The following is a 57,671-nucleotide window of genomic DNA, read 5'->3' as shown; positions in this document are numbered from 1 at the left end:
TGGACGCCGGCTCCACCCCGGCCATGGCCCGGCAGCTGGCCGCCAGCATCCCTGGTGCCAAAAGCGTGGTGCTGGCCGAACAACGGCATATGATGCCGGTGGAAGCACCCCGTGAAGTCAACAAGATGCTGCTGGACTTCCTCAAGGAAGCCCGCACCCTTACCGAATCCGCCAAGGGGATTGTTGCATGACCCTCGTTCGTTTCCAGATGTGCATCGACGGCCAATGGCTCGATGCCCAGAGCGGCAAGACCTTCGACAGCCTCAACCCGGCCACTGCCCAAGCCTGGGCGCAGTTGCCCGACGCCGACGAAGCCGATGTCGAGCTGGCGGTGCAGGCCGCCCAACGCGCCTTCGACAGTAAAGCGTGGCGCGGCATCACCGCCACGGCCCGCGGCAAACTGCTGCGACGTCTGGGTGACCTGATCGCCGAGAACAAGGAGCACCTGGCCCAGCTGGAAAGCCGTGACAACGGTAAGCTGATCCGCGAAACCCGCGGCCAGGTCGGCTACCTGCCGGAGTTCTTCCACTACACCGCAGGCCTTGCCGACAAGCTCGAAGGCGGCACCCTGCCGCTGGATAAACCTGACCTGTTCGCCTACACCGTGCACGAACCGATCGGCGTGGTCGCCGGCATCATCCCGTGGAACAGTCCGCTGTACCTGACCGCGATCAAACTTGCTCCAGCCCTGGCCGCTGGCAACACCATCGTCCTCAAGCCTTCCGAGCATGCCTCGGCGACCATCCTCGAGCTTGCCCGCCTGGCGCTCGAAGCCGGCTTCCCGGCGGGTGTGGTGAACGTCGTCACCGGTTACGGCCCGAGCACCGGCGCTGCCCTGACCCGCCACCCGCTGGTGCGCAAGATCGCCTTCACCGGCGGTGCCGCCACCGCCCGCCATGTCGTGCGCAGCAGTGCCGAGAACTTCGCCAAGCTGTCGCTGGAACTGGGCGGCAAGTCGCCGAACATCATCTTCGCCGACGCCGACCTGGACAGCGCCATCAACGGCGCCGTGGCCGGCATCTATGCTGCCTCCGGGCAGAGCTGCGTGGCCGGCTCTCGTCTGCTGGTACAAGACGAGATTTTCGACGAATTCGTCGAGCGCCTGATCGCCCGCGCCAAACGCATCCGCATCGGCAACCCCCAGGACGACGCCAGCGAGATGGGGCCGATGGCCACCGCACAGCAGTTGGCCGTGGTCGAAGGCCTGGTAGCCGCGGCCAAGGCCGAGGGCGCCAAGCTGCACATGGGCGGCAAGCGTGCCGAGGTCGAGGGTGAAGGCTGGTTCTACGAGCCGACCCTGTTCGAATGCGACAGCAACTCGATGACCATCATGCAGGAAGAAGTGTTCGGCCCGGTCGCCGCGGTGATCCGCTTCAAGACCGAGGAAGAAGCCCTGGCCATCGCCAACGATTCGCAGTTCGGCCTGGCCGCCGGCATCTGGACCCGCGACTTGGGCCGCGCCCATCGCCTGGCTCGTGATGTGCGTTCGGGGATCATCTGGGTCAACACCTACCGCGCCGTGTCGGCCATGGCGCCGATCGGTGGCTTCAAGAACAGCGGCTACGGCCGTGAGAGCGGCATCGATTCGGTGCTCGCCTATACCGAGCTGAAGACCGTGTGGATCAACCTGTCCACCGCGCCCATGCCCGACCCATTCGTGATGCGCTGAAGAGGGAACACGAACATGATCGAACCCGGCATCTACAAAGACGTGATGGGCTCATTCCCGTCCGGCGTCACGGTGGTCACCACTCTGGACGCCGATGGCGGCATCGTCGGCATCACCGCCAGTGCGTTCAGCGCGCTGTCGATCGACCCGGCGCTGGTGTTGTTCTGCCCCAACTACGCCTCCGACACCTACCCGATCCTGCGTGACAGCAAGCAGTTCGCGATCCACCTGCTGTCCGCCGACCAGACCGCCGAGGCCTATGCCTTTGCCGGCAAGGGCAAGGACAAGGCCAAAGGTATCGACTGGCACCTGAGCGAGTTGGGCAACCCGTTGCTGCCCAAAGCGACGGCGATCATCGAGTGCGAACTGTGGCGCGAGTACGATGGCGGCGACCATGCGATCATCGTCGGCGCGGTGAGGAACCTGGTGCTGCCGACCGAGCCGGTGACGCCGATGGTCTACCACAAGGGCAAGCTGGGGGCGCTGCCGCCGCTTGGTTGATAGTCATGTGAGTCGGTGTTGGTTGCTTCGCGGGCAAGCCCGCTCCCACAGGAATGTCACTGGTGTGCAATCCTGTGCACTCCTTGTAGGAGCGGGCTTGCCCGCGAAGCATCCACCACCGATTTCCCTGTTTTATTCCGGAGTACTACGCATGAGCAATGAGAAGTACGAAAAAGGCCTGCAAATCCGCACCCAGGTGCTGGGCGAAGACTACGTCAACCGCTCGATACAGAACGCCGACGAATTCACCAAGCCCCTGCAGGAACTGGTCACCGAGTACTGCTGGGGCCATGTCTGGGGGAGAGACGGCTTGTCGCTCAAAGAGCGCAGCATGATAAACTTGGCAATGATTTCCGCGCTCAACCGGCCCCACGAGCTCAAGTTGCACATTCGCGGCGCCTTGCGTAATGGACTGAGCCGTGAACAAATTCGCGAGATCCTGCTCCAAGTCGGCATCTATTGCGGCGTACCCGCGGCGGTGGACAGTTTCCGCCTGGCCCGCGAAGCGTTCGCCGAAGCCGATGCGGAGTCACCCCGTTAACAACGGGCTGTTCGAACCACTGCAAGGAATGCCTCGGTTCGGGGCACTCCGCGATGTTGGCGCAACAGCCTCATAAAGAGCGCACCTGATGAAACGCCAGCCCCTCGACGACAGCTTCAAGGTCAACCGTAACCCCGTAACACTGCGCGAAATCGTGCTCGACAAGCTGCGTAGCGCAATCATGAACTTCCACCTGCTCCCGGGCGATCGCCTGGTCGAGCGCGACCTCTGCGACCGCCTGGGCGTCAGCCGCACCTCGGTACGCGAGGCGTTGCGCCATCTGGAGTCCGAAGGCCTGGTAGAGTTCGCCGATGCCAAGGGCCCACGCGTGGCCATCATCACCTTGGAAGATGCCCGCGATATCTACGAGTTGCGCTGCGTACTCGAAGGCCTGATCGTCCAGCTGTTCACCCTCAATGCCAAGGCCAAGGACATCCGTGCCCTGGAGCGTGCCCTGGAGGTCAACCGCGAGGCCCTCGAGGAAGGCGAACTGCAGCAGGTACTGGACTCGGTGCAAGGCTTCTACGACGTCCTCCTCGAAGGCTCCGGCAACCAGGTCGCCGCCCAGCAGTTGCGCCAACTGCAGGCACGCATCAGTTATCTGCGCGCCACCTCGGTCTCGCAGGAGAACCGTCGCGGTGCCAGCAACCGTGAGATGGAAAAGATGGTCGAGGCGATCAAGAGTGGCGACCCGCTGGTCGCACACCAGGCCTCGGTCGATCACGTCCGCGCCGCTGCCAAGGTGGCCCTGGATTACCTGCGCCAGAAGCAGGACGACAACGTCAAGGTGCGCGACATGGTCGAGCCCCTGGCGCTGAAGGATCCACGTATTTAAGCAACGCATAGGCCGCTGACCATGCCCAACGCCCCGCGCTACTGCCCACACTGCACCACGGAACTGGCTAGGGGCGTTCCCACAGGCGACACCCACGAACGCCTGCACTGCAACGCCTGCGGCTACATTCATTACCTCAATCCGAAAATCATCGCCGGCTGCATCATCGAACGCGATGGCAAGTACCTGCTGTGCCAGCGCGCGATCCCCCCACGTCCGGGCACCTGGACGTTGCCGGCCGGGTTCATGGAGGCCGGGGAAACCACCGAGCAGGCGGCACTGCGCGAGGTCTGGGAAGAAAGCGGCGTGCGCGCCGACATCGTCTCACCCTACTCGATCTTCAGCGTGCCGAAGATCAGCGAGGTGTACATCATCTTCCGCGCCATCGCTACCGAGGAAACAGGGCAGTTCGGGCCGGAGACGTTGGCCTACAAGTTCTTCGAACCCGACGAGATCCCGTGGGAAGAAATCTACTACCCGGCCATCCGGCAGATCCTCGAGCGCTACATCCTCGAGCGCCAAGCCGGGGTATATGGCATCTACATGGGCAATGATGACACCGGCAAGGTGCATTTCATCCGTTGAGCAGTAGCTGCCGACAGTGCATTCTGGTGACCTCTGCAAACGGCACTGGAAAAGCACATGGCTAGATGGCTGGACGGCGGCGGCGAGATGGCCGATCGGATTCGCGACCACGACTGGGCCGCCACCCCTCTCGGCCCGCTCGAACAGTGGCCCGATGTGCTCAAGACCACCGTGGCCCTGTGTCTAGGCTCGCATTTTCCCCAGGCCGTGATGTGGGGGCCTGAGCTGCTGACGCTGCACAATGACGCGTTCACACCTATCCTGGGGAAAAAACCCTTGGCGTTGGGCCGACCGTTCAGCGAAATCTGGCAGGAGGCATGGAGCGAGATCGGCGGCATTGCCGACCGCGCCCTGGGCGGCGAGGCCGTGTTCATCCAGGACTTTCCACTGACCATCGACCGTAACGGCGGCCCCGAACTCGCCTATTTCACCTTCTGCTACAGCCCGATCCGCGACCAGGACGGCAACGTGCTGGGCATGATCGACACCGTGACCGAGACCACCGCCAGTGTGCTCGCCAATCAGCGCTTGAGCTTTCTCGACAACCTCGGCCGCGCCGTGGCCAACGCCATCGATCCCGATCAGATCATGGCCATCACCACGCGTCTACTCGGCGAGCATCTGCATCTGTCCGGCTGCGCCTACTGCATGATGGAACCGAACGGGGACACGCTTACCGTTCGCGGCGACTGGGTCGCCCCAGGCTCGCCGCGCCTGGTGGGCCAGCACCGCCTGGCCGACTTCGGCGAACTGGCGCTAGAGCGCTTGAAAGCCGGCCTGCCGCTGGTCATCAAAGACAGCTTTCACGAGATCGGGGCCAGCGAAGCCGCGAACTTCCGGGCATTGGGCATCAACGCGAGCATCTGCGTTCCCCTCATCAAGGGCGGGAACCTGATTGCGCTGATGTCCATTCACGACAAGCGCCCGAGAAACTGGAGCGCTTACGAGCAATCCTTGATCGCCCAGGTAACCGAGCGTTGTTGGGCCCACATCCAGAGGGTCCAGGCCGATGCCGAACTGCGTGACGCCATGGCGGCACTGGCGGCACTGAACACGACATTGGAACAACGCGTCGAAGAACGCACCGCCCAGTTGCTGCACACCGAGGCGGTACTGCACCAGACCCAGAAGCTCGAGGCCATCGGCCAGTTGACCGGCGGCGTCGCCCACGACTTCAATAACCTGCTGACCATCATCCGCTCCTCGATGCACTACCTGCAGCGCCCCACCCTCGAAGAGAGTCAGCGCCAGCGCTACCTCAAGACCGTGTCCGACACGGTGGACCGGGGCGCCAAGCTGACCGGCCAACTGCTCGCCTTCGCCCGCCGCCAGGCGTTGACCCCCGAGGTATTCGAAGCCGGGGCGCAATTGCAGGTCATCGCCGAGATGCTCGACAGCACCACCGGCGCCCGTGTCCACGTCGATCTCACCCGCCCTGATACGCCGTGCTACATCCACGCCGACCTCGGCCAGCTGGAAACAGCCATCATCAACCTGATGCTCAACGGCCGCGACGCCATGGATGGACAAGGTACCCTGCATTTGCGGCTGCAGGCCGGCCAGCGCCTGCCCAGCCTGCGCGGTCAGCCGGGGCAGGACGGCCCGTTCGTGGCCATCTCGGTGCGCGACAGCGGAATGGGTATTGGCAGCGACTTGCTCGAGCGCATCTTCGATCCATTCTTCACCACCAAGGCACCCGGCCAAGGCACCGGCCTCGGCCTGTCCCAGGTGTTCGGCTTCGCCAAGCAATCCGGTGGCGACGTGCAGGTGGCGAGCACGCCAGGCGAAGGCACCGAGTTCACCCTTTACCTGCCTCAGGTGGCAGCGCCACAGGCGCCACAGACCATGGCGGTCGAGTGCGACCCGCCATCCCAGCCACTGCTGACGAACAGGCACATTCTGGTGGTGGAGGATAACCGCGAAGTCGGCAGCTTCATCACCCAGATCCTCAATGACCAGGGCTACCGGGTCCGCTGGGCGGGTTCGGGTGAAGAGGCGCTACTGCTGCTCGCCGATGACGAAGGTCGGTTCGATGCGGTGTTTTCCGACGTGCTGATGCCTGGCATGGGCGGCCTGGCGCTGGCCAGGATACTGCGTGAGCATCAACCGACGCTGCCGGTGATCCTCACCTCAGGCTACAGTGATGCCATTGCCGAGGGCGCCCATCAAGGCTTCCCGTTTCTGGCCAAGCCGTATTCGGTCGACCAGGTCTGCCAGGTACTGGCTGAGGTCTTGGGCTAGCGTCTGCCGGCCAGCAGGTTCGCCAGGCTGTGCGCCAACTCGTCGCCGCGAAACGGCTTGCGCAGCACCTCGAAACCCTTCAGTTCGCGCGGGGTGAGGTTGGCATAGCCGGTGATGATCAGCACCGGCAGCTCGGGTTGACGTTCACGCAGGCGCTGGGCAAAACGGACTCCAGTCATGTCGGCCATGATGTGGTCAGTCACCAGCACGTCGGCCTGCACCCCCTGCTCCACCAACTGCAACGCCGCGCCCGCACTGGACGCCTCGACTACCTCATAACCCAGGTCGGCCAGCTGCAATGCCGTGGCCTTGCGCACGATGGTCTCGTCATCGACCAACAGCACCCGGCTTGCGCGTGCAGCCCGCGGCAATTCGACCGGAGCCTGGCCAAGATTGGCCGCAGCAACATCACTGAGCGGCAGCCACAACGTCGCCTCGGTGCCCAGGCCTTTCTGTGAGCGAATCTCGAAGCCGCCACCGGACTGGGCGGCCAGGCCCTGGACCATGGGCAGCCCCAGTCCGGTCCCCTTTCCCACACCTTTGGTCGAATAGAACGGTTCGATACAGCGGCGCAATTGTTCCTCATCCATGCCACACCCAGTGTCGCTGACCTGCAACCAGACCAGCGTAGGTGCCGACAGCCCTGGTGGAAGGGTGGGTCCGCCAGGGCTGCTGGCAAGGCCGGCAGTGATACGCAGCGCACCGCCGTTGGCCATGGCATCGCGGGCATTGACCACCAGGTTGAGCAAGGCCAGCTCCAATTGATAGGGGTCGACGACCACCGCTGGCAGATCGGCGGCGATCTGCTCCTGCACGGCAATGGTCGGCCCGAGCGAACGCTCGATCAGTTCGCGCATGTCCTGGACCAGCGTTGCCAACGAGACGGCCTGGGGCTTGAGGGTCTGTCGCCGGGCGAAGCTGAGCAGCCGACCGACCAGGTTACGCGCCCGTTCGGCCGCTTGCAGGCCGCCATCGATCAGACGCGTGGCGCGCTCACTGTCCGGGTGCCGACGCATCAACTCGAACGAGGCGATGATCGGTGTGAGCATGTTGTTGAGGTCGTGGGCGATGCCGCCGGTGAGCTGACCGATCATTTCCAGCTTGTGCGCCTCGTGCAGTTGGCGCATCGCCGTCTCGCGCTCGGCCAGGGCCGCTACCACACGCTGCTCCAGGTTTTCGTTGAGCAAGTGCAGGGCTCGTTCGGCCCGAGCATGGGTAATGGCCGTCCAGGCCTGCTTGGCGGCCTCCTCGAGCAATTGGCATTCGTCTTCATGACACGGGTGCGGCGAACGGAAATGTACCCCCAACAAGGCTTCCAGGCGCCCGGCGCGCAGCACCGGCACATGCAGGCAGGCGCTTACACCGGTCCGTTGCGCCACCGAACTGTCGAACGCTTGCTGTACCACCTGGCCGGCGAGCAGGCGCTCACGCAACGTGGTGCCAACATCATGGTAGCGATGCTGGCCGATCAGCGAGGGTACACCGTCGGCCCACTCCCGGGTGACCTTGAAGTTGACGTTGTCGCCGAGGTCTTCGCCGAAGCACACCTGTGCCGCGCCTAGTTGTTCGGCCAGGCGTTGCACCGCGTAGGACTCGATCCGTTCGGCTTCACCCAGGCAGGGCAGCGTCCGGCCCATCTCCAGCAAGAACGTCTGACGCTGCTGGAATTGCACGCGTTCGGTGGTATCGGTCACCAGGCACAGTACACCACCGATCGAACCATCGGCCTCGCGCACAGCGGAGTAGGACACATCGAAATATACCGTCTCGCCCTGCCCGCGACGATCGATGTAGAAAGGGCGATCCTTGGCAGAATAGGTCTGCCCGGTCTCTCGAACACCGCGCAGCAGTGGCTCCAAGTCATCCCACAGCTCACTCCAGTGCTCCTGCGCCGGGCGACCCAGGGCATGGGGGTGCTTGATGCCGATGGTGGGTGCATAGGCTTCGTTGTACAGCGCTACGTAAGCGCTGCCCCAGAACAGCACGAACTGCGCCTGGGACGGCAGTAGCGTGGCCAGTACCGCCTGCAGGTGCGGTGACCAACCAGCAGGCGACCCCAGGGGCGAATCGCTCCAGTCTTTCGCACGCAGCAGATCGCCGATCGTCCCTCCATTGGCCAGGAAGCTCGGTAGGGGGTCAGCGCGGTCGGTCTTGGGTTGTTCCTGCAATACCATTTCAAGGGCGTCCCGAGCACATTGCCATCCATCTGAGAATAGGAGTTGGGTTGTAAACAAATCGTTCAACCCAGGGGATCAATGCGTATGACGGGTGGCGTAATGCACCGCCCCATGGTGAGGCGCAACGCACCGGACCGGGGCGCTGTGTCCTTCGATTTTGCGCTGCAAACCCCGAAATTCGGCCCTTCTAGCCGCTTGGTACCGTCCTTGCTAGGAGCAGCCCTTCCACCTGATGTCGGCCTTAGGTTTTTTAAGGTTTATAGGCACAAATTTACTAATTTCCCGTTATCCCCCCGGCCCGCATCATCGCTCCAACAAGAACGCGTCGCCCATCGCCGGCACGCCCCCGGGCAGCATGCGCTGCCCTACCTTGCCTTGGAGTCAGTCATGACCAGTGCAGCCAATACGGCACCCCTCATCGAAAAACACACGATCGGCTACGTGCCGCCGCAAGACCGCCATGGAAAGGTAAGGGACCTGTTCACATTATGGTTCGGCGGCAACATCGCGCCGTTACCCATCGTCACCGGTGCGCTCGGCGTACAGTTGTTTCACCTGAACCTGATATGGGGCGTGGTCGCCATCCTGGTCGGCCATCTGCTCGGCGGCGTGCTCATGGCGCTGCACTCGGCCCAGGGACCGCAGATGGGCATCCCACAGATGATCCAGAGTCGCGCCCAGTTCGGCTCGCTAGGCGCCCTGCTGGTGGTGGTGATCGCCGGGGTGATGTACATCGGCTTCTTCGCCTCCAACATCGTGCTGGCCGGTAAGTCGCTGCACGGCGTGGTCGAGGCCGTGCCGGTACCGGTGGGCATCGTCGTCGGCGCCCTCGGTTCGGGGATCATCGGCATCATCGGCTACCGCTTCATTCACGTGCTCAACCGTATTGGCACCTGGGTGCTCGGCATCGGCATCGTGATCGGCTTCGGCTACATCTTCAGCCATGTACAGAGCGACGACTTCCTGACCCGTGGCGGCTTCAACCTGGCCGGCTGGCTGGCCACCGTGTCGCTGGCGGCGCTGTGGCAGATCGCCTTTGCCCCCTATGTTTCGGACTATTCGCGCTACCTGCCGGCCGACGTCAAGGTCAGCTCGACCTTCTGGACCACCTACCTGGGTTCGGCACTGGGTTCGAGCCTGTCGTTCATCTTCGGCGCCGTGGCGGTGCTGGCGATCCCGGCCGGCATGGACACCATGGACGCGGTCAAGCTCGCCACCGGCACGCTCGGCCCCATCATGCTGGTACTGTTCCTGCTCAGCGTGATCAGCCACAACGCCCTCAACCTGTACGGTGCGGTGCTGTCGATCATCACCCTGGTGCAGACCTTCGCCTACCGCTGGATCCCTACCGCCAAGAGCCGAGCGGTGCTGTCGCTGATCGTGCTGGCGGCCTGCTGCGTGGTAGCGGTGTTCGCCTCGGCGGACTTCATCGGCCACTTCGTCGACATGGTACTGGTGCTGTTGGTGGTGCTGGTGCCATGGACCGCGATCAACCTGATCGACTTCTATGTGATCCACAAGGGCGATTACGACATCCAGTCGATCTTCAAGGTCGATGGCGGGATCTATGGGCGCTACAACCCGCAGGCACTGATCGCCTATGCCGTGGGCATCGTGGTGCAGATTCCGTTCATGAACACGCCGCTGTACGTCGGGCCGATTTCCGAACACATCAATGGCGCCGACCTGTCGTGGCTGGTGGGGCTGGCGATCACTTCGCCGCTGTACTGGTGGCTGGCTTCGCGTGACAGTGCTTACCGTCGTCGGCAGATGAGTGCCAAGTTGGCCATGGGGCATTGATTCAACCTGTATCGACCCTTTCGCGGCGGTTCGGCGCGAAAGGGCCGGTACAGGCAACCCATCAGAGGTTGTACGCCCGCTCGTTGTGCTCCGCCAGGTCCAACCCCTGTTCTTCTTCCTCTTTGCTGGCCCGCAAGCCAATCACCCACTTCAAGGTACCGAGGATCACCAGGCTGACCACGAAGCAATAGACGAAGGTGAACGACACCCCCTGCAACTGCACCAGCAACTGAGCCACCGGCGACACGCCTTCAACATATCCCCCCAACGCCGGCGCAGCGAACACCCCGGTCAGCAGCGCACCGACGATGCCCCCTATCCCATGCAGTCCGAACACATCGAGGCTGTCGTCATACCCCAGCGCCTGCTTCAGCCGGGTCACGGCAAGGAAGCAGATCGCCCCGGTCAGCAAGCCGATCACCAGCGCGCCCAGCGGCCCGACGAAGGCACACGCCGGGGTGATCCCGACCAGCCCGGCCAAAGCGCCGGACGCCGCGCCCAACGCCGTAGGCCGGCCATGCAAGAGCTTTTCGCTGAGCAACCAACCGACGATCCCGGCACAGGCCGCCACCATGGTCGCCAGCATCACCACCCCTGCCCCTTGGTTGGCAGCCAGACCAGAGCCGACATTGAAGCCGAACCAGCCGACCCAGAGCATGCCCGCACCGACCAGGGTGAAGCCCAGGTTATGCGGCGGCATCGCCACCTGCGGATAGCCCTTGCGCTTGCCCAGCACCAATGCCGCGGCCAAGGCGGCGACGCCTGAGTTGATGTGCACCGCGGTCCCCCCGGCGAAGTCGAGCACGCCCCAGTTGACCATCAATGCCCCCGGCCCGCCCCAGACCATGTGCGCAACCGGCGCATAGACCAGGATGAACCAAGCCACCATGAACGACAGCGAGGCGCTGAACTTCATACGTTCGGCAAAGCCACCGGCGATCAGCGCCGGGGTGATGATGGCGAAGGTCAGCTGGAACACCGCAAACACCCCTTCGGGGATGGTACCGATCAGGCTGTCATGGCCGACATCGAGCATCAACGCCTTATCCAGGCCGCCGACGAAACTGTTCCAGGTCACCTGACCTTCGACCATGCCCGTGGTATCGACCACCAGGCTGTAGCCGAACAACACCCAGAGGATGCCGATCACCCCGGCCACGGCGAACAGTTGAGTGAATACCGAGAGAAAGTTCTTCACCCGCACCATGCCGCCATAGAACAGTGCAAGGCCAGGGATGCACATCATCAGCACGAACATCGCCGCGCAGATCATCCAGGCGGTGTCGCCAGTGTCCAGGCCGGGCTCGGCGGCATGGGCCTGAGAGGCCAAGATCAACAACATTACAGCGAGGGTGAGGTGCTTCATGGAGTCACTCCTGTGTAAACGCTGGGATGCCCAATGGCGAAAGGGCCGCAAAGCGGCCCCGGTGGTCAGATCAATACAGGGCCTGGCCCGGCACCCAGGCGGTGCCGGCCAGCGGTACCCGCGCCATGGCGGCGGCTTCCACGGTCAGTGCCACCAGGTCCTCAGGATCGAGGTTGTGCAGGTGCGACTTGCCGCAGGCGCGGGCCATGGTCTGCGCCTCCAACACCAGCACCCGCAGGTAGTTGGCCAGGCGCCGGCCGGCCTCTTCCGGGTTCAGGCGCTTGGCCAGCTCCGGGTCCTGGGTGGTGATGCCGGCCGGGTCACGGCCGTTCTGCCAATCGTCATAGAAACCGGCAGCCGAGCCGATCTTCTTCAGCTCGCTGTCCAGCCGCGGATGGTTATCGCCCAGGGCAATCAACGCCGCGGTGCCGATGGCCACGGCATCGGCGCCCAGGGCCATGGCCTTGGCCACGTCGGCGCCGTTGCGAATGCCACCGGAGACGATCAACTGCACCTTGCGGTGCATGCCCATCTCCTGCAACGCCTGCACCGCCTGTGGAATGGCCGGCAGAATCGGAATACCCACGTGCTCGATGAAGACTTCCTGAGTCGCTGCGGTACCGCCCTGCATGCCATCAAGCACGATAACGTCGGCACCGGCCTTGACCGCCAGCTTGACGTCGTAATACGGGCGGCTGGCACCGATCTTCACGTAGATGGGTTTCTCCCAATCGGTGATTTCACGCAGCTCGGCAATCTTGATCGCCAGGTCGTCCGGGCCGGTCCAGTCCGGGTGGCGGCAGGCGCTGCGCTGGTCGACGCCGATCGGCAAGGTGCGCATGCCAGCCACCCGCTCGGTCACTTTCATGCCCAGCAACATGCCGCCACCGCCAGGCTTGGCGCCCTGGCCCAGGACAATTTCGATGGCATCGGCCTTGCGCAGGTCGTCAGGGTTCATGCCGTAGCGCGACGGCAGGTACTGATACACCAGGTGCTGGGACTGGCCCCGCTCCTCCGGGGTCATGCCGCCGTCGCCGGTGGTGGTACTGGTACCAGCGATGGTGGCACCGCGACCCAGGGCTTCCTTGGCATTGGCCGACAGCGCGCCGAAGCTCATGCCGGCGATGGTCACCGGGATCTTCAGGTGGATCGGCTTCTTGGCGAAGCGAGTGCCCAGCACCACGTCAGTGCCGCACTTTTCGCGGTAGCCTTCCAGTGGATAGCGCGACACGCTGGCGCCGAGCAGCAGCAGGTCGTCGAAGTGCGGCACACGGCGCTTGGTGCCGCCGCCACGGATGTCATAAATGCCGGTCTCGGCAGCGCGTTGGATTTCCTGGATGGTCAGGCGATCGAAGGTGGCCGACTCACGCAGTACCGGGGGGAATTGCTCGCTCATGGAAATGCTCCTGGATCAGTACGCGCTGGCGTTATCGACTTTGAAGTTGTACAGCTGACGGGCCGAACCGTAGCGTTTGAAATCCGCCGCCTGGTGCGCCAGGCCTGCTTCGTCGAGCAGGGCCTGGAGCTCCTGGATATGCTCGGCGCGCATTTCTTTCTCGATGCAGTCCGAGCCCAGCGACTTGACCGAGCCCTTGACGTAGATACGCACCTCGTACAGCGAATCGCCCAAGGCGTCGTCAGCATCGCCGCACACCACCAGGCGCCCGGCCTGGCCCATGAAGCAGCTCATGTGGCCGATGCTGCCGCCGACCACGATGTCCACGCCCTTCATGGAAATGCCGCAACGTGCGCCAGCATCGCCCTCGATCACCAGCAGTCCGCCATGGGCGGTGGCACCGGCGGCCTGGGAGGCACTGCCCTTGACCCGCACCGAGCCGGACATCATGTTCTCGGCCACACCCACGCCGACGTTGCCGTGCACGGTGATGTCGGCCTGCTGGTTCATGCCGGCGCAGTAGTAGCCGGCGTGGCCGTCGATAGCCACGGTCAACGCCTGATTGATACCCACGGCCAGGTTGTGCTTGCCGTCCGGGTGGCTGACGTGCCATTCGCTGCCCTGCACTTCGCCGTGCAGGGCCTGGTTGAGTTCGCGCACCGAAGCGCTGGAAAGATCGATCGTGTTCATGCGTGTCTCCGCGACTTCAATGGGGGTCAGGCGCTCTCGCGCTCCCAGACGTACAGGGTGGCCGGCGCCGGCTCCCAGACCTTGGCCTGGTCGATGCCAGGCAGACTGGCCAGGGCCTGGTACTCCGAGGCCATGGCCACATAGTCGTCGGTCTCGGCCAGCACCGCCGGCTTGCAGGCGATCGGATCGCGGATCACGGCGAAGCCGTTGCGCGTGCCGATGGCGAAGGTGAAGAAGCCGTCCAGGTCCTCCAACGCGCCGTCCAGGGCCTGGGCCAGGGTGTCGCCCTGCTGCAGGCGCCAGGTGAGATAGCCGGCAGCCACCTCGGTGTCATTGTCGGTTTCGAAATGAATGCCTTCGCGCTTGAGTTCCTGGCGCAGGCGGAAGTGGTTGGACAGCGAGCCGTTGTGCACCAGGCACAGGTCGGCGCCGGTTGAGAATGGGTGGCTGCCTTCCATGGTCACGGCGCTTTCGGTGGCCATGCGGGTATGGCCGATGATGTGGCTGCCTTTCATGCCGGCCAGGCCGAAGCGGCTGGAGATCTGCGCCGGCAAGCCCATGCCCTTGAGAATCTCGATGCTCTGCCCGGCGCTCATGATGCGCACCTCCGGGGCCAGTTCGGCGAGCGCTTCACGGGCCGCCGCCTCGCTGGTGTGCAGCTTGAGCACAGCGGCACTGGCGTTCTGAAACCAATCCAGCGAGCAACCCAGGCGTCCTTCCAGCTGCCCCATCAGCGCGGCCCAGGGGTAGTCGATGTCACTGGCCTGGAGGGTCAGCTTGACCCACCCGTCGGCCACCTCATCGCCATAGATGGCGAACCCGGCGCTGTCTGGGCCACGGTCGGTCATGGCCTCGAGCATGGGTTCGAAGAGCTTGCCGAGCTGGGCTTCCAGCGCCGGCTTCTTCAGGTACAGACCAACGATTCCACACATAAAGGGCCTCTCTACGTTCGGCAGCTAGCGGTAAGCGGTAAGCTGCAAGTTGTCCGTGTTGAACGGGGGATGGTGTCCGCCGCGCACTGCCTTTCTCCCGCAGCTTGCGGCTTGAAGCTTGAAACTCAGAAAAACTCGGTGTAGCGCTGGATTTCCCAGTCGGAGACGTGTCGGCAATATTCCACCCACTCCATGCGCTTGAGCTTGATGAACTCATCGACGATCTCGGCGCCGAGCACCTCGCGGAACAGCGGGTCGGCGTCCAGAGCATCGGCGGCTTCCTTGAGCGACTGCGGCAGGGTCTGGATGCCGCGGGCGGCGATCTCTTCCAGGCTCAGGTTGTAGAGGTTCTCGTTGCACATCTGCCCGGGATCGAGTTCACGGTCGATGCCGTCGAGGCCGGCGGCGATGATCGCGGCGGTTACCAGATAGGGGTTGCAGCCGGCGTCCGGCAGGCGGAACTCCAGGCGGCCATAGGGAATGCGTACCATCGCTGAGCGATTGTTGGCACCGTAGGCAACGAAGGCCGGGGCCCAGGTGGCGCCGGACAGCGAGCGCCCCACCACCAGGCGCTTGTACGAGTTGACCGTGGGCGCGGCGAATGCACACAGCGCCGGGCCATGGGCCAACAGCCCGGCGGCGAAGTGATAGGCCAGTTTGGACAAGCCCATGCCGCTGCTGTCGGACGGATCGTGGAACAGGTTCTTGTTGCTGCTGCTGGCCAGCGACAGGTGGAAGTGCATGCCGTTGCCGGCGCGCTTGGGATCGGGTTTGGGCATGAACGAGCAGATCATCCCCAGGTCGTTGGCGATCTCGCCGGCGGCCATGCGGAAAAAGGTGAAGCGGTCGGCCGACTCCATGGCATCGCTGTAGGTGTAGTTGATCTCGAACTGGCCGTTGGCGTCCTCATGATCGATCTGGTAGATGTCGAAGCCTACCGGTTGCAGGGCCTCGGTCAGCCGCTCGAGGAACAGCCGAGAGCGCGACAGGCCTTTGTAGTCGTAGCACGGCTTGTCGAGGTTGTCGGAGGCGTCCACCAGTTGCAGCTTGCCGTCGTCGTCACGGCGAAACAGGCTGAACTCCGGCTCAAGGCCCGTGTTCAGGGTCCAGCCCTTGTCGGCCAGGCGTTGCACCTGTTGCTGCAGGACATAGCGGCTGTCATACGGCCAGGGCTGGCCATTGACGTGACCGATGCACACCACCCGGCCATAGCCCGGTTGCCAGGGTACGGGAATCAGTGTGGACAGATCGCCTCGGGCCATGAAGTCCGGGCCATGGGGTTCCATGCCCATGCCGCAGATGGCGAATCCGGCAAAGCCCGCGCCCTCCTCGGCGACCATCTTCAGGCCCGAGACCGGCACCGACTTGGTTTTCGCCGAGCCATGGATATCGACGAACTGAGCCAACACGTACTTGATGCCGTGTTGGTCGAGGGTGCGCTGGGTTTCTGCTGGCAACATGGGTTGATCACTCCTGGTGAGGGCCATTAATTCCGCATGAGAAACTAACTTTCCTATTAGGAATGCAATCGGCTTGCCAGTTTTGTATTGCCACGAGAAGGCGGGCGCGCTCCCAGCAGTATTTAGCTCGAGAATGTGGGAAACTTGTTTTCACCAGAGGAAAACGGCGGCCAGCGAAGCCGTCGAGCGCACTTTCCCAGTGCGAAATCTTTATTCTTGAACTGAAACCGTGCAGGACTTTCGATGTCGACCGAAACCGAACCGCGTCTTCGCCTGGAGCAATACCTTGGCTTGCAGATCAAGCGCCAGCGTCAGGCCCAGTCACTCAAGCTCGCCGACGTGGCGCGTATCGCGGGCATCAGCCAGGGCATGTTGAGCAAGATCGAGAACGCCCAGGTCTCCACCAGCCTCGACACCCTCAGCCGCCTGTGCGACGTGCTGGGCATGCCGATGGCCAAGCTGTTCAGTCAGTACGATCAGCCCGATGGCAACGCGCTGCTGGTAAAGGCAGGCGAAGGGCTGGAGGTGGTGCGGCGCGGTACCGAAAAAGGCCATACCTACCATTTGCTCAATCACGCCAGAGGCCCGAAGAAGAACTTCGAGGCCTACATGGTGAGCATGGACGATGCCAGCGAGGAGTTTCCGACCTTCGCCCACCCCGGCACCGAGTTTCTCCATCTGTTGGAAGGCGAACTGGTCTACCGCCATGGCAACCAGCTCTACCACCTGCATGCCGGCGACAGCCTGACCTTCGACGGCGAGACCCCGCACGGCCCCGAGCAGCTGGTGCAGGTACCGATTCGTCTGCTCTCGATCATGAATTACGGCGACGAGTAGCTGGGCGCTGGGGTAGGCCCCTACCCCCCTTCGGGCAGCAGACTGCGGTCGAACATGAATGGCCGCTCCCCTTGTGGGGTGTATTGATATAACTGTTGCGGTCGCCCCAGCCGCGGCTGGTTCTTCTCCCCAGTATCCCTGACCCACCCCAGCTCGCGCAGACGCTCCAGGCGCTTGCGCAGCGACGTGTTGTTCACCGCCTGCCCGAGACACGCCTGCACCGCCCCCAAGGCATCGAGCACCGTGAACCGCTCTGCCAGCAGGTAAAGCGACACACTGCTGTAAACCGTCTTGGCGGCCAGCCGCTCACGGGCTCGCTCCACCAGCAGGTTATGGTCGAACGGCAACAGGACCTTGCGTGCCAGGACACTGTCCAAATCGACAAATGCCAGCGAGTCGCCCTCGACCTGTTGCTGCGGATCGAGCAGGGCCAGGTAACAAGTACTCATTGACCATCCGCGCGGATCGCGAAACGCATTGCCTTCGGTGCACACCTGTTCCAGGTAACGCGGCAGCACCTGGGCTTTCTCACGCAAGGCCCGGTCGGCGGCTGCTTCCAGGCTGTTGTCGCGGGTACGGCCATTGACGATCACCCCCGGCAGGGCCCACTGCCCGGCATGGGGTTCACGCTCGCGACGGTGCAACAACACTTGCAGATGCTGGGCATCGGGGGCCAGGCGCAGGGCGACGATATCGACACTGGCCAGGACTTCTACTGTACTCACCAGGGAGCCTCCTCGTTGACCGCGCAATATTCCACCAGGGCATCTAAATAAGGCAAGCCCACTCTGTGATGGTATTCAAGCTTGACATACTTATTACACCAGGTGGATTATATACCCATTCCAGCGAGGAGAACCGCCATGAAGATCGCCAGCTTCGATGTCGATGCGCAGAACGGCTTCACCGCCAACGCCCCCCAGGAGCTGCCGGTGCCGGAAGGCCACGAGATCGTCCCGGACCTCAACGCCATGGCCCAACGCGCCGATCTGCGTCTGGGCAGCAAGGACGCCCACCCTGCCAACGCCGCCTGGGTGGTCGCCGAACCCGGCCAGATGCTTCAGCCACTGACGTTGGCTAACGCCGATCTGACCTGGGTCAGCCACTGTGTGCCCGGCACCCCGGGTTTCGAACTGCTGCCCGGCTTGCCTGCGCCCATCGACTACGACTACTTCGTCTGGAAAGGCGTCGAGCCCGACCTGCACCCCTATGGCGCCTGCTACCACGACCTGGCCGAGCGTCGCTCCACCGGGGTCATCGAGTACCTCACGGTGCATCAGGTCGGCGCGGTGATCGTCGGCGGACTGGCCCTGGACTACTGCGTCAAGACCACAGCCCAGCAATTGCGCCGCGCCGGCTTCCAGGTGCTGTTGTACCTGCCGGCCTGCCGCGCCCTGACCCAGGAAGGCGCCATCGGCGCCTGCGGCGCGCTGGCGGCGGAAGGCGTCATCCTCTGCGGCGACGAGGCCGCGCTCGACTACCAGCTGTCTCTGATCAAGGAAGACCGCCCATGAGCGAAAGCGTATTCGGTCCACGGATCATCCAGCACCTGCTGGACACCGATTTCTACAAGATCACCATGATGCAGGCCGTGCTGCACAACTACCCCAACGCCGAAGTCGAGTGGGAGTTCCGCTGCCGCAACAGTGAAGACCTCGCGCCCTACCTGGCCGAAATCCGCTATCAGGTCGAGCAACTGGCCGACGTCAGCCTGACCCACGACCAGTTGGCCTACCTGGAGAAGATTCCCTTCATCAAGCCTGACTTCATCCGTTTCCTCAGCTTGTTCCGCTTCAACCTGCGCTATGTGCAGATAGGCCTGGACGACAGCGGGCAACTGGCGATCCGCGTGCGTGGGCCGTGGCTGCACGTGATCCTCTATGAAATCCCACTGCTGGCGATCATCAGCGAAGTCCGCAACCGCTACCGCTATCGCGACGTGGTGATCGAGCAGGTCGGCGAGCGCTTGTACCAGAAGCTCGACTGGTTGCAGTCCGAAGCCAGCGCCGAGGAACTGGCTGGCTTCCAGCTGGCCGACTTCGGCACCCGCCGGCGCTTTTCATACCGGGTCCAGGAAGAAGTCGTGCACATCCTCAAGCGCGACTTCCCCGGTCGTTTCGTCGGCACCAGCAACGTGCACCTGGCCCGCGAATTCGAACTGCGGCCGATTGGTACCATGGCCCACGAATGGTTCATGGCCCACCAACAGCTCGGCCCCCGTCTGGTCGACAGCCAGGCCGCCGCGCTGGAGTGCTGGGTGCGAGAGTACCGCGGGCAACTGGGTATCGCCCTGACCGACTGCATCACCATGGATGCTTTCATGGGCGATTTCGACCTGTACTTCGCCAAGCTGTTCGATGGCTTGCGCCACGACTCCGGCGACCCGTTGGCCTGGGCGGAAAAAGCCATTGCCCACTACGAGCGGCTGGGCGTCGACCCGAAGGGCAAGACGCTGATCTTCTCCGACGGCCTGGACTTCGCCAAGGCCCTCGAGCTGTACCGGGCCTTGCACGAGCGGATCAACGTGAGCTTTGGCATCGGCACCCGGTTGACCTGCGATATTCCGGGCGTGGAGCCGATGAACATCGTGATCAAGATGACTGCGTGCAACGGTGCGCCAGTGGCGAAGATTTCCGACAGTCCGGGCAAGACGCAGTGTCGGGACGAGAACTTCGTGGCCTATCTGAAGCACGTGTTTCGGGTGGGGTAACCCCACCCTTCGCTTGCCGCCGCCCGGACAGCGCCTCAGGCCCGGCTGTTCGCACAATCCGGTGCTTGCCCCGGCTCGCCGCCCTGCTCATCGTGTAGCGAGATGCGTGAGGTCTCCGGCAACGCCAACCCTCCAGCCAATGCCAGCAAGGCGATCAGGACCAGGTAGAACGCCGGCGCCAGGCTGCTGCCAGTGATCGAAATCAGCCAGGTCGCGACCAAGGGTGCGGTACCGCCGAACAAGGTGTAGGCCACGTTGTAGGTGATAGCCGATGCGGTATAGCGAGCACGGGTGGGGAACACCTCCGAAAGCAGCGCGGCCGTGACCACGCCCGAGAACACCGCCGCCACTGCCAACAGGATGACACCCAGCACGGCTGCGTACAGGTCGCCGGAACTGGCCAGCCAGTAGGCAGGAAACACCGACACGATGGCCCACAGGCAGGTGAAGCCGATGGTCCTGCGCCGCCCGAAGCGGTCGGCGAAGGCACCAGCGACGGGACAGGCGCCGGCCGAGAACAGCAAGGCGATGGTCGAGACCATCAATGCTTGCGCCCGGGTCAGGTGACCGACCACCTGCAGGTAGGTAGCGAAGTAGGTGGTGAACATGTAGAACGACAAGGCGGTGAGTGAAATGAACGCGCCCAGGCGAAGAATCGTGCCGCTGTGGTGCTTGAAGGTTTCCTTGAGAGGCGAATGGGTGTGATCGTCCTCTGCAGCCATGGCCTGTTTGAAGGTCGGCGTTTCCTCCATTTTCCAGCGCAGGATCAGGCCGACCACCCCGAGCGGCGCGGCGATCAGGAACGGTACCCGCCAGCCCCAGGTGCTCATGGCTTCCGGCGACAGGCTGGCATCGAGCAGGTAGGCGATGACCGCTGCGCAGGCGAATGCAGAGAAGGTCGACACCGGAATGAAGCTGCCGTACCAGGCGCGTTTGTGCCGAGGAGCGTGCTCCATCAGGTAGGCACAAGCCCCTGCGTACTCGCCGCCGGCGGAGAAGCCCTGAATACAGCGCGTGATAGTCAGCAGAATCGGTGCCAGCAGGCCGATGCTCTGGTAGGTCGGCAACAGCCCGATGACCGTGGTCGCCCCGGCCATCATGAGCACGGTCATCGACAGTACCCGCTTACGCCCCAGGCGATCGCCGAGGGAGCCGAACACCACGCCTCCCAAAGGGCGGAAGGCGAAGGCTACGGCGAACACGGCGAAGGTCTGCAACAGGGCCGCATTGGGGTCGTCGCTGGCGAAGAACTGTTTGGCGATCACCGTTGCCAGAAAGCCATAGACGGCAAAGTCGAACCACTCCACGAAGTTGCCTATGGCAGCTGCCGTGGTGACTTTGCGAAGCATGGAGGGGGACACGGGCGCGCTATTACTCATGCGGTTGCTCTCCTGGTTTTTTTTGGTCGCACACAGGTGCTTTTAGGATGGGCAGCAATGGAATGGATCGGCCACAGACACGATACCGTGGTCTTCGGCCACGTTGATCGCTGGGAGGTTGCGCACAATGTTCTGGTTGGAGTTCGAGGGTTGGACGTTCATCGCTGCCACAGCAGCGGACCTTGGAAACAGCGACCGGGTTGTCGCCAATTCGAGGCTGATGTCATCATAGGGCTGCCTGGCCGGGAGGGTCCAGGCATCACGATCACCTAGGTGATCGCATGGGGAAAGGGAAGCGACTCGGGCTCTGGACAGCCGCTTACAAGGGGATCGAGGCGTGAGCAGTGACGACAACAGGCCAGATGCCCTGCGGATTCTTCACCATCTACCGGTGGCCGTAATCGTTGCAGAGAATCGTCGAATCACCCACTGTAACGACCGGGCACTGGCGATGTTTCGTGCCACCCCCGAACGCATCATCGGCGCCTCCTTCGCTGTGCTTTATCCTGAGCAGAAAGACTTCCTGAGTGCCGCCGAGCACTTTGCCCCGATGTTGTCCCGGCACGAACCGTTCAATGACAACCGCATCATGAGGCGCCTGGACGGCTCGCACTTCTGGGTGACGGTGAGGGGCTATGGGTTCAATGAAGCCAAGCCGTATCAGCATGCGGCCTGGGTCTTCACCGACCCGGAGCAGGAACAACACCCGCCCCACGGCAACGTCACCCTGACGCCCCGCGAGCGCGAAGTCGCAGCGCTGCTCGTCGATGGCCAGACCAGCAAGGAAGCGGCCAAGACACTGGGTATCAGCCCGCGGACCGTGGATATCCATCGGTGCAGTTTGTTGAAGAAGTATGCGGTCAACAATACGGCAGACCTGATTGCGAGGTTGGTGGATTGAGCGTGCGCTTGAGGGTTGTGGTGCCGCAGACATCCAGCGCCACCGCAACCCCCTAGCGCCCCTACCCCAAGCACATCTCCAAAAACCGCGCAGCCGCCCGCGAAGGCGTGGCAGCATGGGGCATCAGAATGGAAAAACGCCGGACCAACGACTGTGGCCCAATCCGCACCCGATGCAGCGCAGCATCTTCGTGGCGGATCGACATGGCCGAGACGAAGCCGATCCCCATACCCGCCCGCACGGCTTCCTTGACTCCCTCCACCCCAGCGATCTCCAGGCCCACGCGCATCGCCACGCCTTCACGGGCAAACGCCCGCTCGACCAGCTGGCGTACGCCCGACCCACTTTCACGCAGCACCAAGGGATAGCTTGCCAGCACGGTCAGTTCCTGGCGGTCCTGCCCGGCCAAAGGGTGATGGCTGGGCACGATGGCAACGATCTCGTCTTCGCGCCACGGCGTGACCTCGGTACCCAAGGGCAGGGATTGCCCAGGCGGACCTTCGATCAGGGCGATGTCCACGCTGTCCAGGGCGGAGACGATCTCGGCGCTGTTGCCGTTGCTGGTGGTCACCGCCACATCCGGGTAACGCGCCTGGAAGTCGGCGAGCAGGTACGGCAGCAGGTAGCTGGCCGGCGTGGTGCTGGCGCCGATGCGCAAGGTGCCGCGCTCCAGGCCGCGCATCGCCTCACGCAGGGCCTGGGCCTGGCGGAAGGTGTCGCGCAGGCGTTCGGCATGGGCCAGCAGTTGCTCGCCCGCAGGGGTCAGCCGCACGCCGCGGCCGGCGCGCTGATAGAGCGGCTCGCCGAAGGCGTCCTGTAGCAGCTTGAGCTGGCCCGATACCGCTGGCTGTGACAGGTGCAGGGCAAGCGCCGCATGGCTGATGTTGCCGTACTCGGCAACGGTGGCGAAGGTTATCAGTTGTTCTGGGGTCATATCGTAAAAATATCAGCTAACCGGATATTTTGCATCGCAAATAACGATTTTTTATAAGCTTATAACCAGATTAACGTAGTCCTTGTCGAAACCACATTGCGCAGGACTCACCATGGCCACGCACTCCTCCCACTTCTCGTTTGCGCCCACCCAAGCCACCCGTGGGCGGCTCAACGGCATCCTCTTCGTCGCCCTGTTCGCCTTGGCGGTAACCCAACTGGCCGCACTGCCGGCAGTGGCCAGCCTCGGCATCAGCCCGCTGATCGTCGGCATCGTCGCCGGCGCTGTGTATGGCAACGGCCTGCGCGACGGTGTGCCGCCCAGTTGGGCCAGCGGCATCGATTTCTCCGCACGTAAATTGCTGCGCATCGCCGTGGCCCTGTTCGGCTTGCGGGTCAGCCTGCAGGAAATCGCCGAGGTCGGTTGGTCTGGGCTGACGGTGGCCGTGCTGGTGGTGAGCAGTACCTTGTTGATCGGGGTCTGGTGCGGTACCCGCCTGCTCAAGCTCGACCGCGACACTGCCCTGCTGACCGCTGCCGGTAGCGCGATCTGTGGCGCGGCAGCGGTACTCGCCTTCGAGTCGGCGCTACGCAGCGCACCGCACAAGAGCGCCATGGCAGTGGGCAGCGTGGTGCTGTTCGGCACCGCGTCGATGTTGCTCTACCCGCTGGTGCTCAACCTTGGCTGGCTGCCGCTGGACACCCTCGGCACCGGGCTGTTCTTCGGCGGCACCTTGCACGAAGTGGCCCAGGTGGTGGGCGCGGCGAGCAATGTCAGCCCTGAGGTCACGCACATTGCCACTATCGTCAAGATGACTCGGGTGATGCTGCTGGTACCGGTACTGCTGCTGGTCGGGCTGTGGATCAACCGCTCGCCCCGACCTGGCCAGGGCGCGGACGCTGGGCGTATTGCCGTGCCATGGTTCGCATTCGGATTTCTCGCCCTGGTACTGGTCAATTCGCTGCAGGTGCTGCCGAGTAGCGTGACCCAGGCGGTCAACCAGTTCGATACCTTTGCCCTGACCATGGCCATGACCGCACTGGGCATGGAGACCCGCTTCAGTCAAGTACGCCAGGCCGGACCGAGGGCGCTGTTGGCCGGGGCGATACTCAACCTGTGGCTGGTTGGTGGCGGGTTGGCCATTACCCTGGGGGTACAGCGGTTGTTGGGTTGATTCTGGTAGATCGGCGTCGTTCTTTTCGCGGGTAAACCCGCTCCTACAGGTACCCCGTCGCTTCCGCAAACGGTGGTGTATCTGTAGGCGCGGGTTCACCCGCGAAGCAGGCGACACGGTATAAAGTTTTTCCGGTATGGTGTTGTCAAAGAAGGATGTTTTACCTGCACAGGAAAGACTTAGATGCCTCAACGCAATGTCATCAATGCATCCGTCAGCCCCAAAGGCAGCCTGGAAACGCTGTCGCAACGTGAAGTTCAGCAACTGAGCGAAGTCGGTACCGGTAGCCTTTATACCTTGTTCCGCCAGTGCGCCCTGGCCATTCTCAACACCGGCGCCCATGTCGATAATGCCAAGACCATCCTCGAAGCCTACAAGGACTTCGAAGTGCGTATCCATCAACAAGACCGCGGCGTACGCCTGGAACTGCTCAATGCCCCCGCCGACGCCTTCGTCGACGGCGAGATGATCGCCAGCACCCGCGAGATGCTGTTCAGCGCCCTGCGCGACATCGTCTACACCGAAAGCGAATTGGCCAGTCAACGCATCGACCTGGAGAGCTCCCAGGGCATCACCGACTACGTCTTCCACCTGCTGCGCAACGCCCGCACCCTGCGCCCAGGCGTGGAACCGAAAATGGTCGTGTGCTGGGGCGGGCATTCGATCAGTTCAGAGGAGTACCAGTACACCAAGAAGGTCGGCCACGAACTGGGCCTGCGCAAGCTGGACGTCTGCACCGGTTGCGGCCCTGGCGTGATGAAAGGCCCGATGAAGGGCGCGACCATCGCCCACGCCAAGCAACGGATGCATGGCAGCCGCTACCTGGGCCTGACCGAACCGGGCATCATCGCTGCCGAAGCGCCCAACCCGATCGTCAACGAACTGGTGATCCTGCCCGACATCGAGAAACGCCTCGAAGCCTTCGTGCGCGTGGGCCACGGCATCATCATCTTCCCCGGTGGTGCCGGCACTGCCGAGGAATTTCTCTACCTGCTCGGCATCCTCATGCATCCGGACAACCAGGATCTGCCCTTCCCGGTCATTCTTACCGGCCCGCGCAGCGCCGAGCCGTTCCTGCAGCAACTGCATGAGTTCGTCGGTGCCACCCTGGGCGATGCCGCGCAGCGCCATTACCAGATCATCATCGACGACCCGGCCGAGGTGGCTCGGCAGATGGTCGAAGGGCTCAAGGCGGTGAAACAGTTCCGCCGCGAACGCAACGATGCCTTCCACTTCAACTGGCTGCTGCGAATCGAAGAGGGTTTCCAGCATCCTTTCGACCCCACCCATGCCAACATGGCCAGCTTGGCCCTACACCGTGAACAGCCGCCACACGAGCTGGCAGCCAACCTGCGCCGGGCGTTTTCCGGGGTGGTCGCGGGCAACGTCAAGGACAAGGGCATCCGCCTGATCGAAGAGCACGGACCGTACCAGATTCGCGGTGACAGCGCAGTGCTGGAACCCCTAGGGCGGCTGCTGCAAGCGTTCGTCGACCAGCACCGGATGAAGCTGCCAGGTGGCACGGCCTACGTGCCGTGCTACCAGGTCGTGACCTGAGACGCTAGCGGACCGCGCTGGCGACGGTGCGGTCACTCAGGCGAATGCTGTTTCGCCCTCCCCGCTTGGATTGGTACAGCGCCACATCACCCTGTTCGATCAACGCTGCCAGGCTCGGCGGCGGCTGGTCGAACAGGCTTGCGCCGATGCTCAGGGTCACCGCTTCGGGGGTCGGCACGCTCTGCTCGGCCGCGCGTTGGAACTCCTCGCGCAAGCGGCTGCCAAGGTCCACTACCCGTTCGCTGGAGGCATCGCTCAAAAGGATGACGAACTCGTCTCCTCCCAGCCGCGCCGCCAACGAACGCTCCGGCAGTACACCCCGGATCATCTCGCTCAAGGCCACCAACAGCCGGTCACCCGCTGCATGCCCGTGCAGGTCGTTGACCAGCTTGAAATTGTCGATATCGATCAGCAGCAAGGCGCCAGGACGGGCCGCCGTGACTTCCTTGAAAAAATGCCCAGCGCGCACCTCCAGTGCCCGACGGTTGTACAGGGCCGTCAGCGGGTCACGCGCCGCCAGACGAGCGATGCGTTCTTCGCGGCGGTAGCGCACGGTACCGGTCATCGACAACGCGATGAGCATGATCGCCATCGCCCCCTCGACCAGGGATATCTGGATGATCAGTCCACCGAAGGTAGCCAGGTCGATCCAGGTGCCCGGGGTTACCGCGACGATGGCCTTGAGCACGTAGAACACGCCGTGCAGCAGCAACACGTAGCGCAACTGCACGGCCCCAACGCTCAGCGACTTGCCGTGCGGGCGCAGCAGGTAGCTGCCCTTCAGGGTGAGCAGCGCCACCAGTAGCGAGTTGACCATGAGCATGATCTTCGACCACTGCGGCCCGACCGGCAGCAGCAGTAAGGCGAACCACACCAGCAGGATCGACAGCCAGGCCCGCGACAGGCGCGTCTGGGTGAAGCGCACCACGCCGATCAGAAAGAATGCATGGGCCACGACCAACAAGCCATTGGCGAACCAGATACCGATCAACAACAAGCCGATACCGCGCAACAGCGCAAGGGTACTGCCCACGGTAATGGTGGCGAAGCCGGCGCTCCAGAACAGCAAGGAAGGTTCACGCACGCTGCGCCATTCGATCGCCAGGTACAGGGCAGCAGCGGCTGCCAGGGCGATGGTGATGGTCAGCATCGTGATGGGGTCAAGCGCCATAGAAAGAGTGGCCTGTCTGGGTAAACGGAAAAGGCCTGATTGTATGCGTTTAGCATGACTTTTCGCAGCGCCGCGCAGCGGTTTGCCCAGGCAATGATATTCCCCAGTCATCAACCGTTGCTGCCCCAGCCTTCCCTAGGGCCAGACGCCTGAACTTTGAACCCTGGAGCGGAGTTACAACACCCGTTTGATCAACGGCTCCAACCTACTGTAGCGCAGGCGCCGGAGGAACTTGCGTACCTCCTTGGGATGCTCGGTCTTTTCGCCCAGTTCGGCCAGCGACTGGATCCGCGGCGCGTGCCGACGAATGCCCTGCAGCTCCATTTCCCGGGGGATCAGCCACTGCCCGGCAGGGTCGTCGATGAGCAAACCGTTCTCCAGGTCCAGGTTGAAACCACGGGGGTTGAGGTTATTACCGGTCAGTACGCTGTAGCGCTGGTCGACCCACACCCCTTTGGCATGGAAGGTGTGCCCGGGATCGTTCCAGATCCTCACCTGCAACTGCCCCCGGGCAATGGCCGCCGCGCGGCGCCGGGCAAAGGCACGCAGTGTATCCTCGTACAGGTATGGCAATGCCCCGCTGGCGCTGAACGGCTCGCCAGGGGCGATGTAGAAGTCGTTGGCGGTGCGGTGGCCGACGATTAATTCCACCTGCACACCCCGATCCAGGGCCTGGTCGATCTCGCGCATCACCACCCGTGGCGGGTTGAAGTACGGCGTGCTGATCACGATCTGCTGGCGCGCCACCGCGAGCAACGCGCAGAGCGTGCGGTTGAGCGGGTTGCCACGGCCTACGCCGAGTAACGGAATGACCCGCAAAGCATCGCCTGTGGCAGGGTCGGGCACGCTGTACACCATGCGCCGCAGGCGTGCACGCAGGCGGCGGATGTCCCCCTTCAGCTGTCGCGAAGCCGGTGGCGCAGGCAAGTCCAGGCGTGGTGTGGCGGTAGAGTGCAGCAGGCGCTGCACCAGGTCGACCATGGAGTCGGCCAAGGCCTGCGACTGGAACAGGTGGTAGCGATCCAGGCGATAGCGATCGAAGCGATGCAGATAGACGTTGTTGAGACTGGCCCCGGTGTACAGCACGCCATCGTCGATGATGCTGCCCTTGAGGTGCAACACGCCGAACAGCTCGCGGGTCTGCACCGGCACCCCGTGGATCACCACGTCCAGTCCACGCAATTGGCGCTGGGCCTGGTACCAGGCCGCATTGCCTGGCTGCCGGCCGGCGCCGAGCAAGCCGCGACGGGCACGGAACCAGTCGACCACGACCATTACCTGCAGCTCCGGGCGCGCAGCCTTGGCCTGGTACAAGGCATCGAGCACCTCCTGGCCGGCCTCGTCCTCTTGCAGGTACAACGCGACGATGACGATGCGCCGAGTCGCCGAACGGATGCGTTCGAGCAGACAGGCCCGATAGGCTGCCGCATCGGGCAACACCTGAATCGCATCGGGGGTGATGGGAAAACCGGGTAACGCCGCCAACATCGATTCAGGATTCAACTACGTTCACCTTCAGTTTGCATTCAGGTCCATTCCTGGCCGCTGTGCCGGGGTGTAAGATCTGCCCGACAAGGACGGCCCACGACAAAAAGAAACAGGCGAGGATTGTTTTCCCACTGCCCCTGACCACCCAGGCCCAGCTTGTACAGGAAGATCGCGATGGCCCACCCCGCTTGCGCAACGATAGCTCCCGCTGCACCGCAGACCTTCGGTTTTCTGATCTTGCCCAATTTCACCACCATCGGCCTGGCGTCGGCGGTGGAGACCCTGCGCATGGCCAACCTGGCAGCCCGTCACACCTTGTACCGTACCGTACTGATTGCCGCCAGTCCGGAACCGGTCATCGCCAGTAACGGCATGCGCGTCCTGCCTGACTACAGTATTGCAGACGCCCCGCCCCTGGATGCCCTGTTCGTGGTCGGGGCCAACCCGATCGACCGTAGCCGCAGCAACCGTCCGCTGCTCGACTGGCTGCGCCAACTCGCTCGCCGGGGCCTTCCGCTGGGCGGAATCTGCACGGGCAGCTACCTGCTGGCCAGAGCCGACCTGCTCAAAGGCTATCGCTGCACGATCCACTGGGAAGACATCCACGTCCTGCAGGAACATTTCCCCGGCATCGTCATTTCCAACCAATTGTTCGAACTCGATCGCGACCGTTTCACCTGCTCCGGTGGCGTGGCAGCGATGGACATGATGCTGCAATTGGTGGCGCGCCAGGCCGGCGGCCAGGACGTGGCGGCCAAGGCCGCCGAGCTGCTGCTGTGTGACCGGGTGCGTGGCGAGCGCGAACGCCAGCGGGTGCCACTGCGGACCCTGCTCGGCAGCGCCCAGCCGAAGTTGAGCCAGGTCGTGGCGATCATGGAGGCCAACCTGGAGGAGCCGTTGGGCCTGGACGAGCTGGCCAGCCTGAACGATGTGACGGTTCGTCAGTTGGAGCGCTTGTTCCACAAGCACCTGCAGCGTACGCCAAGCCAGTATTACCTGGAGCTACGCCTGTCGCGGGCACGGGAACTGCTGTTGCGCAGCGATGTGCAGGTGCGGGAGGTGGCGCTGGCCTGCGGGTTCAGCTCACCCGCGCACTTCTCCAAGAGCTACAGTCGCTTCTTCGGCCTGTCGCCGCTGGGCGAGCGGCGCCAGGCTTCGTTGCACTGAGCGGCATCCAGGCCCTTGCCGGACTAGTCCTTCAGGTCGGCATGGGCGGTTTCGCGGCACATCAACATGGCCAGCAATGCCACCAGCGCCGCGGCCAACAGGTACCCCGCCGGGGCCAGTTTGTTGCCAGTGACCTGGATCAACCAGGTCGCGATGAACGGCGCGGTGCCACCGAACAACGCGTTGGCCAGGTTGAAGCTCAAGGCGAAGCCACTGAAGCGCACAGCGGTCGGGAACAGCTCCGCCAACAGACACGGCAAGGTGCCGTCGTTCATCGCCAGCATTGCGCCAAAGAAGATCTGGATCGCCAGGATCACCAGCAACGGCTGGCCATCGAGCAGCTTGAACAGTGGCACGGTCAAGCCCAGGAACAGTAGCGAAGCCACCACCAGCATGGTCTTGCGCCCGAACCGATCGGACAGGCGCCCCATCAGGAAAATAAGGCCGATGTAGGTCACCAGCGACACGGTCGAAGCGATGAACGAGTCGCGCTCGCTCATGCCCATCTCGGTGGACAGGTAGGTCGGCATGTAGCTGAGCAACAGGTAGAACGCCACGGCATTGAGGCAGGTGACGCCCAGACCGATCGCCAGGCTGCGCCGATGCCGGCTCAGCAACTCGCGGATCGGCGCCGGCGTCATGCCGGCCTTGCGTTCCAGACGCTGTTCCATTTCGAGAAACTTCGGCGTGTCCTGCAAGCTCATGCGAATGTAACGCCCCACCAGACCGAACGGTGCAGCCAACAGGAATGGCAGGCGCCAGCCCCAACTGTGCAGAGCCTCGCTGCTCAGCACTTCATGCAGCACCGCGACGAATGCCGCGCCGAACAGCAAGCCTGCCGCAGTGCTCGCCGGTACGATGCTGGTATACAGCCCTCGCCGACCCGCTGGCGCGTACTCGGCAAGGAATGCCGCAGCCCCGGCGTACTCGCCTGAAGCAGAGAACCCCTGTACCAACCGGATCAACAAAAGCAGGCAAGGCGCCCACAGGCCGATTTGCGCGTAGCCCGGCAGCAAGCCGATGCAGAACGTGGAAATCGACATGATCAGTATCGACCAGGACAAGGCGTTGCGTCGCCCGTGGCGGTCGCCGAAGTGGCCCCAGACCACACCGCCCAGGGGACGGACGAGAAATGACAGGGCGAACACTGCAAAAGTTGCCAACAGCCCCGTGGTCTTGTCGGCTTGGGGAAAGAATGTTGCCGCGATGATGGTGGCCAGATAACCGTATGCGGCGTAATCGAACCACTCGACGAAATTGCCCATGAAGCTTGCGCGGGCGGCCTTGCGCAAGGCCTGGCGTTCGGCGCTGGGAGCCGCGCCGTCGAGGGTGGGAGCGTTCAGGGTGGTGCTGGTCATGACGGATACCCTCTGGTTGTTCTAATTGGAGGCAGGGTCTGAAGGTCATACGGCGGGTTTCTTGTTGTATGTGCCGGCCGCTGTAGAGGCAACGGCCGGCGCTGGGCATCACTTGCGGATGATGTTGTGCTCCGGCCCGTAGGGGAAATGGGTGATGTTTTCGGCACCGGTCTCGTTGACGATCAGGATATCGTGCTCGCGATAGCCGCCCGCACCTGGCCGCCCTTCGGGCAGCATGATCATGGGCTCGATGGACACCACCATGCCCGGCTCCAGCACTGTGTCGATGTCTTCGCGCAGTTCCAGCCCTGCCTCACGACCGTAATAGTGGCTGAGCGTGCCGAACGAATGGCCGTAACCGAAGGTGCGGTACTGCAACAGGTCGTGCCGCAGGAAGATTTCGTTGAGCTCACGGGCGATGTCGGAGCAGCGCATGCCCGGGCGCACCAACTTGAGCCCTGCTTCATGCACCTCGACGTTGGCCTGCCACAGGCGCAGATGGTCGTCCGGGCAGTGGTCGAGGAACAACGTGCGCTCCAGCGCGGTGTAGTAACCGGCGATCATCGGGAAGCAATTGAGGCTGAGGATATCGCCCTTGTTGACCTTACGACTAGTCACCGGGTTGTGCGCGCCGTCGGTGTTGAGCCCGGACTGGAACCAGGTCCAGGTATCCATCAGTTCGCCGTCTGGGAAACTGCGGGCGATTTCGCGGACCATCGCCTGGGTGGCGTGCAGCGCCACCTCGTACTCCGGCACCTGCTCACCCAGCGCCTCGACCACTGCTGCACCACCGATATCGGCAACCCGGGCGCCGTGGCGGATCAATGCCTGCTCCTCGGCCGACTTGATCATGCGCATACGCATGCACGGTGCACCGATGTCGAGCAACTCGGCCTTCGGATAGCAGGCTGCGAGCTTGGCGTGATTCTGCAGGTTGAGGTGGTCGTATTCGACGCCGATACGCGAAGCCAGCGGCAGAGCCTGCTGGATGGCGACGAAGTAGTTGTCGCGCTGCCAGTCGGTGTAAACGATGTTGTCGGTCCCCATCGTGCGCCGCCAGGGCTGACCGCCGTCGATGTTGGCGCTGATCGAGACCACCTTGTCCTGCGTCACCACCAGGGCATAGGGGCGGCCGAACGAGCAATAGAGGAAGTCGCTGTAGTAGTTGACGTTATGGTACGAGGTGAAGATCGCCGCCTCGATGTCCTGTTCGGCCATATAGGCCCGCAGGCGGGCGTGGCGGGCGGCGTACTCCTGCGCGGAGAAGGTCGGTTGGACCTTGGCGCCATTACGGATTTTCAGAGTCTGGGGCATTTGCATGGTCGGTGTTCCTTGTCGTTGTGAGCACGCTGTTCAGGCCGGCCGCCTGAGATGCATTGCAACAGAACCGACAGGGACGCTTTTGTATCTATCCGACCCGAAATTGGCGCAATGGCCTGCGCCCATGAACGAGCAAACCCGCCGCCCCAGGGACGACGCCGAACATGGCGTCGCTCCTGAAGCGGCGGGTCAGCCCTGCCACCGGTGCCGCTACTTCAAGTCAAAACGATCGAGCTCCATGACTTTCACCCAAGCCGCGACGAAGTCCTTGACGAACTTGTCGCCGCTGTCGGAGCTGCCATACACCTCGCTCAGGGCACGCAACTGGGCATGGGAGCCGAACACCAGGTCGACGCGACTGCCGGTCCACTTCACCTGGCCGGACTTGCGATCACGGCCCTCGAAGCTGTCGTTGTCCGCCGAGGTCGGCTTCCATTCCACGCCCATGTCCAGCAAGTTGCGGAAGAAGTCGTTGGTCAGCACGCCTGGCCGATCAGTGAACACCCCCTCCTTGCTGCCGCCATGGTTGGCGCCCAACACCCGCAGACCTCCGATCAGCACGGTCAGCTCAGGCGCGGTCAAGGTCAGCAACTGCGCCTTGTCCAGCAGCAGCTTTTCGGCCTTGACGCTGTACTTGCTCTTGCTGAAGTTGCGGAAGCCGTCGGCCAGCGGTTCGAGCACGGCGAACGACTCGACATCGGTCTGCTCCTGGGAGGCGTCGGTGCGCCCCGGACGGAACGGCACCTTGATGTCGTGGCCGGCGTCCTTGGCGGCTTTTTCCACGGCGGCGCTGCCCGCCAGCACGATCAGATCGGCGAGCGAAATCTGCTGGCCGCCGGCCTGGAACTCATTGCGCACGTTCTCCAGGGTGGCGAGCACCTTGTCCAGCTGTTGCGGCTGGTTGGCAGCCCAGGATTTCTGCGGCTCCAGTCGGATCCGCCCGCCGTTGGCACCGCCGCGCTTGTCGGATCCACGGAAGGTCGAAGCCGCTCCCCAGGCGGTACTGACCAGTTCGGCAACGCTCAGCCCCGAGGCCAGCACCTTGGCCTTGAGTGCGGCAATGTCCTGCTCGCTGACCAATGGGTGGTCGACCTTGGGCAGGGGGTCCTGCCAGAGCAGCTCTTCCTGCGGGTTCTCCGGCCCCAGGTAGCGGGCCAGCGGGCCCATGTCGCGGTGGATCAGCTTGTACCAAGCGCGGGCGAAGGCATCCGCCAACTGGTCGGGGTTGTCCTTGAAGCGCCGGGCGATGGGCTCGTAGATCGGGTCGAAACGCAATGCCAGGTCGGAGGTCAGCATCGATGGCGCATGACGCTTGGCCGGGTCATGGGCATCGGGCACGGTACCGGCGCCCTTGCCTTCCTTGGGTCGCCACTGGTTGGCACCCGCCGGACTCTTGGTCAGTTCCCATTCGAAGTTGAACAGGTTGTTCAGGTACTCGTTGCTCCAGCGTGTCGGGGTGGAGGTCCAGGTCACCTCCAGACCACTGGTGATGGTGTCCCCGCCCTTTCCTGTGCCGAATTTGTTGGCCCAGCCCAGGCCTTGCTGCTCGAGGCCAGCAGCTTCCGGCTCAGGGCCGACGTTGTCGGCAGGTCCGGCGCCGTGGGTCTTGCCGAAGGCATGGCCACCGGCAATCAGAGCGACGGTTTCTTCATCGTTCATCGCCATGCGCCCAAAGGTTTCGCGGATATCCTTGCCCGATGCCACCGGGTCGGGATGGCCTTCAGGCCCTTCTGGGTTGACGTAGATCAGGCCCATCTGCACCGCGGCCAAGGGGTTTTCCAGGTTGCGCTCGCCGGCCAGGGTGCGGCTCTGTTCCTCGCCATGCTTCTGCGGCTCGGCGACCAGGTCGCCTTGCCCGGGTGCCTGAGCCTTGCCATAGCGCGTATCGCCACCCAGCCAGACCTTTTCCGAGCCCCAGTACACGTCTTCGTCCGGCTCCCAGACATCGGCGCGCCCGCCGGAGAAGCCGAAGGTCTTGAAGCCCATGGATTCCAGGGCGACGTTACCGGTGAGCACGATCAGATCGGCCCAGGAGATCTTGTTGCCGTATTTCTGCTTGATCGGCCACAACAGACGCCGGGCCTTGTCCAGGCTGACGTTGTCCGGCCAGCTATTGAGGGGGGCGAAACGCTGTTGGCCAGAGCCCGCACCGCCGCGCCCATCGCCGATACGGTAGGTGCCGGCGCTGTGCCAGGCCATGCGAATGAACAGCGGACCGTAGTGGCCGAAGTCGGCCGGCCACCAGTCCTGGGAATCGGTCATCAGAGCGTTCAGGTCTTTTTTGAGGGCCTGGAAGTCGAGGCTTTTGAATGCCTTGGCGTAGTCGAAATCCGGATCCATCGGATCGGACTTGGCAGAGTGTTGGTGGAGAATCCTCAGGTTGAGCTGGTCAGGCCACCAGTCACGGTTGGTGGTGCCGCCACCTGCGGTTTGATGGAACGGGCATTTCGATTCGTTCGACATCTGCTATTACCTTTTGGTCGGTTATCCAGATTTCCGGTCTATGCCAGGTGTTCTTTCAGCCGAGCGCTTGGGGGCTCGAGCTGCCCCTCGTCAGGACAGGTCGGTCACGGGCTTGCGAGGCTGCCATGGCGGCGTGGCACGGTCTTGCACCCAGGTGCTGACACACCGCCCGAACGCGGTTTTCGCGAAGCCAGGGAAAAGACTAGCCGAGCTTGGGCAGAGAGCTAATAGAGTGGGTATTGAGGGGCGATAGTCTGGGTCTTTCGTCCGCCCCTGCAGCGGCCAGCGGCCTTGACCATGCGCGGCACTACTTGCGCCGCTGCATCCAGGCCGCACCCAGACCGCTCAGGCAGATGATCGAGATACCCAGCAAGCTGGCATCATCGGGCATCTGCCCGTAGATCAGCAGACCCAGCAGGCCAGCGAAGACGATCTGGCAGTAGCTGAACGGTGCCAGCAGCGCCGGTGCGGCATGCCGGAAGGCCTGGGTCAGCAACAGGTGCGCGCTCATGCCGAAGCCGCCCAACGCCAGCATCAACAACGCGTGGTCCCAGCGCGGCCATTCCCAGAAGAACGGCACCAGCAAGCTCATCACCAGGGTATTGCACAGGCCTGCATAGAAGTTGCTGGTGGTCGGGCTGTCCTGGGCGGACACCAGCCGGGTCAGCAGCTGATAGAAACAAAAGCCCATGGCCGAGCCGAACGGATAGAGGATGGCCGGGGTGAACATGGCGCCGCCGGGGTGCACCACCACCAGGACACCGATAAAGCCCAGGACCACCGCCACCCATTGCCCCGCCGTGACCCGCTCGCGCAGCAGCGGTGCCGAGAGCGCGGTGACCAGCACCGGAGCGAGAAAGTTGACCGACGTGGCCTCCGCCAACGGCAGGTACTGCAGACCCGAGGTGAACAGCAGGCTGGTGCTGAGCAGGCACAGCGCACGCAGTGTCTGCAGCACCGGGCGGCGGGTGCGCAGTACATTGAGCCCGGCCTTGGGCAAGAAGATGCCGGCCATCAGCAAGGTATGCACCACATAGCGCGCCCACACCACCAACACCACCGGATACACGCCGCCAAGGAATTTCGACAGAGCGTCATGGCTGGCGAAGAGAAATGTGGCGACCACCACCAGGGCGATGCCACGCAGGGGTTGGTTGACTCCGGACAGCGGTGTGCTGGAACTCATGGCGTTCTCGACTGCGGCGCGGCAGGGTGCCGGGCCTTGGGAAAGCCGCGCAGGTGTAACCTGGCGGATACAACAGCTCGAATTCTAGAAGAGATACGACAACTTAAGGAAGTTCCTTGAGAGGTTGCATCAAGCATCGGCGCTTTGTGTTCGCTGATCGACCACTTTTCGGCCAGCGCGCATGGTTCCTCCTGCGTCGAACAGATACATCTGACCACCAAGGTCTGGTGGGACCGCCTGGAGTCCAAGGCCATGCGCCAGTCGCTGGAAGACAGTCTGCGCAACCTGGCAGCGCTGCAACTGCGCCTGGACGATGATGACCGCGCGCTGATCGCCGGCCTGCCCAAGGACCGGCGGGTGGTCAGCCCGGAATTCGCCCCGGACTGGAACGCCTGACCCCCGCCGTGGCCGGCCTCAGCCGGCCACCGCCTGCACCTGCGTCAGACGCTCGCTGGCCGGCGCAGGCCGGCCATACAGGTAGCCCTGGAAGTGCGAGCAACCCTCCGCCGCCAGCCGCCGCATCTGCTCGGGCGACTCCACCCCCTCGGCGGTGGTCTTGATCATCAGGCTGTTGGACAGCTCGGTGATCGCGCGGATGATCGACATCGCCTCGCGACTTTCGCACATGTCGTGGACGAACGACTTGTCGATCTTGATCCGGTCGAACGGGAACGAGCGCAGGTAACCCAGCGACGAATATCCGGTGCCGAAGTCGTCCAGCGAGATGGACACACCCAGGTCCTTCAAGGCCCGGAGGATGCGCACGTTCTCATCACTGTTGCCCAGCAGCACCGATTCGGTGATCTCCAACTCCAGCCGATGGGGAGCCAAGCCAGAATCGGCCAGGGCCAAGGCCACCGAGTGGGCCAGATTGGCGTTCTTGAACTGCACCGGCGACAGATTGACCGACACGGTCTGCTCGGTGCCCCAACTGGCAGCTTCCTGGCAGGCGAGGTTAAGGGCACGGGCGCCGAGCTCGTGGATCAAGCCGGTTTCCTCGGCGATCGGGATGAAGTCCATCGGCATGACCATGCCCCGGGTCGGGTGCTCCCAGCGCAACAGCGCTTCGTAGCCCGTGACGCTACGGGTCTGCTGATCGACCACCGGCTGATAATGCAGATGCAGTTGCCCCAGGTGCAGGGCGGTACGCAGATCGGTCTCGACCAGGCGACGCTGACGGGCTGCCACATCCAACTCGACGTGGAAGCATTCGTAGCGATTGCGGCCATTGCGCTTGGCTTCGTACAAGGCCATGTCGGCATAGCCCAGCAGTTGCTCGGCCTGGTCGTTGTCGTCTGGAGCGATGGCCACGCCGATGCTCACGCCCACCGAAAACTGGTGACCCTCGATCTGGAACGGCGGGCAGATGGCATCGATCAGGCGCTGCGCGGTGTTGCAGGCCGCCTCCCGGTTGTCCAGGCGGGTCAACACCACGGCGAACTCATCACCGCCCAGGCGCGCCAGGGTGTCGTGCTCGCGCAGCTCTCGGCGCAGACGCTTGCCCAGGGCGCGCAGCAGCTTGTCGCCGAAAGCATGGCCAAGCGAGTCGTTGATGTTCTTGAAATTATCCAGGTCCAGGCACAGCGCGGCGGTCAGCTTGCCACCCTCTTCGCCACGCACCAGCGCCTGCTTCAGCCGCTCATTGAACAAGGTGCGGTTGGGCAACCCGGTGAGGGCATCGTGGTGGGCCATATGATGGATCTGCGCATGGGCGGCCAACTGCTCTGTGGCGTCTTCGGCCACGAACAGCACATAGTCGGCCTGGCCTTCGCGGTTCTGGCTGAGCAGCGCACGGCTGCGCAGCGTCCGCGGCCCACAAGCGGTGTCGACTCGGGTTTCGGCGACATAGCCCTTGGCACTGCGGGCGCCGCGGGCGAATTGCTGCTCCAGGTATTCGGCCACGGCCGGCGACAGGCACTCGGAGGGCAGGCGACCGATCATCGGCATGTCCCGCCCGCCGAACAGGTCCTCTGCCTGTTGATTGGCCAGCAGGATTCGCTGGCTGGCCAAGTCCTGGACGATGACGCTGGCCGGAATGTTGGTAATCACTGAATCGAGAAACTGCGAGACCGTGGCCATCTCCTGGCTGTACTGCTCGGCCAAGTCCTTCGCCTGGAGCAGCTCCTGTTCCTGGCGACGGCGTTCGGATATATCCCGAGTGACCTTGGCGAATCCCAGCAACTGACCCTGGTCATCGCGCAAGGCATCGATGATGACGTGGGCATGAAACGTGGTGCCATCCTTGCGCACGCGCAGCCCCTTCTCTTCGAAGCGCCCCGTGGACCGCGCCCGTTCGAGGTTCTGTGCGGGCAAGCCGGCTGCACGCTCGGCGTCGCTATAGAACAACGAATAATGCTGACCGACGACTTCTTCGGCCAGGTAACCCTTGGCACGTTGGGCCCCTGGGTTCCAATTGGCGACGATTCCCTCCGGGGTGAGCATGTAGATGGCATAGTCCACTACGCTCTGGATCAACAGCCGGTACATGATGTCGGGGCTTGCGACTAGCGACATTGGATTTCCCTGAATCTGCGGCATGCTCGAATAGGCCCCCCCGATTTGGAGCGGGCGAGCCTGATGAATGAGTAGTGGCATTATGCCGCGCAGGGTTATTTTTTGTGAAGTAGGTCACAAAGTTTTGCAGAGATGGCCCATGGGTGGGGGTGCGCTCACCCCCGGGCCCGATCATTTTTCCTGCAGGACCGCCCGCCCTTTGACTGCTCGTGGCCCGCGCCAGGCCCAGAAAAGCAACCCGGGCAGAGGGGCATACACCACGAACACGATCCACAGCATCTTCCGCTCCGCACGGCGATCGCTGCCGATGATGTGCCAGATAGCCCAGATTTCCAGCATGATCACCACAGCGGCGACGAGAATCCAGAGGGTTCCGACTTCCATACGTTCTCTCCCATTGGCATGTACTGTTTTGGTTTGCAGAATGCGTCAAGGGTTCATTCGGATTGTCTTTCCCCGTGCCACCCGCCACACTCTGCCGGCGAGCCAGGAAGCGGAGTCCAGAGTGCCAACACCACGTCAATTCAGCAAGAAGACCAGTACCAGCAACATGCTGCGGCTCAAGACCGGCGCCAGCAGCGAGGCGGCGCCCTACCGCGTCGGTTTCGTGCTGCTCGAACACTTCTCCATGGCCAGCTTCACCGTTGCCATGGACGTGCTGGTCACCGCTAATCTGCTGCGCTCCGACAGCTTCCGCTTCACGCCGATGTCACTGGACGGCGACCGCGTGCTGAGCGACCTGGGCCTGGAGCTGGTCGCCACTGAACTGGCCCACCAGACCGTGGGTGAGCTGGACCTGCTGATCATCTGCGGTGGGCTGCGTACCGCGCTCAAGTACCCCATGCTCGACCGCCTGCTCGATGACTGCGCCGCCCATGGCATGGCGCTGGGCGGGCTATGGAACGGCGCCTGGTTCCTTGGCCGTGCCGGAGTGCTCGATGACTACGGTTGCAGCATCCACCCGGAGCAGCGCGCCAGTCTTTCCGAGCGTAGTCCGCAAACGCGCATCACGCCAGCCAGCTTCACCCTCGACCGCGACCGGCTCACCGCCGCCAGCCCTAACGGCGCCATGGAGCTGATGCTGGGCCTGGCGCGCCGTCTGTATGGTGATGGCCTGGCCGAAGGCGTGGAGGAAATCCTCTCGTTCTCCGGCGCCCGCTACCGCCAAGTCGGCTCGGGTGCGAAGAAATCGATGAGCCTGCACCTGCGCACCATCGTCGAACTGATGGAGAACAACCTGGAAGAAACCCTCAGCCTCGACCAGCTGGCGGCCTACAGCGGTCGCTCGCGACGGCAGATCGACCGGTTGTTCCAAGCGCAGCTGGGCACCTCGCCGCGGCGCTATTACATGGAGCTGCGCATCACCAAGAGCCGGCGCCTGCTGCAATATTCCGATCTGTCGGTAATGGAAGTGGCAGTGGCCTGCGGCTTCGTTTCGGTGTCGCACTTCAGCAAGTGCTACGCGGCCTACTTCGGCTACCCGCCGTCGCGGGAGCAACGGCTGGGCGAATGAACCTGGCTCAGGCGTGGATATAGCGCATCACCGCCTCGCAGATCATGTCCTTGTGGCGCTGCTTGACCTTTTCGTCGGAAAGCTCGATCTGGAAGATCTCGCTGAAGGTATGGCGGTTGGATACGCGGTAGAAACAGAACGAGCTCATCAGCATGTGCAGGTCGATGACCTCGATACCGGGACGGAACACCCCCTCCTGCTCGCCACGGCGCAACGTACGGGCCAACGCTTCGAGCACCAGGCTGCTCATCTCGCGGATCACCGGCGACTGCTTGACGTATTCGCCATAGTGGATGTTCTCGGTACAGACGATGCGCACGAAATCGACGTTGCGGTCGTGGTGATCGAAGGTGAACTCGACCAGACGGCGAATCGCCTGCTCGGCCGGCAGCGACTCGAGATCGAGGCTGTGCTCGGTCTTGCGAATGTCACCGTAGAGCTTGACCAGGCACTCGACGTACAGCTGCTCCTTGCTGCCGAAGTAGTAGTAGATCATGCGCTTGGAGGTGGCGGTGCGCTCGGCGATGGCGTCCACCCGCGCGCCGGCCAGGCCCTGCTGGACGAACTCGTTGATGGCGGCCTGAAGGATGTCCTCACGGGTTTTCTCGGGGTTGTTCTTGCGCGACTTGCGCCCCCCTCCGGTCTCAGACTGGCCGAGGCTGACTAGCGAATCACTCATACCCACTCACAGGCTATTTATTGGAATAAGTGGGGGATTATCCGTGAGCCGGACGGGTGTGGGAAGCGCGCTGTTGGTCGGAGGGTGAGATGGAGGGTTGCCTATTCCGGCCTCTTCGCGGGTTTACCCACGAAGAGGCCGGAGCGGAAAGAATCACAGCACCGGCTTGCGCGGCGCCCCGCTGCGGCGCTTGGCCATGGCCGCCAGGCGCACCGCCACGTTGGCCGCGCCATAGCCGGCATAGCCACCCTTGCGCTGGATGATCTCGAAGAAGAAGCGCTCCTCGAACGGCTCGGTATAGACGTGGAACAGCTCGCCACCCTGGGCGTCACGGTCGTACAGCACGTTGTAGTACGCCAGCTCGCTGAGAAACTCGTCGTCGAAGTCGAAGCGCGCGGCGAGGTCATCATAATAGTTCAGCGGAATCTCCAGCAGCGGCACGCCGGCCTCCTTGGCTCGCGCCACCTCCTGGAAGATGTCCTGGCAATCGAAGGCGATGTGATGCACGCCCGATCCTCGGTAGCTGGACAGCGCATGGGCAATGGCGGTGTTGCGGTTTTCCGAGATATTCAGCGGCAAGCGCAGGCTGCCACACTGGCTGCGCAAGGCGCGACTCTTGACCAGGCCATAAGGGTCAGGCAGCACCACCTCGTCGTCGGCAGCGAAGTCGAAGAGGCTCTTGTAGAACAACACCCAGCTGTCGAGCGACTCGGCCGGCAATGCCAGGGCCATGTGGTCGATGCGCCGTAGGCCACCGTTGGCCTGGGCTTGGGTGTCGAGGCGGAAGTCGGTGTCGTACAGGCTCGGGCCATCGCCCTGTCCCACCAGATAGATCAGGCTGCCATCCGGCGCCCGTACCGCGGGCACTTCGCGCTCGTTGGGGCCGACCAGACCACGGAACGGCTGGCCACGGAAGTCGGTGGCGCGCTGCAGCGCTGCGTGCTCGTCACGCACCCGCAAGGCCGTGGCACACAGCGACGGACCGTGGGCTTCGAAGAAGTTGTGGCCAAATGAATACGGCTCGGCATTGAGCACGATGTTGATGTCGTTCTGGCGCAGCAGGCGCACCGCCTTGCTGCGGTGCTGGCCAGCCTCGGCAAAGCCCAGACGCTTAAGCCAACCGCCCAGGCGCGCCCCCACCGCTTCGTCGACAGCGAATTCGAGAAACTCCACGCCGTCGTAGGCGCTGGCTGCCGGCGGGCTGAACAACACACCGGGCTCCACGGCAATGCCCTGCTGCTGCAGGCGCAAACCGGTCTGTTCTTCGAGGTACAGCAGCGAGCGCAGACCGTCGGCGGCGTTCTGCCGAGTCGGGGCGGCGCGGAAGCCGTCGTTGAAGATCTCCAGCGACAGCGGGCCACGGTAGCCGGTCGCCAGGATCGGTGCCAGGAAGCCCGCCAGGTCCATCTCGCCCTGTCCGGGGAAGCAACGGAAGTGCCGGCTCCACTCCAGCACATCCATGGCCAGGATGGGTGCGTCGGCCATCTGCACGAAGAAGATCTTGTCACCTGGGATGTCGCGGATGGCAGCGGGATCGCCCTTGAGTGACAGGGTATGGAAGCTGTCGAGGATCACCCCCAGGGCAGGATGATCAGCCTGGCGCACCAGATCCCAGACTTGCTGGTAGGTGTTGACGTGTCGGCCCCATGCCAAGGCCTCGTAGCCGATACGCATGCCGCGGCGGCCGGCGTGCTCGGCCAGCAGGCGCAGGTCGTCCACCAGCACGCGCTCGTCACTGATGGCATCGGCCTGAACGTTGCTGCAAACCAGCACCAGGTCGGTGCCCAGCTCCTGCATCAGGTCGAACTTACGCTCGGCGCGGTCGAGGTTCTTCTGCAGGCGGTCGCGGCGGCAACCTTCGAAGTCGCGAAACGGCTGGAACAAGGTGATCGCCAGCCCCAGGTCGGCGCACATCTGGCGCACCTCGCGCGGGCTGCCCGCATAGTAGAGCAGGTCGTTCTCGAAAATTTCCACACCGTCGAAACCGGCGGCGGCGATGGCTTCGAGCTTTTCTGGCAGTGTGCCGCTCAACGACACGGTGGCAATCGAACGCTGCATGGTGGAGTTCCTTGTTATGGGTGGGACGACGGTAGCGGAACGGGCAAATCGCCAGGTAACCGATTCTGGCACCTTCGATTATTCGCAGGTAAAGTCTGGCCTTCAATCAGTTTGTACGGAACAGTTAGTTTTGTGTTCGATTATCGCACAGAACCCCTTTTAGCGAATTGCCTCGCCGCCAAGCGTGGGCAACCATGAGTCCCAGATGTGACCAACCCGACCGGCCTCCTGCCCCACCGGTCGCTCGGCGGAAGTTGCTTCGACAAACCCAGAAACGAACATAATAAGTACAAGAACAATGGAGACAACGATGGCTCACTCCAGCTCTCAAGCCAAGAAAGCGACCGCCAGCGGTTGGATCGGCTCGGCACTCGAGTACTATGACTTTTTCATTTATGCCCAAGCTGCAGCGCTGATTTTCCCGCAGATCTTCTTCCCAAATACTGACCCCAAGATGGCCATCATTGCCTCGCTGGCGACCTACGGCGTGGGCTACCTGGCGCGTCCGGTCGGCGCGTTCGTGCTGGGCCACTGGGGTGATACCCGCGGACGCAAGAACGTACTGCTGCTCTGCATGTTCCTCATGGGTCTGTCGACCATGGCCGTCGGCCTGCTGCCGACCTACCACGACATCGGCCTGCTGGCGCCGGCCCTGCTGGTGGTGTTGCGCCTGATTCAAGGCTTTGCGGTGGCTGGCGAGATCTCCGGCGCCAGCTCGATGATCATGGAACACGCACCGTTCGGCCGGCGCGGCTACTACGCCAGCTTCACCCTGCAAGGTGTGCAGGCTGGCCAGGTACTGGCAGCGGCGGTGTTCCTACCACTGGCCTACTTCATGCCCAGCGAAGCCTTCAACGAATGGGGCTGGCGCATTCCGTTCCTGATGAGTGCCCTGGTACTGATCGCGGGCTTCATCATCCGCAAGGAAGTCCACGAGACCCCGGCCTTCGTCAATGAAGAGAAGCAGGCCAAGGTGGCTAAATCGCCGGTCAGCGAGGCCTTCCGCCACAGCTGGAAGCACATGGTGCTGGTGATGTTCATGGCCCTGATGAATGTGATCCCGGTGGTTGCGACCATCTTCGGCGCGGCCTATGCGGTACAACCAGCCTACGGCATCGGCTTCGACAAGAGCGTGTATCTGTGGATTCCGGTGGTCGGCAATATCGTCGCGGTACTGGTGATTCCGTTCGTGGGTAACCTGTCCGACAAGATCGGCCGACGCCCGACCATGATCGCCGGCTGCATCGGCTCGGGGCTGCTGGCGTTCCTCTACCTGTATGCCATCAGCATCCAGAACGTGCCGTTGGCCTTCGTTGCCTCGATCGTCATGTGGGGCATGGTGTACCAAGGCTACAACGCGGTGTTCCCAAGCTTCTACCCGGAGCTGTTCCACACCCGCTACCGCGTCTCGGCCATGGCCATCGCACAGAACGTCGGCACCATGCTCACCGCGATGCTGCCCGCACTGTTCGCCATGGTCGCGCCGCCAGGCTCGGACAACATCCCGCTGGTGGTCGGTAGCCTGGCGTTCTTCATCACCTGCGTCTGCGCCCTGGCGGCATACATTGCCCCGGAAACCCACCGCCTGGCGATGGAAGATCTGGGTAACCCGCAGGCCAAGCCAATGGAAAAACAGGCCTACGAGGCGAGCCGCAAAGACAGCTTTCAGGCCGTGAGCCACTGACAGCTATGGCAAGCCGGCTCCTCCAGGCACCGCACTGCCTCGGTAGGAGCCGGTGAGCCGGCGATGGGCTGCACAGCAGCCCTTGACGCCCTCACCCCCTGACCACGTCCTGCAAGTTCTGCCACAGCCGCTGCACATCCCCGCGCTCGGTCGGCAGCGCGCCTACCGAAACCCGCACCATCCAGCGCCCATTCAAGGTCGCCGGCGTCACGTACGCCGCTCCCGATGCATTGAGTCGCTGAGCCCAGGCCTGGGTATGCGCATCCAACGCCTCCCCTTCCATCCCTTCCGGTCGATGTTGGATGCACAAGGTCTGCAACTGCACAGGGGCCAGCAGTCGCCACTGTTCGGCCGCCTCGACCTGTTCGGCCAACCAACGGGCATTGTCCAGGTCGCGACGCAAGCGTTGCTGCAACGCTTCGACCCCTTCACTGCGCAGCATGAACCACAGTTTCAGGGCACGGAAACGACGTCCCAGCGGAATCCCCCAATCTCGCAGGTTCTTCACCTCCCCATCGACCGCCGACTGCAGGTAGCTCGGGTTGGTGCTCATCACCCGAATCAGGTGCTGCGGATCGCGCACATAGTAGATCGAACAATCGAAGGCGACGCCCAGCCACTTGTGCGCGTTGACCACGACCGAATCGGCCAGCTCGATGCCATCCCACATCCAGCGGCATTCCGGGAGGATCATCGCCGAACCGGCCATGGCCGAGTCGACGTGCAGCCACAGGTCGTGGGCCTGGGTCACTTCGCCGATGGCCCGCAAGGGGTCGAGCGCCGTGGTGGCGGTGGTACCCGTGGTGGCCACCACCGCACAGGGATGGTTACCGGCGGCCAGGTCCTGCTCGATGGCCGCGCGCAGGGCCTGCGGGTCCATGGCGAAGGCATCGTCGGTGGCGATCAGGCGGATGTTGTCGCGGCCGAAACCGGCCAGCAACGCCGCCTTGTCCACCGAGCTGTGGGCGTGGGCACTGACATAGACGACCAATGGCCTGGTCTCGGCCTGCAGACCGCCGCGTACCAGGGCGTAATCGGTGGCGCGTTCGCGGGCGCTGATCAGAGCCACCAGGGTGCTGGTCGAGGCAGTGTCCTGGATCACCCCACTCCACTGCGCCGACAGGCCGAGCAATTGGCGCAGCCAGTCGAGGGTGGTTTCCTCCAGCTCGCTCAGCGCCGGGCTCGACTGCCATGACAGGCCGAGCACGCCCAAGCCGGTGCTGAGGAAGTCGCCCAACACCGAGGACAAGGTGCCGTTCGAGGGGAAATAGCCATAGAAGTCGGGGTGCTGCCAGTGCGACAAGCCAGGCATGAGCAGTCTGTCGACGTCGCTGAGGATCGCCTCGAATGCCTCGCCTTGCTGGGGGGCCTGGCTTGGCAAGGCCTGTTTGAGGTAGCCCGGCTCGACCTGGGCCATGACCGGGCGTTCGGCGATGTTCTGCCGATAGTCGGCGATCAGGTCGATCAGTTGGTGGCCATATTGGCGGAATTGTTCTGGGGTCACGTGGAGGGCTCCTGTGGGTGATCCGGTGTCCATACCGGCCCCTTGGCGGGCAAGCCCGCTCCCACAGGTACAGCGCAGCCCTTGAGGACTGTGACTTACCGGTGGGAGCGGGCTTGCCCGCCAAGGGGCCGGCTCAGACAACACAAGCCCCCAGTCTAGGCGCTAGAACACAGCCCAAGAACCCCGCTTCACGCATACCTGCTATGGCGAACCCGGCTCCCCGCCCTGCACCCCGAACTGCGACTGACGCCACAAGTCGAAGACCCGATTACGCAACCAGCGGTGCTCGGCCGAAGCCTGCAAGCGCTGGTGCCAGACCACCCAATAGCGCTGGGTGTGCTCGATGAACCCAAGCGGTCGCCATGCCAGGCGGTGCAGTCGGCACAACTGGCGGGCGATGTGCTCGGGGACAGTCGCCAGAGCCTGGCCGTTGCCGATCACCTGCACGGTGGCGGAAAAGAACGGCACCTCCAGACTCACCCGCCGTTGCAGCCCCTGGGCGCGTAGATGCCGATCGATGAAGCTGTCCTTGTCACCACCGCCGGAAATTCGCACATGCTTATAGCCCAGGTAATCGTCCTGGGTCAGCGCCCGTACGGCGGTCAACGGATGATCGTCACGCATCAGGCACACCGCCCGATCCTCGCCCAGCAGGCGCCCATGAAGGTTGGGCGGCGATTCGTCGAACAAGGTGGTCGCCAGGTCGATTTCGCCGCTGGCGAGCAAACCGTACTGACCGGCCTGCCAGATCCGGTAGTCGATGGCCACGCCAGGCGCCTCACGCTCCAGCGCCGCCACCAGCAACGGCAGCATATGCTCGGCGACATAGTCGGAAGCAGCCAGGCAAAAGCGCCGTTCGCAACGGGCCGGGTCGAAAGTTGCCGGCTGGCGCAGGGCCTGGAGTTCGTCCAGCACCTGACGCAAAGGCTCGACCAGGCTTTCGGCATGTTCGCTGAGCACGTAGCCACGACCCTGACGCACCAACAGCGGGTCATCGAACGCTTCACGCAGATGCGCCAGTTGGCGGCTCAGGGCCGACTGACTGACACCCAGCCGCTCGGCGGCGTGACTGAGGTTCTTCAGGTGCAGCAGTTGGTCGAGGGTGCGCAGGTGGGCGATGCTGAGGGAGGCGAAGGTGGGGTTCATGCAGGTTCCCCTCGGCAGGGCAGACAGGCCCCATCGGCAGCGATGGGACCTTCAGAACAACCTGATCTTCAGGCAGTCAGGCCGACGTACACGTTCTGCACATCGTCGTTCTCGTCAATCGCTTCGAGGAAGGCTTCGACTTCTGCCAGTGCCTCGGCGCTCAGGCTGGCCGCGCTCACCGGATTCTTCGGGGTGTAGCCGATCTTCGCCGAGGTCACGGTGAAGCCGTGCTCCGGCAGGGCTTTCTGCACGGCGTCGAGGTCGGTGGTGTCGGTGATGAACAGGGTCGACCCCTCTTCTTCGCCCGGCTCGAAATCCTGGGCGCCCGCTTCGATGGCGGCCATTTCCGGATCGGCATCACCTTCGGCGGTGGCTTCGATCAGGCCGACATGGTTGAAGTCCCAGGCGACCGAACCGCTGGCGCCGAGCTGGCCCTTGCGAAACAGCACACGGATCTGCGCCACGGTGCGGTTGACGTTGTCGGTCAGGCACTCGACGATCAGCGGCACCTGGTGCGGGGCGAAACCTTCGTAGCTGACCGCCGAGTACTGCACGGCATCGCCATCCAGGCCGGCACCCTTGCGGATCGCCCGCTCCAGGGTCTCGCGGGTCATCGAGGCCTTCTTGGCCTGCTCCACCGCCAGGCGCAGGCGCGGGTTCATGTCAGGATCGGCACCGGATTTGGCGGCGATCTGAATTTCCTTGGCCAGCTTGCCCATGATCTTGCCTTTGGCGTTGGCTGCGGCTTCTTTATGCTTGGCTTTCCACTGTGCGCCCATGTCGACTCTCTTTGTTTCGGCGGCCGGTTCAGGAAGCGACCGGCCATAAAAAGTGGGAGCAGTTTATACGACCTCAGCCATGGATCGACAAGAAATCTTGCGGCTCGCTTACGCCTTGTCGGCTTTGCCCGCCGCCGCGGCAAAGCGCGCCAGGCGCACATCCAGGCGCCTTGGCCGCTGGCCGTGATCCTCGGCACGTTCCTTGCGCCGAATGGCGTTACGTACCAGCAACGAGCCCAGGTAGCGGATCGGTTCGGGCGGGAACAACCCCAGCGGCCCATTGACCAGCGGCGAGCGGGTCCAGGGGTTGTCTTGCCCCAGGGCCAGCGAGGCAAGGATCTGCCCGCCCATGTGGCATGGCCCGACGCCGCTGCCGGAGTATCCGAAGCCATAGAACACGTTGCCCTGCCCATCCAACCGGCCGAAGAACGGCAGGCCAGTCACCGAGCGGTCTGACGGCCCGTTCCAGCTCGCTGCCAGCGGCACCTCGGCCAAGGCCGGGAAGAACCCGCCCAGGCTCTGGCGCAGCAAGGGGCGATACGGTGACGGCTGGTCGAACACTGGCAGCATGCGGCCACCGAAGGCAAAGGTGTTGCCCCCTTTGCCGAGCATCAGCCGGCCATCGGAGGTGTTGTGGTAGTAGTACACGAAGATCCGCGAGTCGAGCACGCTGATCCCGGTGTTCAGCCCTATCTCCTGCAGCAGCTCGGAACACGGCTCGGTAATCACCATGTCACTGGAGACGATCGCCACGCTGCGCTGGAACTGCGGGAACGCCCGCGCCATCCAGGCGTTGAGACCCAGTACCACGCGGTCGGCACGAATGCTACCGTGCAGCGTGCGCACCGTAGCCGGCGCCCCATGCTCGAGGGCGGTCATGGCTGTGCCCTCATGGATGCGTACGCCCCGCTCAAGTGCCACCCGGCGCAGGCCACGCACCAACCGCCCTGGTTGTACGGTGGCAGCCGCCGGCGAGAACCAGCCTTCCAGGTGCCGGGCCGAACCTGCCAGGCGCTGTACCTGCTGCAACGGCAGGCGCTCGAACGAATTGATGCCGCGTTGCTGCAAGGCGGCGATCACGGCATCGGTGCTGCCCACTTGAGCCTGATTGGTCGCGGTGTACAGGGTGCCGTCCAAGCGATAGTCGCAGTCGATGCCATTGGCCGCGCAGAACGCACCGATGGCATGGATGCTGAGCTCGGACTCGCGCACCAGGCGCACGGCCTCCTCCACCCCGAACAACCTCTCCAGCGTGAAGTACTTGGCCGACCACGACAGGGCGCAACCACCGTTGCGACCGCTCGCGCCAGCGCCACAGATGTCGGCCTCGATCAGCAGTACATCGAGCGACGGCTGCGCCTCCTTGAGCTGCAAGGCCGTCCAAAGGCCTGTGTAGCCACCGCCGACGATGCACACGTCGCAGCGTGCGTCGCCGTGCAGTGGCGGGCAGGCCGGCTGCTGTTCCGAATCCAGTGCCTGTTGCAGCCAGAAGGGTCTCATCGCTTCACGTTCCTCTATGTGCGCAATGGCTTGATCGCCATCGCGGTATTGGGTGCCACGTCATCGGCCTGGGCCTCCCTCGCCGGGCGGCTGTTCCAGTGCGGCAACAGCACCAGCGCCGAGAACAGCGCACAGCCGGCAAACACGATGAACACCGTGACGCCATCGAAGTATCCCGGCAGCAGGCCGCCAAGCACCGCGCCCACCGAGCCGCAGCCATTGACGAAGCCCGCAGCAGTGGCGCCGGCCTTGGCCGTACCGAAGTCAATGGCGGCGGCGCCGCTGATCATCGAGTCCGGGCCGTACAAGGTCAGGCCCATGAAGAACAGCAAGCCCACCACCAGCAGCACGCTGCCGGTGTGCATGGCAGCCATGAATGCCGCCAGGGTCAGGGTCAGCAGCACCAGACTGATCACGCAGGCAGGCATGCGCCTGGCGCCAAACAGCTTGTCCGACGCCAGGCCGATGAGGATCGGCCCGAGCAGCCCGGCCAATTCGAAGGCCGTGGGAATGATGGCCGCGCCGACCTTGCCCACCGACGGCATCTGCTCGAAGACGATCACCGGTCCCCACAGCAGGATCGCGTAGCGCGCGGGCTTGAGCAGGAAATACGCAAGGCCCAGGGTCAGTACCGTACGGTTGCGCAGGATTTCGCGCAGCGGCGCCCACACGCTGCACAGGTTGCCGCCTGGGGCCATGCTCTGGGGCTCGGGTTCCACCGCCGGCAGGCCGACGTCCTCTGGCTTGTTACGCTGCAGGAAGAAGAACAACACGGCCACTGCGGCCACCACCACAGCGCTGGAAAAGAACGCCGCATGCCAGGTTCCGATCAGGGTGTAGGCCCACCAACCAGCGAAGGGCGAGGCCACCAGGCCGCCGAAGGCATAGCACGAGCTCCATAGCCCGAGTACACGCCCACGTTGGATGGCCGGGAAGAAACTGCCGATGTTCTTGCACAACCCCGCCCAGCCGGTGGATTGCGCCAGCCCCTGCACCAGCATGCAGGTAGCGAAGATCGGGAAAGTGGCGTAACTGCCCATCACCACAGCCGCCGCGCTGGAGATCAGCAGGCCGCCGAGCACCACCACGCGCGGGCCGAAACGGTCGGCGAGCATGCCCCAGGTGAACTGGCCCACGGCGTAGGCGGCCAGGTAGATGGCGTCGAGGTTGGCCATGGCGGCCTTGTCGAGCATGAATGTCGGGTCTTCGCCGATGCCCAGCTTGGCCACCGAGAAGGCCTTGCGAGTGAAGTAGAAGGCGGCGTAGGCCAACCAGGTGATTGCGAAAATCTGCACGCGCCAACGTTTGATCGTGGCTAGGGATTGGTTCATGTGGATCTGACCTCTTGCTCGAGTGTGCCGGCAGAATGTGAAGAAACGCCTGTTTTCTTGTTGTGTTGCGCACTGCATGACGAAGGCTCGTCACTGGTCAGATGGCGCAGGGATCCGCGCCATGGCCCAGCGACCGCGGATCACGATCACGCTGGGTTGAACGGTATGGAAACAGCTGGTGACTGATAAATAAAATCGATTTATCGTATTTCACACATAAGCTCAGCTTGTTATTGGAGGCGGCATGTCGGTATCCCACGCGCAACTCAAGGCGTTCCATGCGGTGGCCACCCACGGCAGCTTCACCCGCGCCGCGCAAAAGCTGTTCCTGACCCAACCGGCGGTGTCCGATCAGGTGCGCAAGCTCGAAGAGCGCTTCGGTGTGTTGCTGTTTCATCGCAACAAGCGTTCGGTGCACCTGACTGACCTTGGCGAACGCCTGCTAGGCATCAGCCAGCGTCTGTTCGCCTGCGAGGCCGAGGCCCACGAACTGCTCCAGGACTCCCGCGCCCTGCACACCGGCAGCCTGGTGCTGGCAGTGGATGCGCCGGTACACGTGCTCCCGCAGATCGCCCGTTTCTGCCAGCGCTACCCGGGCATACAGGTCAAGGTCGAGACCGGCAACACCGACGAATCCCTGGCCCGGCTGTTCAGCTACCAGGCCGACCTGGCGCTGCTCGGCCGTGACGTCGATGACGAGCGCTTGCACTGTGTACCGCTGCGGCGTGACCCGATGGTGGCGTTCGTGGCGCACCAACATCCATGGGCCAGCCGGGGCTCGATCAGCCTGGCTGACCTGGACGACATGCCGCTGGTGTTGCGTGAGCCTGGGTCGGTGACCCGGCAGACCCTGGAAGAGGAAATGCAGCGTGCAGGACTACGCATTCGCCCGGCGATCCAGGTGGAAGGCCGCGAGGCCGCGCGCGAAGCGGTGGTGGTGGGGATTGGCGTGGGGGTGGTGTCGGCAGCCGAGTTCGGCGCCGATGCGCGGGTGTGTGCGCTGCCGATCGTCGATTGCCAACGGCATTTGACCGAGACGCTGGTGTGCCTGAGCGAGCAGCGTACGCGGCGGGTGGTGGCGACCTTTCTGCAGGTAGTGCAGGAAGGGCTCTAGCGGCTTCAGCGGCCTCTTCGCGGGTAAGCCCGCTCCCACAAGTCAGGCGGGGTCCCTGTGGGAGCTTGCCCGCGAAAGGGCCGATAAAGCCGACACAACCAATCGGGCAGCACCGCCCCCCTCTGGCGCCCCCTAGCGAGTGGCCACCAGGAACAGCCGGGGAAACGGCAACAGCACCTTGCCATCGCTGGCAACCGGATAGGCCTGGCGCATGGCCTCCAGGTAGCGCGCCAGGAATTCGGCCTGCTCCTGTTCATCGAGCTTGGCCAGATAAGGCCGCAGCGCGGAACCCTTGAACCATTCCACCACCGCCTCTGCGCCACCGGCCAAAGGGTGGTGATACGTGGTGCGCCACACATCCACCCGGGCACTCAACGGACTGAGCAGGTTGTAGTAGAAGGCCGCGTCATGCCGCGGCGGCAACGCGAAATCGGCAAAGCGCTCTGCCCAGGGCCCCTGGCTGGCGATGTCGCGCAGTTGCCGGTGAGCAGGCTCTTCGAGGTTGTCGGGCGTCTGCACCGCCAGGCTCCCTCCCTCGCTCAACTGGCGCACCAGATGCGGGTACAGCGTCGCGTGCCCTGGCACCCACTGCAGCGAAGCATTGGCCAGGATCAGATCCTGTGGCTCGGGCGCCGACCAGGTGGCGATGTCGGCGATGTCGCAGCGCACCCGCGGAATATGCAGGCGCTTGCGCTCGCGGGCCTTGTCGATCATGTCTTTGTCGTTGTCCAGGGCCGTCACCTGGGCATCCGGGCAGCGCTGCAGCAGGACTTCGGTGGAATTGCCCGGGCCGCAGCCCAGGTCGGTGGCATGGCGCACCGGGCGTGGCGGCACGGCGGCCAGCAAGTCGCGCACGGCGCGGGTACGTTCGTCTTCGAAGAGGGAATACTGGGTGGCGGACCAGGCCATGGTCGACTCCTTGTGACGGGCTGTGGGTTGAGCATAAGCCATGTGAAGGTCAAACACCGAGACGGAACCCACCGACTATGCTGCAAGTCTGTCCCTGTATGCGCATGCCCATGAAGACCTTTCTCGCCGCCGCCATCCTGGCCCTGATCGCCGCCGCCGCCCTGCTCGGCTCGCCCTGGATGAACCAGCGCTTTCACATGCCCGCCGAGAAATCCCAGGCCCAACAACGCGAAACGGCCGGGTCCCACAGGGAGCCGGCCGCTTCCAACAACGACTAGTGCTTAGTGCTGCTTGCCCGTGCGGATCTGATGCACCACGCCCATCGCCACCACGATGGCCGCGGCGATACCGGTGGAGATCACCAGGATCTGATAGTCAGGCATGAAGGCCATGGTCACCAGGGCAGCCACGATGAACGCGATCACCAGGTAGGTCAGCCACGGGAACAGCCACATTTTCAGGCGAACTTCCTTGCCCTCGGCGATCAACTTGCGGCGCATGCGCAATTGCGAGAAGGCGATCACCAGGTACACCAGCAGTGCGATCATGCCGGTGGTGTTCATCAGGGTTTCCAGTACGTCTTTCGGACGCAGGGTCTCGCTGAAGTTGATCAGTGCGCAAACTACCGCCACCGCGCAGGAGCCGATGATCGCGAACACCGGGACACCGGTACCGGCGCGGGTGATCTTGAAGAACGACGGCGCGTCGCCACGCTGGGCCAGGGAGAACAACATGCGCGATGCGGTGTAGTGGCCCGAGATCAGGCAGCTGCTCACCGAGGTCAGCACCACGAAGTTCATCAACAGCTCGGCGTGAGGCACGCCCAGCAGTTCCAGGGTACGGCGGTAGGCACCATAGCCGGAGACGCCCAGGTGCGGATCGTTCCACGGTACCAGGCAGACGATCAGGAAGATCGAGCCGACGTAGAACAGGCACACACGCCATACCACCGAGTTAGTGGCCTTGACGATCTGAGCAGCCGGGTCCTTGGCTTCGGAAGCGGCGATGGTGACGATTTCAGCGCCGAGGAAGGCGAACATCACCCCGAGCAACGCTCCGATCACGGTGGTGATGCCATTGGGCATGAAGCCTTCAGCGGTCAGGTGCGTCATGCCACGCACTTCACCGAACTGCCAGATGTTCATCACCGCAGCGGTACACACCACCAGGAAGCAGACAATCGCCACCACCTTGATCAGCGCGAACCAGAACTCGAACTCGCCGTAGTGCTTGACGTTGAAGAAGTTGACGGTGATCAGCACCAGGGTCGTGGCCAGCACGAACACGTTGACGCTCACATCGGGGAAGAAACCATGCAGGATCTTGCCCGCCACATAGGCTTCCCAGGCCATCAGGATGACCCAGTACCACCAGTACAGCCAACCGATGGTGAAACCGGCCCAGCGGCCGATGGCGCGATCCGCGTAGGTGGAGAACGAGCCGGTGTCGGGCGAGGAGGTCGCCATTTCACCGAGCATGCGCATGATCAGGACCACCAGGATGCCGCCTGCCAGATAGGCCAGGACCGCGGCCGGGCCGGCGCTGTGGATGACGCTGCCGGAACCGACGAACAAGGCGCCGCCGATGACCCCGGCGATCGACATCATCGTCAGGTGGCGCGACTTGAGCGAGGCACTGAGCTTGCTCTCGTGCTCGCCTTTCGCGGTGGTGGTTGTGGATGTTGCGTCCATCAGTTGTGTACCCCGTGCTTCTTTTTATCCAAGGAAAACCGTGAAACCCCGATGGCAATCGGTCTCACCTCTACATCAGTGCTATTGCGGGCAGGATGGTGTGAGCGAACACACGCAGGCCATCCATGGCGGCCTGCTGACGCGCCCTGGGTTGCCCCCAAGGCGAACTGAAATGCTTTATGTGGCGATATCTGACACCTAATGTAAAAATGTCGGGCACAGAGAGCCATGCACAGCGGCATGAAATCCGCACTGCACTGTACAGGCCGCCCATGCAATACACCTGCTACACCGTGCCGGCGCTTGGCGTCGTGCACCCCCTGAAGGCACCCGAATGTTCGAACTACATCCAGACTCATCCACGCCGCTGGTCAACCAGATCATCGACGGGCTGCGCGAGCTGATCGACAACCAGACACTCAAGCCCGGCGCCAAGGTCCCCTCGATCCGCGCCTTTGCCGCGACCTACTCGGTCAGCACCTTCACCGTGGTCGAGGCATATGACCGCCTGGTGGCACAAGGGCTGCTGGTCAGCCGGGGAAATGCTGGGTTCTTCGTCAATCGTGCAGCGAACGAGCTACTGGACAGCCAGACCAACGACATCGACGCCAGCCGCCCGACGTTCAATTCAGAGTGGTACCTGCAGCAGATCTTCGAAATCCGCCAATTGCCCTTCAAGCCCGGCTGCGGCTGGCTACCGAACGACTGGATGTACGAGGACGGACTGCGCCGCGGCCTGCGTCAGGTGGCCGGCAGCCCGCTGGAGTTGTCCGGCTATGGCGACCCCATGGGCCTGCATGAATTGCGCGCATTGACCGCGCAGAACCTGCAGCAAGAACTGTCGATCGTCGCCAACCCGTCGCAACTGATGCTCACCCACGGCGCCAGCCAGGCTCTGGACCTCGCGGCCCGGACCCTGGTGCGTCCAGGCGACGTGGTACTGGTCGACGATCCGGGCTACCCCAACCTGATGAGCATCCTGCGCACCCAAGGGGCGACTTTGGTAGGGGTACCGCGCACACCTGCTGGTTACGACCTCGATCAGCTCGAGCGCTTGCTGGCCCACCACCAGCCCACCGCGTTCTTCACCCAGCCGCACCTGCACAGCCCGACCTGCTCGCGCACGCCGCTGGCGCAGTTGCATCGCTTGCTGCAACTGGCCCACCGGCACGGTTTCCGTCTGGTGGAGAACAACCTGTACGCCGACATGATGGCCGAGCCGCAGCCGTGCCTGGCCAGCCTCGACCACCTGCAGCAAGTGGTGTACGTCGGCAGCTATTCCAAGAGCATCTCGCCGAATGTGCGGGTCGGTTACCTGCTGGCAAACCCCGAATTGATGCAGAAGCTGTTGCACCTGAAGATGCGTTCAGGCCTGACCACTTCGCAGGTGATGGAGCGCGTGGTGTATGCCGCGGTGATCGATGGCCGCTGGCGCAAGCACCTCAAGCGCCTGCGCCAGCGGCTGGCCGAAGCACACCAGGAAGTCGGCCGACACTTGCATCGTCTGGGCTTCGAGCTGTTCATCGAGTCCGATGAAGGCATGTACATCTGGACCCGTCACCCGGCGATCCCAGACAGCGCAGCGCTGCTCGACGACGCCCTGGAAAAAGGCATCATGCTCGGCCCCGGGCAGTTGTTCATGGTCGATGCCCAGGCCACCGGGTGGATGCGCTTCAATGTGGCGTTCAGTACCGACCCTGCGATGTGGGAGTTGCTGGAAAAAGTGCTGGTCAGGCACGTGCGTAGGGGCGGCTGACCTTCGCGGCGTTTCGAGTCGCTCAACGATGCCATATCGGCATTCGATGCCTACAGACTCGACAATCCATCCAACTGCGTGATTCGCTCCGGCAGGGGCGTGGCAATCGAATGCGACCACCGAAGCCGCACGGGCGGGCGAGCAAGGTCGTGGATTTGCCTTAGTGGCCGACGAAGTGCGCAGCCTGGCGCAGCGCAATGCCGTCTCCACCCAGGAAATCCGCAGCATCATCGAAGCCCTGCAACCCGGCAGCCGCCACGCGGTCGAGGCGATGCAACAAAGCAGCGAAGGCGTGGCGCAAGGCATTGCCCAGCATATCGCTGCCGAAGTGGAGCACCTGGCCTCGAGCAGCCGGCGGTTGCAGCCGATTGCCAACCGGTTGGATGCGTTGGGGCGGATGTTTCATCCTTGAGTTTGGCGGGAGATTTGTAGCGTCTGTGAGATCGAGCGCCTCCTGCGCGGCGCATCGCGAGCTGCGCTCCTACGTTTGCTTCGTGACAATAATGCCTGTGGGATTTGCGCGCGGACGCCTTTGGGGGCGGCGCAATATCGTGCCGGCCCTTCGCGCCTAACTGGATATTGTGCCCTACGCACAAGGCGGTCGCGCGCCGCCACTACTGACGTTACTAGCCAAAAACAAACGTAAGCGAGCGCAGCTCGCGATGCGCCGCGCGGACGGCGCTCGATTTACGCAGCCCCCAAATATTCAAGGCCGGTGTTTTCGCGATAGCCGAACACCTCGATTAAACCAAGAAAGCGCCTTACCCATCGCAGCCTGCCAACTGCCTAATTTCGTCTTACAACCACCCCTGACTTATTTCCTATTGGGTCAAACCATCACTCTTATATACTCTTCACCCTTCCATGAAGATTGGGTTTCCTTATTCTTCAGAGAAGTGTGAAATGCAAGGCCCTGTCATTCTCCAACCCACAATAATAACCCCGGAACCGCTTCGCCCTCCTCCCAAATTCCCCATACACCCTGAAATCGGCCCTCGCCCATGGAATGGCAAGTTGCCAGATATTACCAACCCGAAGGCACTGGATAAGATCAACATCTATGATGTTAGTTCGATCATTCCAATCGCAAGCATCGGTATCCAAGCCCAGCAGCAATTCGAGGCCGAGTTCAACAAATACATACGCACACTTAATGCAACGCTCATTCGCGAAATCCAGGCATTATTCGGATCACCAAAAGGCAACCTGATCGAAATAAAGGAAAAGGAACTAAAGGCAACAAATGACCTAATTACACAAAAAAGAAAAATAATAAATCTAGCCCAACCTGCTTCATTGAAATTTTTTGGCCGACCGCCGCTGTCACGCTCTATAAAGCAAAACGGCGTCGACTTCGTAGTGCTCGCATCTAAACGTCGCGCCCCCCGACTCAGTGTTGTTTACAAATCTTACGTCGACTCATTATCTGCAGCTTACCAAGTGCGCGTGGCGACAGAAGCCATCTCACGTCTGCAGCAGAAGGCAACAGCCCTCGCGAGCGATATTGCAGCGGCTAAAAAGGACGCCGCGCGTATTGCCGCTGCTAAAGCCAAGGCCGAAGCCGACCGCATCGCCGCCGCTAAAGCCAAGGCCGAAGCCGACCGCATCGCCGCCGCTAAAGCCAAGGCCGAAGCCGACCGCATCGCCGCCGCTAA

General features: G+C 63.3%; 46 protein-coding genes and 3 pseudogenes (1 of these 49 running past the window's edge). 23 read left to right on the top strand and 26 right to left on the bottom strand.

The window, feature by feature from the left end; all coding sequences use genetic code 11:
• From KY379_RS21030 to KY379_RS21000, 7 genes are all read left to right on the top strand, one after another.
• Positions 1-191, top strand: partial view of an alpha/beta fold hydrolase gene (locus KY379_RS21030; RefSeq protein WP_133327027.1) — the final stretch only. It extends 643 nt beyond the left edge of the window; the window shows 191 of its 834 coding nt (coding positions 644-834); its start codon lies beyond the left edge, outside the window; the stop codon is at positions 189-191.
• Positions 188-1,669, top strand: a complete 1,482-nt coding sequence (locus KY379_RS21025) for an aldehyde dehydrogenase (RefSeq protein ID WP_261241369.1) — start codon at positions 188-190, stop codon at positions 1,667-1,669. The genes KY379_RS21030 and KY379_RS21025 overlap by 4 nt, the downstream gene beginning before the upstream one ends.
• A 15-nt stretch (positions 1,670-1,684) precedes the next feature.
• Positions 1,685-2,170, top strand: coding sequence for a flavin reductase family protein (locus KY379_RS21020; protein WP_133327031.1), 486 nt, complete (start codon positions 1,685-1,687; stop codon positions 2,168-2,170).
• 151 nt (positions 2,171-2,321) lie between these two features.
• Positions 2,322-2,711, top strand: a complete 390-nt coding sequence (locus tag KY379_RS21015) for a carboxymuconolactone decarboxylase family protein (protein ID WP_133327035.1) — start codon at positions 2,322-2,324, stop codon at positions 2,709-2,711.
• Between the two features lie 88 nt (positions 2,712-2,799).
• On the top strand, positions 2,800-3,546 hold the full coding sequence (locus KY379_RS21010; RefSeq protein ID WP_133327037.1) for a GntR family transcriptional regulator: 747 nt from the start codon (positions 2,800-2,802) through the stop codon (positions 3,544-3,546).
• A 21-nt stretch (positions 3,547-3,567) separates the two neighbouring features.
• Positions 3,568-4,131 (top strand): NUDIX hydrolase, encoded by a 564-nt coding sequence (locus KY379_RS21005; protein WP_133327039.1) that lies wholly within the window; start codon positions 3,568-3,570, stop codon positions 4,129-4,131.
• A 57-nt stretch (positions 4,132-4,188) separates the two neighbouring features.
• A complete protein-coding gene (locus tag KY379_RS21000) occupies positions 4,189-6,372 on the top strand; it encodes a response regulator (protein ID WP_261241373.1) in 2,184 nt (727 codons plus the stop codon).
• Here the strand turns inward: KY379_RS21000 and KY379_RS20995 are convergent.
• On the bottom strand, positions 6,369-8,546 hold the full coding sequence (locus tag KY379_RS20995; RefSeq protein ID WP_261241375.1) for an ATP-binding protein: 2,178 nt from the start codon (positions 8,544-8,546) through the stop codon (positions 6,369-6,371). The genes KY379_RS21000 and KY379_RS20995 overlap by 4 nt on opposite strands.
• Positions 8,547-8,936: 390 nt before the next feature.
• Between KY379_RS20995 and KY379_RS20990 the strand changes: the two genes are divergently transcribed.
• On the top strand, positions 8,937-10,349 hold the full coding sequence (locus KY379_RS20990; protein WP_196172905.1) for a purine-cytosine permease family protein: 1,413 nt from the start codon (positions 8,937-8,939) through the stop codon (positions 10,347-10,349).
• 61 nt (positions 10,350-10,410) lie between these two features.
• Here the strand turns inward: KY379_RS20990 and KY379_RS20985 are convergent, their stop codons facing one another.
• From KY379_RS20985 to glnT, 5 genes are all read right to left on the bottom strand, one after another.
• Positions 10,411-11,715 (bottom strand): ammonium transporter, encoded by a 1,305-nt coding sequence (locus KY379_RS20985; protein WP_261241376.1) that lies wholly within the window; start codon positions 11,713-11,715, stop codon positions 10,411-10,413.
• Between the two features lie 70 nt (positions 11,716-11,785).
• On the bottom strand, positions 11,786-13,111 hold the full coding sequence (locus tag KY379_RS20980; RefSeq protein ID WP_196172907.1) for an FMN-binding glutamate synthase family protein: 1,326 nt from the start codon (positions 13,109-13,111) through the stop codon (positions 11,786-11,788).
• Between the two features lie 15 nt (positions 13,112-13,126).
• A complete protein-coding gene (locus KY379_RS20975) occupies positions 13,127-13,801 on the bottom strand; it encodes a protein glxC (protein WP_261241377.1) in 675 nt (224 codons plus the stop codon).
• A gap of 26 nt (positions 13,802-13,827) precedes the next feature.
• On the bottom strand, positions 13,828-14,733 hold the full coding sequence (locus KY379_RS20970; protein WP_261241379.1) for a class II glutamine amidotransferase: 906 nt from the start codon (positions 14,731-14,733) through the stop codon (positions 13,828-13,830).
• 125 nt (positions 14,734-14,858) lie between these two features.
• The gene (gene glnT, locus KY379_RS20965; protein WP_133327054.1) at positions 14,859-16,193 is read right to left on the bottom strand and encodes a type III glutamate--ammonia ligase; all 1,335 of its coding nucleotides are present in this window, start codon (positions 16,191-16,193) and stop codon (positions 14,859-14,861) included.
• Positions 16,194-16,436: 243 nt separating this feature from the next.
• Between glnT and KY379_RS20960 the strand changes: the two genes are divergently transcribed.
• The gene (locus tag KY379_RS20960) at positions 16,437-17,030 is read left to right on the top strand and encodes a helix-turn-helix domain-containing protein (RefSeq protein ID WP_133327056.1); all 594 of its coding nucleotides are present in this window, start codon (positions 16,437-16,439) and stop codon (positions 17,028-17,030) included.
• Between the two features lie 20 nt (positions 17,031-17,050).
• Here KY379_RS20960 and KY379_RS20955 read toward each other — a convergent pair whose 3' ends face one another.
• A complete protein-coding gene (locus tag KY379_RS20955; protein ID WP_196172911.1) occupies positions 17,051-17,755 on the bottom strand; it encodes an NUDIX hydrolase in 705 nt (234 codons plus the stop codon).
• A gap of 138 nt (positions 17,756-17,893) precedes the next feature.
• Here KY379_RS20955 and KY379_RS20950 point away from each other — a divergent pair, with 138 nt between their 5' ends.
• Positions 17,894-18,544: a nicotinamidase gene (locus KY379_RS20950; protein WP_133327060.1), complete on the top strand. Its 651-nt coding sequence runs from the start codon at positions 17,894-17,896 to the stop codon at positions 18,542-18,544.
• On the top strand, positions 18,541-19,740 hold the full coding sequence (pncB, locus tag KY379_RS20945) for a nicotinate phosphoribosyltransferase (protein ID WP_261241382.1): 1,200 nt from the start codon (positions 18,541-18,543) through the stop codon (positions 19,738-19,740). The genes KY379_RS20950 and pncB overlap by 4 nt, the downstream gene beginning before the upstream one ends.
• Positions 19,741-19,775: 35 nt before the next feature.
• On the opposite strand, the gene KY379_RS20940 is transcribed toward pncB, so the two are convergent.
• Positions 19,776-21,119, bottom strand: a complete 1,344-nt coding sequence (locus KY379_RS20940; protein WP_261241383.1) for an MFS transporter — start codon at positions 21,117-21,119, stop codon at positions 19,776-19,778.
• A gap of 337 nt (positions 21,120-21,456) precedes the next feature.
• On the opposite strand from KY379_RS20940, the gene KY379_RS20935 reads away from it, so the two are divergent.
• On the top strand, positions 21,457-22,020 hold the full coding sequence (locus KY379_RS20935) for a LuxR C-terminal-related transcriptional regulator (RefSeq protein ID WP_207955618.1): 564 nt from the start codon (positions 21,457-21,459) through the stop codon (positions 22,018-22,020).
• 61 nt (positions 22,021-22,081) lie between these two features.
• On the opposite strand, the gene KY379_RS20930 is transcribed toward KY379_RS20935, so the two are convergent.
• Positions 22,082-22,954, bottom strand: coding sequence for a LysR substrate-binding domain-containing protein (locus KY379_RS20930; protein ID WP_261241384.1), 873 nt, complete (start codon positions 22,952-22,954; stop codon positions 22,082-22,084).
• 112 nt (positions 22,955-23,066) lie between these two features.
• On the opposite strand from KY379_RS20930, the gene KY379_RS20925 reads away from it, so the two are divergent.
• Positions 23,067-24,128 (top strand): YeiH family protein, encoded by a 1,062-nt coding sequence (locus KY379_RS20925; RefSeq protein ID WP_261241386.1) that lies wholly within the window; start codon positions 23,067-23,069, stop codon positions 24,126-24,128.
• Between the two features lie 183 nt (positions 24,129-24,311).
• Positions 24,312-25,685, top strand: a complete 1,374-nt coding sequence (gene ppnN / locus KY379_RS20920; RefSeq protein WP_133327070.1) for a nucleotide 5'-monophosphate nucleosidase PpnN — start codon at positions 24,312-24,314, stop codon at positions 25,683-25,685.
• Positions 25,686-25,689: 4 nt separating this feature from the next.
• Here the strand turns inward: ppnN and KY379_RS20915 are convergent, their stop codons facing one another.
• Entirely contained in the window at positions 25,690-26,856 is a 1,167-nt protein-coding gene (locus tag KY379_RS20915; RefSeq protein ID WP_165976051.1) for a GGDEF domain-containing protein, read from the bottom strand.
• A 174-nt stretch (positions 26,857-27,030) separates the two neighbouring features.
• Entirely contained in the window at positions 27,031-28,344 is a 1,314-nt protein-coding gene (pssA, locus tag KY379_RS20910) for a CDP-diacylglycerol--serine O-phosphatidyltransferase (RefSeq protein ID WP_261241406.1), read from the bottom strand.
• 174 nt (positions 28,345-28,518) lie between these two features.
• Here pssA and KY379_RS20905 point away from each other — a divergent pair, with 174 nt between their 5' ends.
• On the top strand, positions 28,519-29,511 hold the full coding sequence (locus KY379_RS20905) for a GlxA family transcriptional regulator (RefSeq protein WP_133327076.1): 993 nt from the start codon (positions 28,519-28,521) through the stop codon (positions 29,509-29,511).
• A gap of 23 nt (positions 29,512-29,534) precedes the next feature.
• Here KY379_RS20905 and KY379_RS20900 read toward each other — a convergent pair whose 3' ends face one another.
• The 4 genes from KY379_RS20900 to KY379_RS20885 form a co-directional block, all read right to left on the bottom strand.
• Positions 29,535-30,869: an MFS transporter gene (locus KY379_RS20900; protein ID WP_261241388.1), complete on the bottom strand. Its 1,335-nt coding sequence runs from the start codon at positions 30,867-30,869 to the stop codon at positions 29,535-29,537.
• A gap of 108 nt (positions 30,870-30,977) precedes the next feature.
• Positions 30,978-32,189, bottom strand: coding sequence for a M24 family metallopeptidase (locus KY379_RS20895; RefSeq protein WP_196172933.1), 1,212 nt, complete (start codon positions 32,187-32,189; stop codon positions 30,978-30,980).
• A gap of 210 nt (positions 32,190-32,399) precedes the next feature.
• A complete protein-coding gene (gene katG / locus KY379_RS20890; protein ID WP_261241392.1) occupies positions 32,400-34,652 on the bottom strand; it encodes a catalase/peroxidase HPI in 2,253 nt (750 codons plus the stop codon).
• Between the two features lie 307 nt (positions 34,653-34,959).
• Complete coding sequence (locus KY379_RS20885) at positions 34,960-35,838, bottom strand: DMT family transporter (RefSeq protein WP_261241393.1); 879 nt, start codon at positions 35,836-35,838, stop codon at positions 34,960-34,962.
• A 198-nt stretch (positions 35,839-36,036) separates the two neighbouring features.
• Here KY379_RS20885 and KY379_RS27460 point away from each other — a divergent pair.
• Positions 36,037-36,126, top strand: a pseudogene (locus tag KY379_RS27460) (aldo/keto reductase); the annotation flags it as partial.
• Between the two features lie 126 nt (positions 36,127-36,252).
• On the opposite strand, the gene KY379_RS20875 reads toward KY379_RS27460, so the two are convergent.
• Together KY379_RS20875 and KY379_RS20870 are read right to left on the bottom strand one after the other, a co-directional pair.
• A complete protein-coding gene (locus KY379_RS20875) occupies positions 36,253-38,352 on the bottom strand; it encodes a putative bifunctional diguanylate cyclase/phosphodiesterase (protein WP_196172940.1) in 2,100 nt (699 codons plus the stop codon).
• 171 nt (positions 38,353-38,523) lie between these two features.
• Positions 38,524-38,736, bottom strand: a complete 213-nt coding sequence (locus KY379_RS20870) for a PLD nuclease N-terminal domain-containing protein (protein ID WP_133327090.1) — start codon at positions 38,734-38,736, stop codon at positions 38,524-38,526.
• 121 nt (positions 38,737-38,857) lie between these two features.
• Here KY379_RS20870 and KY379_RS20865 point away from each other — a divergent pair, with 121 nt between their 5' ends.
• Entirely contained in the window at positions 38,858-39,865 is a 1,008-nt protein-coding gene (locus tag KY379_RS20865) for a GlxA family transcriptional regulator (protein ID WP_133327092.1), read from the top strand.
• Between the two features lie 7 nt (positions 39,866-39,872).
• On the opposite strand, the gene KY379_RS20860 is transcribed toward KY379_RS20865, so the two are convergent.
• Entirely contained in the window at positions 39,873-40,544 is a 672-nt protein-coding gene (locus tag KY379_RS20860) for a TetR/AcrR family transcriptional regulator (RefSeq protein WP_133327094.1), read from the bottom strand.
• A 153-nt stretch (positions 40,545-40,697) separates the two neighbouring features.
• Complete coding sequence (gene quiC / locus KY379_RS20855; protein WP_133327096.1) at positions 40,698-42,602, bottom strand: 3-dehydroshikimate dehydratase QuiC; 1,905 nt, start codon at positions 42,600-42,602, stop codon at positions 40,698-40,700.
• A 310-nt stretch (positions 42,603-42,912) separates the two neighbouring features.
• Between quiC and KY379_RS20850 the strand changes: the two genes are divergently transcribed.
• Positions 42,913-44,286, top strand: a complete 1,374-nt coding sequence (locus KY379_RS20850) for an MFS transporter (protein ID WP_133327098.1) — start codon at positions 42,913-42,915, stop codon at positions 44,284-44,286.
• Positions 44,287-44,377: 91 nt separating this feature from the next.
• Here the strand turns inward: KY379_RS20850 and KY379_RS20845 are convergent, their stop codons facing one another.
• The 5 genes from KY379_RS20845 to KY379_RS20825 form a co-directional block, all read right to left on the bottom strand.
• Positions 44,378-45,790, bottom strand: coding sequence for a DOPA decarboxylase (locus KY379_RS20845; protein ID WP_261241398.1), 1,413 nt, complete (start codon positions 45,788-45,790; stop codon positions 44,378-44,380).
• Positions 45,791-45,991: 201 nt separating this feature from the next.
• Complete coding sequence (locus KY379_RS20840; protein WP_261241399.1) at positions 45,992-46,936, bottom strand: LysR family transcriptional regulator; 945 nt, start codon at positions 46,934-46,936, stop codon at positions 45,992-45,994.
• Between the two features lie 68 nt (positions 46,937-47,004).
• Positions 47,005-47,715: a YebC/PmpR family DNA-binding transcriptional regulator gene (locus KY379_RS20835; protein WP_133327104.1), complete on the bottom strand. Its 711-nt coding sequence runs from the start codon at positions 47,713-47,715 to the stop codon at positions 47,005-47,007.
• 108 nt (positions 47,716-47,823) lie between these two features.
• On the bottom strand, positions 47,824-49,215 hold the full coding sequence (locus KY379_RS20830; RefSeq protein ID WP_261241400.1) for an FAD-dependent oxidoreductase: 1,392 nt from the start codon (positions 49,213-49,215) through the stop codon (positions 47,824-47,826).
• Positions 49,216-49,229: 14 nt separating this feature from the next.
• Positions 49,230-50,546, bottom strand: coding sequence for an MFS transporter (locus tag KY379_RS20825; RefSeq protein WP_133327108.1), 1,317 nt, complete (start codon positions 50,544-50,546; stop codon positions 49,230-49,232).
• Positions 50,547-50,790: 244 nt separating this feature from the next.
• On the opposite strand from KY379_RS20825, the gene KY379_RS20820 reads away from it, so the two are divergent.
• Positions 50,791-51,660, top strand: coding sequence for a LysR substrate-binding domain-containing protein (locus KY379_RS20820; protein WP_133327110.1), 870 nt, complete (start codon positions 50,791-50,793; stop codon positions 51,658-51,660).
• 132 nt (positions 51,661-51,792) lie between these two features.
• Here the strand turns inward: KY379_RS20820 and tam are convergent, their stop codons facing one another.
• Entirely contained in the window at positions 51,793-52,569 is a 777-nt protein-coding gene (gene tam / locus KY379_RS20815) for a trans-aconitate 2-methyltransferase (RefSeq protein ID WP_133327112.1), read from the bottom strand.
• Between the two features lie 98 nt (positions 52,570-52,667).
• Here tam and KY379_RS20810 point away from each other — a divergent pair, with 98 nt between their 5' ends.
• Positions 52,668-52,847 carry a hypothetical protein gene (locus KY379_RS20810; protein WP_133327114.1) on the top strand — a complete coding sequence of 60 codons (180 nt, stop codon included), beginning with the start codon at positions 52,668-52,670 and terminating at the stop codon, positions 52,845-52,847.
• Between the two features lie 3 nt (positions 52,848-52,850).
• Here the strand turns inward: KY379_RS20810 and KY379_RS20805 are convergent, their stop codons facing one another.
• The gene (locus tag KY379_RS20805; protein ID WP_133327116.1) at positions 52,851-54,260 is read right to left on the bottom strand and encodes an amino acid permease; all 1,410 of its coding nucleotides are present in this window, start codon (positions 54,258-54,260) and stop codon (positions 52,851-52,853) included.
• A gap of 334 nt (positions 54,261-54,594) precedes the next feature.
• Here KY379_RS20805 and KY379_RS20800 point away from each other — a divergent pair, with 334 nt between their 5' ends.
• The 3 genes and pseudogenes from KY379_RS20800 to KY379_RS20790 all read left to right on the top strand — a co-directional run.
• Positions 54,595-56,016, top strand: a complete 1,422-nt coding sequence (locus KY379_RS20800; protein ID WP_261241404.1) for a PLP-dependent aminotransferase family protein — start codon at positions 54,595-54,597, stop codon at positions 56,014-56,016.
• Positions 56,017-56,125: 109 nt separating this feature from the next.
• Positions 56,126-56,428 (top strand): annotated as a pseudogene (locus tag KY379_RS20795) (methyl-accepting chemotaxis protein); the annotation flags it as partial.
• 602 nt (positions 56,429-57,030) lie between these two features.
• Positions 57,031-57,671 (top strand): annotated as a pseudogene (locus KY379_RS20790) (hypothetical protein); the annotation flags it as partial.

This window comes from Pseudomonas sp. HD6422, assembly GCF_025377065.1.
Classification (GTDB): domain Bacteria; phylum Pseudomonadota; class Gammaproteobacteria; order Pseudomonadales; family Pseudomonadaceae; genus Aquipseudomonas; species Aquipseudomonas putida_U.
The sequence above is the reverse complement of the archived record's forward strand: the minus strand, read 5'-3'. Positions and strand labels throughout refer to the sequence as shown.

Coding starts and splice junctions, on each gene's coding strand:
- KY379_RS21025 (WP_261241369.1), top strand. CDS start 188: ATGACCCTCGTTCGTTTCCAGATGTGCATCGACGGCCAATGGCTCGAT.
- KY379_RS21020 (WP_133327031.1), top strand. CDS start 1,685: ATGATCGAACCCGGCATCTACAAAGACGTGATGGGCTCATTCCCGTCC.
- KY379_RS21015 (WP_133327035.1), top strand. CDS start 2,322: ATGAGCAATGAGAAGTACGAAAAAGGCCTGCAAATCCGCACCCAGGTG.
- KY379_RS21010 (WP_133327037.1), top strand. CDS start 2,800: ATGAAACGCCAGCCCCTCGACGACAGCTTCAAGGTCAACCGTAACCCC.
- KY379_RS21005 (WP_133327039.1), top strand. CDS start 3,568: ATGCCCAACGCCCCGCGCTACTGCCCACACTGCACCACGGAACTGGCT.
- KY379_RS21000 (WP_261241373.1), top strand. CDS start 4,189: ATGGCTAGATGGCTGGACGGCGGCGGCGAGATGGCCGATCGGATTCGC.
- KY379_RS20995 (WP_261241375.1), bottom strand. CDS start 8,546: ATGGTATTGCAGGAACAACCCAAGACCGACCGCGCTGACCCCCTACCG.
- KY379_RS20990 (WP_196172905.1), top strand. CDS start 8,937: ATGACCAGTGCAGCCAATACGGCACCCCTCATCGAAAAACACACGATC.
- KY379_RS20985 (WP_261241376.1), bottom strand. CDS start 11,715: ATGAAGCACCTCACCCTCGCTGTAATGTTGTTGATCTTGGCCTCTCAG.
- KY379_RS20980 (WP_196172907.1), bottom strand. CDS start 13,111: ATGAGCGAGCAATTCCCCCCGGTACTGCGTGAGTCGGCCACCTTCGAT.
- KY379_RS20975 (WP_261241377.1), bottom strand. CDS start 13,801: ATGAACACGATCGATCTTTCCAGCGCTTCGGTGCGCGAACTCAACCAG.
- KY379_RS20970 (WP_261241379.1), bottom strand. CDS start 14,733: ATGTGTGGAATCGTTGGTCTGTACCTGAAGAAGCCGGCGCTGGAAGCC.
- glnT (WP_133327054.1), bottom strand. CDS start 16,193: ATGTTGCCAGCAGAAACCCAGCGCACCCTCGACCAACACGGCATCAAG.
- KY379_RS20960 (WP_133327056.1), top strand. CDS start 16,437: ATGTCGACCGAAACCGAACCGCGTCTTCGCCTGGAGCAATACCTTGGC.
- KY379_RS20950 (WP_133327060.1), top strand. CDS start 17,894: ATGAAGATCGCCAGCTTCGATGTCGATGCGCAGAACGGCTTCACCGCC.
- pncB (WP_261241382.1), top strand. CDS start 18,541: ATGAGCGAAAGCGTATTCGGTCCACGGATCATCCAGCACCTGCTGGAC.
- KY379_RS20940 (WP_261241383.1), bottom strand. CDS start 21,119: ATGAGTAATAGCGCGCCCGTGTCCCCCTCCATGCTTCGCAAAGTCACC.
- KY379_RS20930 (WP_261241384.1), bottom strand. CDS start 22,954: ATGACCCCAGAACAACTGATAACCTTCGCCACCGTTGCCGAGTACGGC.
- KY379_RS20925 (WP_261241386.1), top strand. CDS start 23,067: ATGGCCACGCACTCCTCCCACTTCTCGTTTGCGCCCACCCAAGCCACC.
- ppnN (WP_133327070.1), top strand. CDS start 24,312: ATGCCTCAACGCAATGTCATCAATGCATCCGTCAGCCCCAAAGGCAGC.
- KY379_RS20915 (WP_165976051.1), bottom strand. CDS start 26,856: ATGGCGCTTGACCCCATCACGATGCTGACCATCACCATCGCCCTGGCA.
- pssA (WP_261241406.1), bottom strand. CDS start 28,344: ATGTTGGCGGCGTTACCCGGTTTTCCCATCACCCCCGATGCGATTCAG.
- KY379_RS20905 (WP_133327076.1), top strand. CDS start 28,519: ATGGCCCACCCCGCTTGCGCAACGATAGCTCCCGCTGCACCGCAGACC.
- KY379_RS20900 (WP_261241388.1), bottom strand. CDS start 30,869: ATGACCAGCACCACCCTGAACGCTCCCACCCTCGACGGCGCGGCTCCC.
- KY379_RS20895 (WP_196172933.1), bottom strand. CDS start 32,189: ATGCAAATGCCCCAGACTCTGAAAATCCGTAATGGCGCCAAGGTCCAA.
- katG (WP_261241392.1), bottom strand. CDS start 34,652: ATGTCGAACGAATCGAAATGCCCGTTCCATCAAACCGCAGGTGGCGGC.
- KY379_RS20885 (WP_261241393.1), bottom strand. CDS start 35,838: ATGAGTTCCAGCACACCGCTGTCCGGAGTCAACCAACCCCTGCGTGGC.
- KY379_RS20875 (WP_196172940.1), bottom strand. CDS start 38,352: ATGTCGCTAGTCGCAAGCCCCGACATCATGTACCGGCTGTTGATCCAG.
- KY379_RS20870 (WP_133327090.1), bottom strand. CDS start 38,736: ATGGAAGTCGGAACCCTCTGGATTCTCGTCGCCGCTGTGGTGATCATG.
- KY379_RS20860 (WP_133327094.1), bottom strand. CDS start 40,544: ATGAGTGATTCGCTAGTCAGCCTCGGCCAGTCTGAGACCGGAGGGGGG.
- quiC (WP_133327096.1), bottom strand. CDS start 42,602: ATGCAGCGTTCGATTGCCACCGTGTCGTTGAGCGGCACACTGCCAGAA.
- KY379_RS20850 (WP_133327098.1), top strand. CDS start 42,913: ATGGCTCACTCCAGCTCTCAAGCCAAGAAAGCGACCGCCAGCGGTTGG.
- KY379_RS20840 (WP_261241399.1), bottom strand. CDS start 46,936: ATGAACCCCACCTTCGCCTCCCTCAGCATCGCCCACCTGCGCACCCTC.
- KY379_RS20835 (WP_133327104.1), bottom strand. CDS start 47,715: ATGGGCGCACAGTGGAAAGCCAAGCATAAAGAAGCCGCAGCCAACGCC.
- KY379_RS20830 (WP_261241400.1), bottom strand. CDS start 49,215: ATGAGACCCTTCTGGCTGCAACAGGCACTGGATTCGGAACAGCAGCCG.
- KY379_RS20825 (WP_133327108.1), bottom strand. CDS start 50,546: ATGAACCAATCCCTAGCCACGATCAAACGTTGGCGCGTGCAGATTTTC.
- KY379_RS20820 (WP_133327110.1), top strand. CDS start 50,791: ATGTCGGTATCCCACGCGCAACTCAAGGCGTTCCATGCGGTGGCCACC.
- tam (WP_133327112.1), bottom strand. CDS start 52,569: ATGGCCTGGTCCGCCACCCAGTATTCCCTCTTCGAAGACGAACGTACC.
- KY379_RS20810 (WP_133327114.1), top strand. CDS start 52,668: ATGCGCATGCCCATGAAGACCTTTCTCGCCGCCGCCATCCTGGCCCTG.
- KY379_RS20805 (WP_133327116.1), bottom strand. CDS start 54,260: ATGGACGCAACATCCACAACCACCACCGCGAAAGGCGAGCACGAGAGC.
- KY379_RS20800 (WP_261241404.1), top strand. CDS start 54,595: ATGTTCGAACTACATCCAGACTCATCCACGCCGCTGGTCAACCAGATC.